A 56,651-nucleotide genomic window follows, 5' to 3' on the forward strand; every position below is an offset into this window, starting at 1 on the left:
GGGAATACACCGGCCCATCCGAAAGCGCGAATATGTCGCCTGCGCTCATGGGCCACTTCACGTCTAGCTTTGTGGCGCGTCGTATTGTCTTCCTAACGTCATCCAGGTCGACCGGGTCGTCGACACAGTCTTTCTTGAGTACCTTCGGGAAGTAACCTGCTTCCTGCAATTCCTCGACGAGTTCGAAGAAGTCCTCGGCGAAGGTTTCGAAAGGCTTCTCGGTCGTCAGAGAATCGCCGGCTCCATTTCGCTCAGCCCAATATACGGGCGCTTTGTAGGCTTTTAGCCTGGATTCGTCTTTCAGGAGCTCCGCCAGCCAGACGCGAGCTAGCGTATCGCTTTGTGGCAACCACGACCTCGTAAACGCGTTGTCAGGAGGTATTGCGGCCAAAAAGGCCGAGGCCACTTCCTCGTCGTGATACGCCTCAAGTAACAAGTGGCTGACCATAGAAACCCACTCGGGGTCCCCAGAAGGCAATTCCAGAATACGTCGGGCTTCCCACTCAAACAGAGGCCGGGGCCAGAGCAGGGCGTAGGCGGGATCATTCATAAGTAAAACGATAGGGGTAAGAGGTGATATTTCCCGACCTCGAGCCGCTTACGGCCTGAACCTCTTGCCGTCCATATAAACGGCATATGTGGCGTCTGTCAGCGTCATGCTGGGGATAGTGCAGTGATCACTCGTCGCGGTTTGAAAGTCCCTAATCAGCGAGTCGGAGGGCATGCCAGTACCTTTGTCTACCTTGTTTCGGCCATTGGTGAGTATGTCCGCCGAGACTGCGACTTGCTGGGCTGGTGTCATTGCATTCAGCCACTCCTTGCACGTCGTCTTCGAGTAGCTCTTGGTCCACGTCTGTGCGTACTTGTCGACCGTCGGGCTCGGCGCCGGAGTCGTAGCGGATGGAGATACGGACGTGCCGCCACCACAGGCTGTAAGGAAAAGGACGGACAGGGCCAACGCCGCAAAGCGTTTGTTCATGATTCCCCCAAAGAATGATCTTTACCATCAGCGACTTTACCTGCCGCCTTGCCCGAGTTCGTCGTGTCCATGCAGGCGCTACTCTTGCGGAATGGATATTGATTGGGGAGCGTGCCTGATTGGCTCGCCGCTATAGGAACAATAGGCGCCGTCGTGTTGGCACTAAACCTGGGCTTGCGCATGGGAAACGCCTGGAGATCGAAGGCCCATCTAGATCGTGAGGTTCAGTTCAACGACGGTGCCGGCGTGAGGTGGCAGCGTCGGTCGTTGGGAACTCCCCGGATGCTCGAAGCAGACGACGCGGAGGCCAGTCGCGTCTGCATCACCTCATGATAAGCGAGCAAAGTCCCCTCTCGCGGCCCGGGAAGGGGTTCCTGGGTCGGAGAGGGACCTTTGCTACAGGCACCTATGGTTGCCTCCTCAGCGCAGAGAGCCCCTCCGTCGAGGCAATGGGGGGGAAGGCTCGGGAAGTGGCTCTTGCTGCGGCGCCGTGGTCTCACTTATTCCGGCGTCGTCGCGGTTGTGGGTCCGCTCGACGCTATAAACCTTAGAAATTCAACTATCGGTTTTCCATCTCGCCACGGCGGCAAGAGCGGCCTCGGCAGGCTCGCGGGCGCCGGGGGGGTGGAGGCGCTACCGGCAATTCTTCAGTATGCCAGCGATAGCGTCGTACTCTGCCTGCGTAACCCAGAGACTGTATCTCACTTTGACTGCTGTTTGCCGCTCCACGTATTCGCACCGGAAGGCTTTGTTCGGCGGAAGCCATGTGGCGGCATCCTTGTCGCCTTTCGCGCTATTTGTGGGGCCGTCGGCTGCCAGGAGGTTCAGTGGGTCGTTCGCGAGCTCTTTGCGCTGATCTGCGCTCAGCTGCTGGGCACCTTTCTGCCATGCGTCGCTGAGTGGGACGATGTGGTCAATTTGGATATCGGAGCTGGTGACCTGCCCGCGGACGAAGTTGATCGTGGTGCCCGTGTACTTGTCGGCCAGGGTGCCTGTCGCAACGACGCAGTTGTTGGTGCCGGGCTTGAACGTCTCCCCGGTAAGGTCGCGAGCGAGGATGTCATTGCGGGTGTCGCAACCATTGTGGTCAGTATCGGACCAAGCGGGTCCGAACTCATCGCGGGTGTAACCAGTCTTTGGGGCTCGGCCCTTGACCGGGATGGTCTCAAGCTGGACGAGGGCTTGTCCTGCCTCTCGGGCAGCGCCACCGCCCGAAGACTGACCAGCAGAGGTACTTGGAGCGGTTCCGATGCCCTCTATGGCATGGGCGGTAGCGTCACAGCCGGCAAGCGGGCCGACCAGCAAGAGGGCGGCAGCGACTGTCAGGGCTGGGGCAATCGAGCGAATGATTTGAACGGCCCTTCCGTATTGAGGCGAGTTGCTTCACACTAACTTCGGCCACCTTGTGCAAGCGGTAAGAGGACATGTCGTGCCCGCCACACCGGAGCAAGTGTAAGAACTGAACCAGGAAGCCCCTGGCAGGCCGAATCAATTCACCGTGGCCAGGCGGGCCTTGGAACGGGTCCCTATCAGCCGCTGCTTGGTCAGGGGTTGCTCCGTTGATTGCTTGGACTCCGCGCCACCAGGAAGGATCTCGCTCAATCTCGCAATTTCCCGGATGTGCTCTGAGGTAAAGATGATCTTTCCCTTGCCCCAGCAAGCGTGAGGGAACTTTCCGCTGGTCGCGCCGTCACGCAGCCAAGACTCAGTGCAGCGCATCAGCGCTGCTGCTTCGGCAGGCTCAAAAAATTCGATATCCACAGCGTCTCCCAGGAATAGGTGCACGTTTCCCAGTTCATGCACCCGGCAGGACTCGCCAACATGACCGAGATCCGTAGTCACCGGCGCCGACTCCCTGAAGGCTCGCTACAGCCGCTGGAAGGCTGCCACGGATCGCTCAGTGGCATCGGCACCCACCTGCAATGCCTCAGGCATCAAATGCCCGTAAACCTGCTCGGTGGTCTTCGTGGAGGCGTGCCCGAGCCGGCGGGAGATAGTGAACAGGGGGACGCCGTCTTGGATCAGCCAGGACGCGTGCGTGTGCCGCAGGTCGTGGATCCGCGGGCTTTTGGTCAGGCCGATGGCCTGGGCCGTGCGAACGGCAGGCACCCAATAGTCAGCCCAGTAGAGCTTGTGAACTATCCGGCCGCCCGCGGGCGTCGTGAACACCAGTTCCTTTCCTGGCCTGCTTGCCACCAGCGGGATCAACAGCTCCACCAGCGCAGGGTTCAGCCCGATGGTCCTCTTGCCAGCTCCGGTCTTGGTCGGGCCAACATAGAACTGGTTCTGCCCATCCCGCTTCCAAGCCTTGTTGATACGCGCGGTGGGCGGCTTCGAAAGCAAATCGACATCCGCCACGGTCAATGCGGTGGCTTCTCCGAAGCGGGTGCCGGTCATGACCAGGAAGTCCGTGAAGGCCTTGTACCGCTCCCCCATCCCCTCCATGATCAGTCTGTACTCGGCATGAGTCAGGAACATGGCCTCATCTTCAGCCTTCTCAATGTTCGGCAGCTGCACCCCACGACAGGGATTGCGGCTAATGTAGCCGAGCATCTCGGCGGTGTTCATCGCAGCCGAAATCAGGCCGTGAATGTTGTGGATCGTCTTGGGTGCCTTGCTCTTCGCCATCATCGACTTCACCCAGTGCGCGATGACGCGGTAGTCGAGTTTGTCCACGGGAACGTGACCTATGACTGGCCGGATGTGGAGGTCCAGCATGGTCTGGTATGTCTTGACCGTTCCGCTCGATGGGCGGACCAGCAGGTCGATATGTTCCTGGATGACTTCCGCCACAGTGGGTGGACGTTTCTCATTGCTCAGGATGGCGTGCTGAGCAATTTCAAAGGACTGTCCATTGGCGTCCAACAGGCGCTTAAGGGTTTCCGCCTCGGTAAGGGTGGCTACTGTAAGGCCTTGGGCGGTCTTGGTCTTCTTGTCCCGCCAGCGAACCATGTAGGACTTTGAACCGTCCTTTTTGGTGCGAGTACTGATGCTGGCCACACACAAAACGGTACGCTCGTGTACACACTTTGGCGGATTTTGTACACGCACATTCTTTGAACAGGCCCTTGACCTGCGAAAACACTGTGCCCGAGGTGGGACTCGAACCCACACACCTTTCGATACCGCATTTTGAGTGCGGCGCGTCTGCCAATTCCGCCACTCGGGCGCGGATTACGCGGAGCCACAGTACGCTCACAGCTGACTGTGAGCAACGCGATCGCTTCACGTACGCGGAATTACTCTACATGCAGATAGGCTGAATTCCAGAATCGCGCCGCCGTCGCCGCAAACGAACCCTGCAAACCAAGTACAGCAGCGGTGGCACCTAAGATAGTGATGTCCCGCCGTACCTTTTCAAGGAGATCCCGTGACTGAACAGACGGAGTCCAAGCCCACGTCCCAGCCGGCGCGCCGCGTCATTGTGGCAGAGGATGAAACCCTCATCCGCCTCGACATCATCGAGATCCTGCGCGGCGAAGGTTACGACGTCGTGGGTGAGGCGGACAATGGCGAGAAGGCCGTCCAGCTCGCCGAGGAACTCAAGCCGGACCTGGTCCTCATGGACGTCAAAATGCCCGTCATGGACGGCATTTCTGCGGCCGAAAAGATCGTCAAGGCCCGCATCGCCCCCGTGGTGCTGCTGACCGCCTTCAGCCAGAAGGAACTGGTGGAACGTGCCCGCGACGCCGGCGCCATGGCCTACGTCGTCAAGCCCTTCACCCCCGCGGACCTCATCCCGGCGCTGGAGATCGCACTCTCCCGGCACGAGGAAATCAAGGCCCTCGAGAGCGAGGTGTCCGACCTGCAGGAGCAGTTCGCCACCCGCAAGCTCGTGGAACGCGCCAAGAGCCTGCTGACCACCAAGATGGGCCTGACCGAACCCGAAGCCTTCCGCTGGATCCAGAAGACCTCGATGGACCGCCGCCTCAGCATGCGCGAGGTTGCAGAGACCATCATCAACCAGGTCAACTAACGCGCCGGCCGGCCCCGAAGAGCTTCCGACGGCGGCCCGGCCCTACGCGTAAAGTACCCTAACGCGCACAGCACCAAAGCAAAGGACCCCTGCCAACCGGCAGGGGTCCTTCGCTGTGTCTGAAGACCAGGCTAGGCCTTCTTCTTCTTTTCCGGCCACGGGCCGAGCTTTTCCTTGTTGCTGGCGACTTCTCCGGCGCGCGTGGAGTCGGCGAGGTCGCCCACCTTGTGCACCTTCAGCGAGTTGGTGGAACCCGCCTTTCCGGGAGGCGAACCGGCGGCGATGACCACCAGGTCACCGTCTTCCACAAGTCCCATTTCCTCAAGGCTGCGGTCCACCTGGGCCGTCATGGCGTCGGTGTGGTCAACCATCTGGACAAGCACAGGCTGGATGCCCCAGGTCAGCGCCATCTGGTTCCAGACCTGCTCCACCGGGGTGAACGCGAAGACCGGCTTGATGGGCCGCAGGCGGGAGAGCCGGCGGGCCGAGTCACCGGACTGGGTGAACGCACAGATGTACTTGGCGTCCAGCTGGTCGGCGATTTCGACGGCGGCACGGGTGATGGCGCCACCACGGGTCCTGGGCTTGGTCCCCAGCGGGGGGACGCGCTCCAGGCCGTGGACCTCGGTGGATTCGATGATCCGGGCCATGGTCTTGACCGTCTCGATCGGGTACTTGCCCACGCTGGTCTCACCGGACAGCATGACAGCGTCAGCACCGTCCAGGACGGCGTTGGCGCAGTCGGAAGCCTCTGCACGGGTGGGGCGCGGGTTGTCGATCATGGACTCAAGGACCTGGGTGGCCACGATGACCGGCTTGGCCCAGCGGCGTGCCAGTTCAATGGCGCGCTTCTGCACGATCGGCACTTCCTCCAGCGGAAGCTCCACGCCCAGGTCGCCACGGGCCACCATGATGGCGTCGAAGGCGTCGATGATCTCGGGCAGCTGCTCAACGGCCTGCGGCTTTTCGATCTTGGCGATGACCGGTACGCGGCGGCCTTCCTCGTCCATGATCTCGTGGACGCGGGCGATGTCCGTAGCGTCACGCACGAACGACAGCGCCACCAGGTCAACGCCGCGGCGCAGCGCCCAGCGGAGATCGTCCTCGTCCTTTTCGCTCAGCGCGGGCACGTTCACGGCCACGCCGGGAAGGTTGATGCCCTTGTTGTTGGACACCATGCCGCCAACGGTCACCTCGGTGACCACCTTGACGTCGTCCACCGCCGTGGCACGCAGGGCCACCTTGCCGTCGTCGATCAGCAGGGCATCGCCCACCTTGACGTCCTCGGTGAGGCTCTTCAGCGTGGTGGAGCAGATCTCCCGGGTACCGGGAACGTCTTCGGTGGTGATGGTGAAGACGTCACCCACGGCCAGGGCGTGCGGACCGTCGACGAAACGGCCCAGGCGGATCTTGGGGCCCTGCAGGTCGGCCATGATGGCCACGGCCTTGCCAAGGTCGGATGCTGCCTTGCGGACGTTCTCGTAGGTGTTGTCATGCACGGAGTAGTCGCCGTGGCTCATGTTCATGCGGGCGACGTCAACGCCGGCTTCCAGCACCGCGAGGGTGTTTTCGTAGCTGGCAATTGCCGGGCCAAACGTAGCCACAATTTTTGCGCGTCTCATATACCTACCCTATTGGTCTCTTGCATTGGTTAAGTTGTCTGCGAGGTGAACCCTCGATGCATCCTGCGGGACTGCGGCCAGAGGACGGCGGCTAGAGGACGGCGATGGCCCGGTCCGTCGGTGCTACGGGAGCGGGAAGGATCGTGCTTCCCATCAGGTACTTGTCAACGGCGGCAGCGGCGGCACGTCCCTCGGCGATGGCCCACACGATCAGGGACTGCCCGCGGCCGGCGTCACCGGCAACAAACACGCCCTCGGTGTTGGTCATGTAGTAGCCGTCGCGGGCCACGTTGCCGCGGCCGTCGAATTCGGCGTGCACCTGTTCGGTGATGCCGGCAGGCTCGGCACCAGTGAAGCCGAGGGACAGGAACACCAGGTCCGCCGGGATGATCCGCTCGGTGCCGGCCTTCGGGAGGCGCTTGCCGTCAACGAACTCGGTCTCCGCCACCTTCACCCCGGTCAGCTTGCCGTTCTCGCCAACGAACTCGACCGTGGACGCGAGGTAGGTGCGTTCGCCGCCTTCCTCGTGCGCGCTGGCCACCTCGAACAGGGTGGGGAACGTCGGCCACGGCTGGTGGCTGGCACGCTCCGACGGCGGCTGCTTGCCAATCGCCAGGGTGGTCACCGAGGCGGCGCCGTGCCGGTGCGCGGTCCCCAGGCAGTCAGCACCGGTGTCGCCGCCACCCAGGATCACCACATGCTTGCCGTGGGCGTTGATCTGGTTCTCGATGGTATCCCCGGCGACTGCACGGTTGGCCGGCACCAGGTAGTCCATGGCGAAGTGGATGCCGTCCAGGTCGCGGCCCGGGATGGGCAGGTCACGCGGAACGGTGGCGCCGGTGCAGACCACGACGGCGTCGTAGCGCCTGCGCAGCTGCTCCCAGGTGACGTCGGTCCCCACGGAGACGCCGGTACGGAAGCGGGTGCCCTCGGCCTTCATCTGCTCGACGCGGCGGTCCACCTGCTCCTTTTCCATCTTGAAGTCGGGGATGCCGTAGCGGAGCAGGCCGCCGATCTTGTCGTCCCGCTCATAGACGGCAACGGTGTGGCCCACGCGGGTGAGCTGCTGGGCGACGGCGAGTCCTGCCGGGCCGGAGCCAACCACCGCAACGGTCTTGCCTGTCAGGCGTGCGGGCGGCAGCGGGTTGACCCAGCCGTTGTCCCAGGCCTCGTCGATGATCGAGACTTCCACCTGCTTGATGGTGACCGCGGGCTGGTTGATTCCCAGCACGCAGGACGCCTCGCACGGCGCCGGGCAGAGCCGTCCGGTGAACTCGGGGAAGTTGTTCGTGGCGTGCAGGCGCTCGATCGCTTCCTCACCCTTGTCCCGCCACATGAGGTCGTTCCACTCGGGAATGAGGTTGCCCAGCGGGCAGCCCTGGTGGCAGAACGGGACGCCGCAGTCCATGCAGCGTCCGGCCTGGGCCTTCAGCGTGCCTTTTTCCTGCGCCTCATAGACCTCTTTCCAGTCCATGATGCGGACGGGAACAGGACGGCGTGGCTGGGTTTCACGCTGGCGTACTTTCAGAAATCCGCGTGGATCAGCCACCGGTCACCTCCAGGATTCGAGACCATACTTCTTCGCCGTCGGGGTCAAGGCCCTCTTCGATGGCGTCGAGACGGGTTTGCAGAACAGCCGCGTAGTCGCGCGGCAGCACCTTGGTAATGCGGGCAGCGGTGTCATCGAAGTTCTCGAGGAGACGCGCCGCCAGCTGGGAGTCAGTTTCTTCCACATGCTTGACCAGCAGGCCGTGGACGATGTCGCGGTCTTCGGCGTCCAGCTCGCGGAGTTGGAGTTCGCCGGACTGCAGGGCGTCCTTGTTGACCTTGGCAGTGTCCAGGTCCAGGACGTAGGCGGTTCCGCCGGACATGCCGGCACCGAAGTTGCGGCCGGTGCGCCCGATGATCAGCGTCTGGCCGCCGGTCATGTACTCGCAGCCATGGTCGCCAATGCCTTCGACGACGGCGGTGGCACCGGAGTTGCGGACCAGGAAGCGTTCGCCCACCTGGCCGCGCAGGAACATTTCGCCGCTGGTGGCGCCGTAGCCGATGACGTTGCCGGCGATGACGTTGGTCTCCGCCTTGAACACGTTGGTACGGTCCGGGCGGACGACGATCCGGCCGCCGGAGAGGCCCTTGCCCACGTAGTCGTTCGAGTCGCCGTAGAGCCGCAGGGTGATGCCGGCAGGCAGGAAGGCACCCAACGACTGGCCGGCGGTGCCGTTCAGCGTGATGTCGATCGTGTCCGTGGCCAGCACATCCGTGCCGAAGGTCTTGGTGACCACGTGGCCCAGCATGGTGCCCACCGAACGGTCGGTGTTGATGACGTCAACGGTGATCTTCACCGGGCTGCGGTCCGTCAGCGCTTCCGTGGCCATGGTGATCAGCCGCTGGTCGAAGTGCTTGTCCAGCTCATGGTTCTGGCCGGTCATGTTGCGCAGCGGCGCGTCGTCGTCGAACTCCAGGCCGTGCAGAATCGGGTCCAGGTCCAGGCCGTCGGCCTTCCAGTGGTCGATCGCCTCGCGGGCGTCCAGGACCTCTGCGTGGCCAATGGCCTCCTCGAGGCTGCGGAAGCCAAGCTCCGCCAGGATCTCGCGGACTTCCTCGGCAAGGAACTCGAAGAAGTTGACCACGAACTCCGGCTTGCCGCTGAAGCGGGCGCGCAGCTCGGGATTCTGCGTGGCCACACCCACGGGGCAGGTGTCCAGGTGGCAGACGCGCATCATGATGCAGCCTTCCACCACCAGCGGAGCGGTGGCGAAGCCGAACTCCTCGCCGCCCAGCAGCGCCGCGATCACAACGTCGCGGCCGGTCTTGAGCTGGCCATCCACCTGCACCACCACGCGGTCGCGCAGTCCGTTGAGCATCAGCGTCTGCTGGGTTTCGGCCAGGCCGAGCTCCCACGGGACACCGGCGTGCTTGAGCGAGTTCAGCGGTGAGGCGCCAGTACCGCCGTCGTGCCCGGAAACGAGTACGACGTCGGCCTTGGCCTTGGTCACGCCGGACGCCACGGTGCCGATCCCGACTTCCGAGACCAGCTTCACGTGGACCCTCGCCGAGGGGTTGGCGCGCTTGGCATCGTAGATGAGCTGCGCAAGGTCCTCGATCGAGTAGATGTCGTGGTGCGGAGGCGGGGAGATCAGCCCCACGCCGGGGGTTGAGTGCCGCGTCCGGGCCACCCAGGGGTAGACCTTCTGCGCCATCAGCTGGCCGCCTTCGCCGGGCTTGGCACCCTGGGCCATCTTGATCTGGATGTCGTCCGCGTTGGTCAGGTAGAGGCTGGTCACGCCGAAACGGCCGGACGCGATCTGCTTGACCGCAGAGCGGCGCTTGGGATCGAGCAGGCGATCCACGTCCTCGCCGCCTTCACCGGTGTTGGACTTGCCGCCCAGTTGGTTCATGGCGATGGCCAGCGTCTCGTGGGCCTCCTGCGAGATGGAGCCATAGCTCATCGCTCCCGTGGAGAACCGCTTGACGATGCTGGAGACGGGCTCCACTTCCTCAAGGGGCACGGACGGGCGGTCGTTCTTGAACTTGAGCAGGCCGCGGAGGGTCATCAGGTTGGTGGACTGGTCGTCCACGCCCTTGGTGTAGGCCTTGAAGATGTCGTAGCGGCGCTCACGCGTGGCGTGCTGCAGCCGGAACACGGTCTCCGGGTTGAACAGGTGCGGTTCGCCGTCACGGCGCCACTGGTACTCGCCGCCGCCCAGCAGGGGGCGGTGCGGCTGCTCGATGCCGCCCTCGGGGTAGGCCATCTGGTGGCGTGCGGACACTTCGGCCGCGATCACGTCCAGGCCCACGCCGCCCAGCTGGGAGTGCGTGCCGGCAAAGAACTCGTCCACCAGGTCCTGGCCCAGGCCAAGGGCTTCGAAGGTCTGGGCGCCGGTGTAGGACGCCACGGTGGAGATGCCCATCTTGGACATGATCTTCAGGACGCCCTTGCCCAGGCCCTTGATCAGGTTGTAGACGCCGTCCTGCGGGGTCACACCGGTGACGTCGCCGGCAGCGATCAGCTGCTCCACGGATTCCATCGCCAGGTACGGGTTGACGGCGGACGCGCCGTAACCAATGAGCACGGCCACGTGGTGCGTCTCGCGGACATCGCCGGCCTCGACCACCAGGGCAGTCTTGGTGCGGTTGGCGCTGCGCAGCAGGTGATGGTGCACGGCGCTGACCAGCAGCAGCGACGGGATGGGTGCCCACTGGGCGTTGGAGTCACGGTCGGACAGCACGATGTACTGCACGCCGCGGTTGATGGCACCGGAGACCTGCTCGCAGATCTCGGTGAGCCGGGCGCGGAGCGCGTTCTCGCCGCCTTCGGGCCGGTACAGGCCGCGGACCTTCATGGCCACGCGATTGCCGTCCGCGTCCTCGATGTTGGCGATCTTGGCGAGCTGGTCGTTGTTGATCACCGGGAAGGGCAGCTGGACCTGGGGCTGGCGGACCTGCTTGGTGTCCAGCAGGTTGCCGTTGGGTCCGATGGCGCAGGTCAGGGACGTGACCAGTTCCTCGCGGATGGCGTCCAGCGGCGGGTTGGTGACCTGCGCGAAGGACTGCACGAAGTAGTCGAAGAGCAGGCGGGGGCGCTTGGACAGCACGGCCACGGGGGTGTCGGAACCCATGGCGCCCAGCGGCTCGGCGCCGGTACGGGCCATCGGGCCGAGCAGGATCTTCAGTTCCTCGGTGGTGTAGCCGAAGGTGCGCTGGCGGATGTTCACGGACGCGGCAGTGTGCACCACGTGCTCACGCTCGGGCAGGTCGTTGAGGTCGATCAGGTTGTCCTTGACCCACTCCGCCCACGGGTTGGCCGCGGCAACTTCGGCTTTGACCTCTTCGTCATCGATGATGCGGCCGGCCTCGGTGTCCACCAGGAACATCTTGCCCGGGGACACGCGGCCCTTCTTGACCACCTTGGAGGGTTCGACGTCGATCACGCCCACCTCGGAGGCGAAGACGATCAGGCCGTCTTCGGTGATCCAGAAGCGTCCGGGGCGCAGGCCGTTGCGGTCAAGGGTTGCGCCCACCAGGTTGCCGTCGGTAAAGGACACGGCTGCCGGGCCATCCCACGGTTCCATCAGCAGGGAGTGGTACTCGTAGAAGGCGCGACGGGCCGGATCCATGGTGGCGTGGTTTTCCCAGGCCTCGGGGATCATCATCATGATCGAGTGCGTGATGGGCCGGCCGGACAGCCACAGCAGCTCCGCTACCTCGTCGAACGAGGCGGAGTCGGAGGCGCCGGGGGTGCAGATGGGGTACAGCTCTTCTGGCGAGTCGCCCAGCAGCGGGTTGGCGAGCTGGGACTGGCGGGCGCGCATCCAGTTCCGGTTGCCCTTGACGGTGTTGATCTCACCGTTGTGGGCAATGGTCCGGAACGGCTGGGCGAGCGGCCAGGACGGGAAGGTGTTCGTGGAGAAGCGTGAGTGCACGATCGCCAGCTTGGTCTTGAACCGCTTGTCCGAAAGGTCCGGGTAGAACGGCTCCAGCTGGGCGGTGGTGAGCATGCCCTTATAGACGATGGTGCGCGAGGACAGCGAGGGGAAGTACACACCGAACTTGTTCTGGGCACGCTTGCGGATGCGCCAGGCGCGCGAGTCGAGCTCGTTGCGGTCCAGCTCCTCGCCGTTGGCGGATGCCAGGAAGGGCTGGGAGAAGTAGGGCATGCAGGCGCGGGCCATGGCGCCCACGAGGTCGGCGACCACCGGCACTTCACGCCAGCCGAGGACCTTCAGGCCCTCATCGGCGGCCAGGCCCTCGATACCTGCCTTGGCGGCGTCGGCCTCGCGCTGCTCGGCAGGCAGGAACGCGGTACCGGCGACGTACTGGCCCGGTGCGGGCAGCTCGAACTCGGTGACCGCACGGAAGAACTCGTCGGGGATCTGCATGAGCAGGCCCGCGCCGTCGCCCGTGCCCTCGTCAGCACCCACGGCACCGCGGTGCTCCAGGTTGCGCAGGGCGGTCAGGGCGGCGTCGACAATGTCATACCCGGGTTCGCCGCGCAGGGTCGCGATGATCGCTAGTCCGCAGGCGTCCTTCTCCTGTTCCGGGTTGTAGAGCCCGGCGGCCTCCGGCATGGCTGCGAAGCGCTTGAACGGCGACATTGCAGTCTCAGGCTGGTCCGGTTCGGACCAGCTGGGAGTGTGAAGAGTTTGGGTCATGGGAGACGTCCTTCCTCCTGATCGTGCGTATGGAAGGGACACCGTTGGCCCCACTCGTCGGCGCCGCTGCGGTGGGCACAACAAAGTGTTGATTACTGGAAATTGTAGGTCAGCGCAGCCTGCTGAACTAACGGTTACGCAGGCCCCTGCCCGAGGCATCATCAGCCAGCAAATCCATGCTGGGCGGACGGTGCCCCATGCCACGACATTGTGGTTTTCGGGCGCTTCGAGCGGTGGCTCTGCTGCCCTGCCTGGCCGGCGCCCTACTTGCCGGTGCCGGCCTCCGGTGCGGGTCCTGTGGCTGTGCTGCCGGAGTGTCCGGCAGCCGTTGCATCCGTTCCGGGCTTTGAGCCCGCCGGTGCCGCCGCGGCTTCTTCCGTGGGGTCGGAAGCATGCCTGGAACCGCTGTGGTTATCAGGGAGATTACCACGCGAATCACTATCTGAGACAACATCGTCCGGATCACGGACTTCATGACTGGCCACGGAATCGGTTCCCGGTTCCACGGTTTTCTCCGCTCCGTGCCCCGGAAGGTACACGGTGTCCGGGTCCGTCCGGCTTTTGAGGCCCAACAGGATGAAGGCGACCAGGGCCGCCAGGAACACGAAGATGCTGGTCCACACGTTGAGCCTGGTGGTGATGCCGAAGATGGTGATCTGTTCGGCGTCGTCGATGCGCATTGCCTCGATCCAGACCCGGCCCAGGGTGTAGTACATGGCGTACAGCCAGAAAAGCCGGCTCCGGCGGAAGTTGAAGCGCCGGTCCAGGGCCAGCAGGATAAGGACGCCGGCCAGGTTCCACAGGGACTCGTAGAGGAACGTGGGGTGGAAGAGGGTGTCCGCGGGCATGCCGGCGGGGAAGTTGGGGTTGTCGGCGTCCACCTGCAGGCCCCACGGCAGCGTGGTGGGACCGCCGAAAAGTTCCTGGTTGAAGTAGTTGCCCCACCGGCCTATGGCCTGGGCCAGGAGCAGGCCCGGGGCCGCTGCGTCGGCGAATGCGCTCAGCTTCACTCCGCTGCGGCGGCAGCCGATCCAGGCGCCAAGGGCCCCAAGGACCACGGCGCCCCAGATTCCCAGCCCGCCGCGCTGGATCTGCGGGATCAGCGAGAGGTCTCCGGTGCCGTCGAACCCCGGGCCGAAGTAAGCGTCAGGTGATGACACCACGTGGTAGAGCCGGCCTCCGATGATGCCGAAGGGGATGGCCCAGATGACGATGTCCCAGACGCTGCCTTCAGGGGCGCCGCGCCTGGCCCAGCGGACGGATGTGAGCCAGAGCCCCGCGACGATCCCCGCGAGGATGCACAGCGCGTAGGCGTGGATCCGGAGGCTGCCCCAAGGCAGGGGAATGTCGAAGCCGGACCAGTCCGGGCTGGGGATGCTGGCCGGCACCATCGTGGGTACCAGCGCGGCTGCCTGAAGGAGTGGCTGCATGTCCTAGGCCCCGGCTTCCTGCGCCAGGCCCGGTTCAGGCGCCAGGCCGGTGCTCAGGTCCTTGGTGAGGGCGGCGACGGCATCCACTCCCCCGTCGCGGAGGGCCGCCACCAGGGCGGTGCCCACGATGACGCCTTCGGCGTAGGCGGCGATTTCGCGGACCTGGTCCGCGGTGGAGACGCCCAGCCCGACGCAGACGCGCTCGGCGCCGGCGCCGTGCGCCGCCGCCACAACGTCCTTGGCTGCAGTGCTGACGGAGGTGCGGGCACCGGTGACGCCCATGATGGAGACGGCGTACACGAATCCACGGCTGGCATCCACGGTCCGCTGCATGCGCTCCGCGGTGGAGGACGGCGCCACGAGGAACACACGGTCCAGGCTGTACTTGTCCGAGGCTTCCATCCACTCGGCGGCCTCGTCCGGAATCAGGTCCGGGGTGATCAGCCCGGCTCCCCCGGCTTCGGCCAGCCGGCGCGAGAACTCATCCACGCCCATCCGGACCACCGGGTTCCAGTACGTCATGACCAGGACGGCGGCGTCGGTCCTGCTGGTGATGCCGGCCACGACGTCGAACACCTGGCTGACGTGGAAGCCCTTGGCCAGTGCCTCGGTGGTGGCGGCTTGGATGACCTGGCCGTCCATGACGGGGTCCGAGTAGGGAATGCCGATCTCGATCAGGTCCGCGCCGTTTTCCGCCAGGGCAATGCCTGCGGCGATGGTGTCCTCCACACTGGGGTAGCCGGCGGGGAGGTAGCCGATGAGGGCGGAGCGTCCCTGGGAGCGCGCCCTGTCGATGGCTGCTGCCGACTTGCTGGTCATCTCTGCCCGGTTGGCCATTTCTGCACTGCTCACAGCTGCTCCCCCTCTTTGCCGATCTCGGATTCGGCGGAATTCTTGTCCAACAGGTCAAACCATTCGGCGGCGGTGGCCACGTCCTTGTCTCCGCGTCCGGACAGGTTGACGATGACGATCTTTTCGGCCGCGGCCGCCGGGTCTTCGGCAGCAAGCCGCTGTCCCACCTTGATGGCTCCGGCCAGCGCATGCGAGGACTCGATGGCGGGGATGATGCCCTCGGTGCGGCACAGGAGGCGGAAGGCCTCCATGGCTTCGCTGTCCGTGATGGGCTCGTAGCTGACCCGTCCGATGTCGGCCAGGTAGGAGTGCTCGGGTCCCACGCCGGGGTAGTCCAGGCCGGCGGAGATGGAGTGCGACTCGATCGTCTGGCCGTCGTCGTCCTGCATCAGGTAGGAGCGTGCACCGTGCAGCACGCCGGGCTTGCCCAGGGTGATGGTGGCGGCGTGCCGGCCGGTTTCGACGCCGTCGCCGCCGGCCTCGAAGCCGTAGATCTTCACGGAGGGATCATCCAGGAACCCGTGGAAGATGCCGATGGCGTTCGAGCCGCCGCCGATGCAGGCGCAGACGGCGTCCGGGAGGCGGCCCTCCTGCTCCAGGATCTGGGCGCGGGCTTCCTCGCCGATGACCTCGTGGAAGTAACGGACCATGGCCGGGAACGGGTGGGCTCCGGCAGCGGTGCCCAACAGGTAGTGGGTGTTGCCAACGTTGGCCACCCAGTCCCGGAGGGCCTCGTTGATGGCGTCCTTGAGGGTCTGGGATCCGCTGGTGACGGGAATCACCTTGGCGCCCAGGAGTTCCATGCGGGCGACGTTAAGCGCCTGGCGGCGGCAGTCCTCGGCGCCCATGTACACCACGCACTCCAGGCCCATCAGGGCGGCAGCGGTAGCGCTTGCCACGCCGTGCTGGCCTGCGCCGGTCTCGGCGATGACGCGCGTCTTGCCCATGCGCTTGGCGAGCAGCGCCTGGCCAAGGACGTTGTTGATCTTGTGCGAACCCGTGTGGTTGAGGTCTTCGCGCTTGAGGAAGATGCGCACTCCCCCGGCGTGCTGGGAGAACCGCTTGGCTTCGGTCAGGAGGGACGGCCGGCCGGAGTAGTTCTTGTTCAGGTCAGCGATCTGCGCACGGAAGTCGGGATCGTCCTTGGCCTTGTTGAAGGTCTCTTCAAGTTCGTCCAGGGCGGCGATGAGGGACTCGGGCATCCATCGCCCGCCGTAGTTTCCGAAGTACGGCCCCGGGGCGTGGCGGAGGGATCCGCCCTGCAGGAATGCTTCCGCGGTGTTGTTGTCAGCGTTTCCTGAGGGTGCGTCAGCCATCAGTCCTGTCCTGTTCGGTGGTGGTTGGTCAAAAAGTTGCTGTTCCGGCGGTGGCGGCCGGACTGGTGTGCTGTCCTGCGGGCCGGCGTGCCACGGGCCCGCAGGACGACGGTTTGGTGCGTTTCGTCAGCCGCGGGCGGCGATGGCGGCGGCACCTGCGGCAGTGAACTCTGCGATGCGTTCCCGGGGCGTGGCGTGGCTTACCAGTGCCTCGCCCACGAGTATGGCGTTGGCGCCGCTGCCGGCGTAGTGCGTGACGTCGGCGGCGTCGCGGACGCCGGATTCGGCAACCACCACGGCCTCGGTCGGAATCAGCCCCGCCAGTGCGGCAAAGACGGAACGGTCGACGTCGAGCGTTTTGAGGTTGCGCACGTTGACGCCGATGATCCGCGCGTTGGCGGCCACGGCCCGCTCGATTTCCTCTTCCGTGTGGGTCTCCACGAGCACGTTCATGCCCAGGTCCCGGCTGAGGCCGCTGAATTCGGCCAGCTGGGCGTCCGAGAGGGCAGCCACGATGAGCAGGATGAGGTCGGCGCCGTGGGCACGGGCCTCCCAGATCTGGTACTCGTCGAGCGTGAAGTCCTTCCGCAGCAGCGGGATGTCGACGGCGGCGCGCACGGCGTCGAGGTCGGCCAGGGACCCGTTGAAGCGGCGCTGTTCGGTGAGGACGCTGATGACGGAGGCACCGCCGTCGGCGTACTGCCGGGCGAGCGACGCCGGATCCCCGATGCTGGCGAGATCGCCCTTGGAGGGGCTGCGGCGTTTGATTTCGGCAATGACTTTCAGCTGTTCCCGGGTTGGGGAGGTGCCGCCGAGGGCTGCCCACGCGTCACGGGCAGGTGCCGCGGCCTGGGCCAGGTCCTTCAGCTCAGCCAGGGAAACGAGCCGTTTCCTGGCCTCCATATCCTCCCTGACACCGGCGTTGATGTCGTCGAGAACAGTCGCCATCAGTGGCCGGAGTTCTTCAGCTTGCTGCCTTCGACGCCGTAGCCTGCCTTGCGCATGACGTATCCGAGGATCAGTCCGACGACCATGACAACGGCGCCGCCGATGAAGATGGGGGTGCTGGCGATGACGAAGGCGATGGCTGCGATGAGCGCGCCGACGAGCATGACGATGACGCAGGTCCACGCGGCCGGGCTGTTGCCGTGGCCCAGTTCCTGGCTGTGGTCGATGGCGCCGGGGGCAACGGTGCGGGTGCCTGACTTGGAAACGGACGCAGGTGCTTTGCTCATGGAAATCTCCTCAGGATGGATACTGCTTACATTCTGCCATTTTTTGGCTGCCGCCCGCGTACTGCAGGGCCTGCCGCCCCTGCCGGCGCCGGCGTCCGCCGGTCTTAGGTGGGGTCCTCGCCCCGGGAAAGCCGGTCCCAGCTGTCGATCTCGTCCACGGAGCCGGCCACCGCCGTGGCGCCGGCGGCCGTGGGTGCTGCCGCTCCGGCCGCGTCATATTTGGTGCGCGTCTTCCAGTAACGGGAGGCGGGCAGGATCAGCAGGGCTGACAGGGCGAGAAGGCAGCCCGCGACGACGGCGAGCAGCGGGAACGGGGTAACGTCCACGTGCGCCTGGCTGCCGGAGACGCCGGTGGCTGCCGCAATGGACCCTTGCGCCGCGGCGAGCGGATCGGCCAGGACGGTGGCCGCCGCCGTCACCACGCCTGCGGAGGCAAGGACGATGATGGCCGTGATCACCCACCGGGCGATCCTGCCGGCGATGGCCGCTGCGAGCCCGCCTGCCAGGGCCACCAGGGCCAGGGCCGTCACCGTGGTGGCGGCCTTGCTGCCCTGCACCTGGATGGTGCTTTGGGCGGCTCCGGCCTGTCCCACCTGGTTGGGGTCCAGAGTGGCGGTCATCCAGGTCTGGGTGGTGGTGCCGAAGGCGGCCAGCGCCAGGAGGGTAATCAGCATGACCAGGGTGGACTTGCGCGCCCAGACCGGCACGGCCCGGGTCTTGCGGGCTTTGCCGGCCTTGGCCGCCGTATCCGCCTGTCCTGCCTTGGCCGCCTCTTCGGGGCGGCCTGCCGCCATGCCGGAGTCCGGCATCAGGAAACCGACCCGTCGGGAAGGGATTCCGCGGAAATGTTGTGCAGCGATCCGGCCGTGTGCACGGCGCGTAACGGAGCGGCGGCCTTGTTGACCGTTTCCAGGGCCTCGGTGGGGTTCACGGAGTCTGCCACGATGCCACCCCCTGCCTGGACGTAGGCGCGTCCTTCCCGGATCAGGGCGGACCTGATGGCGATGGCCATATCCATGTCGCCGGCGAAGTCGAGGTAGCCCACCACGCCGCCATAGATGCCGCGGCGGTGCGGTTCCAGCTCGTCCAGCAGCCGCAGGGCACGGGGCTTGGGTGCGCCGGAGAGGGTGCCGGCCGGGAAGGTGGCCTTCAGCACGTCATAGGCTTTGGCCTGCGGAGCCAAACGGCCCACCACGGTGGACACCAGGTGCATGATGTGGCTGAAGCGCTCCACCTCCATGAACTGGGTGACGTCCACCGTTCCCGCCACGCAGACCTTGGACAGGTCGTTGCGGGACAGGTCCACCAGCATCAGGTGCTCGGCGCGTTCCTTCTGGTCCGCCAGGAGCTCCTCGGCCAGGGCCTTGTCCGCCTCGACCGTCTTGCCGCGCGGACGCGAGCCGGCGATGGGGTGGGTGATGACTTCCTCGCCGGTGACCGTGACCAAGGCTTCGGGCGAGGAGCCGACGATCGAGTACTCGCGGCCCTCGGCGTCGGCCAGGCTGAAGATGTACATGTACGGGCTGGGGTTGGTGTTGCGCAGGACCCTGTAGACGTCCAGCGCGGACGCCTTGCACTCCATCTCGAACCGGCGCGAAATCACCACCTGGAAGACCTCGCCGTCCACGATCGCTTCCTTGCCGCGGTCCAGCGCCGCAAGGTATTCAGCCTCGTCCCAGCGTTCCTGGACGCTGGAGGCAAAGTCCAGGGCCGCCGGCGTCAGGACGGAGACCGGCTGCACCACCGGGGTGCTGATTTTGGCCAGGAGTTCCTTGACCCGGCGCACGGCGTCGTGCCAGGCCTCGTCAACGCGTTCGGAGCTGTTGTCGAAGTTGATGGCGTTGGCGATGAGCAGGACCGTACCGTCCACGTTGTCATGCACGGCCATGTCGGTGACCAGGTTCAGGGCCATTTCCGGCAGCTGCAGGTCATCCTCGGGCGGGCTGACCAGCCGTTCCCAGTGCCGGACGGTTTCCCAGCCGAGGAAGCCCACCAGCCCGGAGGTAAAGGGCGGCAGCCCTTCGAAACGGTCGGTGCGCAGCGCCTCCACGGTGTCGCGGATGGCGTCCACCGGACTGCCGCTGACCGGCACGCCCGCGGGCGGCTGGCCCAGCCAGTGCGCCTGGCCGTCCTTGGTGGTCAGGGTGGCACGGGACTTGGCGCCGATGAAGGAGTACCGGGACCAGGCTCCGCCCACCGCTGCCGATTCCATCAGGAAGGTGCCGGGCTGACCCTGCGCCAGCTTCCGGTACAGCCCGATGGGGGTTTCGGCGTCGGCGAGGACCTTGAGCCGGACGGGAATGACGCGGCTGTGGCCGGCAAGTTCCCGGAATTCCTCGAGGCTCGGGCTGATGGTTCCAAGGTCCTGCATGGTTATGCTTGTCCGCCTGTTCTTCGAAAGGGCCGGCATTGCCGGGCGCCTTGGTGTGCTTGCTGGAGTGGCCGGGGCTGTGGAGGAAGCCCGGCCGGGCAGCGTGTCCGCCTAGCCTGCGTGGCCTGCCACCACGTCGAGGTCCCTGCCGTCGAAGCAGGTGCGGGTGCCCGTGTGGCAGGCCGCGCCCACCTGGTCCACGCGCACCAGCAGTGCGTCGCCGTCGCAGTCCATGGCCACGGATTTGACCCATTGCACATGCCCCGAGGTATCACCCTTGCGCCAGTACTCCTGCCGTGAGCGGGAGTAGAAGGTCACCCGGCCGGTGGTCATGGTGCGGTGCAGCGCCTCGTCGTCCATCCAGCCGAGCATGAGGACTTCGTTGGTGTCGTACTGCTGCACCACCGCGGCCACCAGGCCGGCGGCGTCGCGCTTGAGTGCCGCGGCTACCTCCATGGGCAGCGGGCTGGCCGGGACGGATTCCCCGGACGACGGCGGCACGGATGCCACAGGCTGGGACACGGCGGATCCTGCGGTGGGGACGGGGGTTGGCTGCTCAGACATCGGGTCAAGTCTAGTGCCTTCACGTGCCCGTCCTCCTGTTGTGAACAACGGCACGCCACCTGCCCCTGCGCTGCTGCCCAACTCCGCGCCTGTCGTGCTAGTTTTCCAAGTGATGCATTTCGTCGAACCGTCCCGAGAAGTCCTGGCCGAAACCCTGCTTGCGGCCGGCCCTGATGCGCCCACACTGTGCAAGGGCTGGCGTACCAGGGACCTTGCCGCGCACCTTTACCTGCGCGAGCGGAAGGCCGCCGTCGGGCTCGGTTTGATCATCAAGCGCCTGGCCAAGGCCTCGGACCAGGCAACCGCCAAGCTGGCAGCCAAGCTGACCACCAACGAGGACTACGCCCGGCTGGTCAACACCTTCCGCGCCGGTCCACCGGCGCTGTCGCCGATGAAGATCAAGGCACTGGACGAAAGTTCCAACCTGATCGAATACTTCGTGCACACCGAGGATGTCCGGCGGGCCGTGGACCGGTGGGCGCCCAGGGCACTTGATGAAGCGTACTCTGACGCACTGTGGGACGAACTGGTCAAGCGTGCCGCCATCCTCTACCGCGGCGTGGACCTGGGCATTGTCCTGGTCCGTCCGTCCGGTCCGCGGCATGTTGCCAAGCGCGCCCCCGTTTCGGTGGCGATCGTCGGCGAGCCGGGCGAACTGCTGATGCACGCCCACGGCCGGACACGCCACGCGCTGGTCACCTTCGAAGGCCAGCCCGACGCCGTCGCCCTCCTCCAGTCAGCCGAAGTAGGCCTCTGACCCAACTGGGTCGCAGTTGTTGTCGTTATGAGCGTTCATAACGACAACAACTGCGAGTCAGTCGGGTCAGCGGACTTCGAAGCCGGCTTCCCGGATCGCTTCCTTGACCTGGGACATCATGTTGTCCGGTCCCCAGTGGAAAATCGAAGCCGCCAGGACGGCGTCCGCGCCGGCTGCGACGGCCGGCGGGAAGTGTGCGGGCTCTCCGGCACCGCCGGACGCGATGATCGGGACCCTGACGGCAGCCCGGACCAGCTTGATGAGTTCGAGGTCGAACCCGTCCTTGGTGCCGTCGGCGTCGATGGAGTTCAGCAGGATCTCCCCCACCCCGCGGTCGGCCGCTTCCCTGGCCCACTCGATGGCGTCGATGCCGGTGCCGGTGCGGCCGCCGTGGGTGGTCACTTCAAATCCCGACGGCGTGGGCTGGGACCCCGGGCGGGTGCGGCGGGCGTCAACGGACAGGACGAGCACCTGGGAACCGAAGTGCCGGGTGATTTCGTCGATGACGTCGGGCCGGGCCACGGCCGCGGTGTTGATGGAGGCCTTGTCGGCGCCGTAGCGCAGGAGCTTGTCCACTTCCGCTACGCCGCGGACGCCGCCGCCCACCGTCAGCGGGATGAATACTTCTTCGGCCGTGCGGCGGACAACGTCGAACGTGGTCTCGCGGTTGCCCGAGGAAGCTGTGACGTCAAGGAAGGTCAGTTCGTCGGCGCCGGCGTTGTCGTAGCGGTGGGCGAGTTCCACGGGGTCGCCGGCATCGCGCAGGCCCTCGAAGTTGACGCCCTTGACGACGCGTCCGGCGTCGACGTCGAGGCAGGGAATGACGCGTACTGCTACTGCCATGGGGTACTCCTGGAGTCTGTGTTGGTTGCTGCGGGGCCGGCTCAGATGCGGCAGGCGTGGATGCTGCTGACCAGGATGGCGCGGGCGCCGAGGTCGTACAGTTCATCCATGATGCGGTTGGTTTCCTTCTTGGGAACCATGGACCGGACGGCCACCCAGTCGGAGTCGCGCAGCGGCGAGACCGTGGGCGATTCGAGGCCAGGCGTCAGGCCGGCCGCCTTCTCCACGAGTTCCTTGCGGATGTCGTAGTCCATCAGCACGTACTGGCGTGCCACCAGGACGCCCTGGAGCCGCCGGATGAGGACGTCGATTTCCTTGGCGGTGCCGTTGGCGGCGCCCCCGTTGCCGGTGCGGCGGATCAGGACGGCCTCGGATCTGAGGATGGGGTCGCCGAAGATTTCCATGCCGGCGGCCTTGAGGGTGTTGCCGGTTTCCACGACGTCGGCGATGGCGTCGGCAACGCCCAGGCGGACCGAGGATTCAACCGCGCCATCCAGCCGGACCACCTTGGCGTTGATGCCGCGTTCGGCCAGGTAGTTGCGCAGCAGTCCGTCGTAGCTGGTGGCCAGGCGCTTGCCCTCGAGTTCCTCCACCTTGCTGAAGTCGCCGACGGGTCCGGCAAAACGGAAGGTGGAGCCGGCGAAACCCAGCGGCAGCAGCTCTTCGGCTTCCACGCCGGCGTCCAGGAGCAGGTCGCGTCCGGTGATGCCGACGTCGAGTGTTCCCTGGCCGACATAGACCGCAATATCGCGGGGGCGGAGGAAGAAGAACTCGATCTCGTTGTCAGGGTCCACCATGACCAGTTCGCGTGTGTCGCGGCGCTGGCGGTAGCCGGCTTCGGAGAGCATGGCGGAGGCGGCTTCGGACAGGGAGCCCTTGTTGGGGACGGCTACTCGCAGCATGGGAAGTTCTTTCTGGGGTGGAAGGTCTGGGTTTTCAGGCAGTGCAGGCCACGGCGGGCCCGGCGGCAGTGCGCCGGACCGGTGGCTACAGATGCTTGTAGACGTCTTCCAGGGTCAGGCCTTTGGCGAGCATCAGAACCTGCAGGTGGTACAGCAGCTGGGAGATTTCCTCGGCCGCGGCTTCATCGGATTCATATTCGGCAGCCATCCACACTTCGGCTGCTTCCTCAACGACTTTTTTGCCGATGCCGTGAACACCGGACTCCAATTCAGCGACGGTGCGGGAGCCTTCCGGGCGGGTGGCTGCCTTCTCGCTGAGCTCAGCGAACAGCGTCTCGAAATTCTTCACGCCCTCCAGCCTACTTGGTGCAGCCGCAGCGGCGCTTCCCGGGCCGTTGCATGACGGGCGCGATGTGAGCGAATACACACACCGCGCCCGTGCAACAACCTGACGCCGGGTCCGGTGCTGCGCCTAGCTCCGGTACTGCTTGAGGACGACGGCGGTAGCCAGCGCAGCTGTCACGGCCTCATGGCCCTTGTCTTCCTTGGAGCCGGGCAGGCCTGCCCGATCCAGCCCCTGCTGTTCGTTGTCGCAGGTGAGCACGCCGAAACCCACCGGCACGCCCGTGGACACGCTGACGTCGGTGAGGCCCGACGTCGCGGCCTGGCAGACGTAGTCAAAGTGCGGGGTTCCGCCGCGGATTACGACGCCGAGGGCAACAACGGCGTCAAAGTGCGGTGCCAGCCGCGCTGCGGCAACCGGGAGCTCGAAGCTGCCGGGAACCCGCAGCACCGTGGGCTCCGCGATGCCGGCGTCCTTGGCGGCCCGGAGTGCGCCGTCCAGGAGCCCGTCCATGATCTGTGTGTGCCAGCTTGCTGCGATGATGGCCAGTTTCAGCTGCGACGTCTCGGCCGGGTTGAGGGTGCTGAGGTCGATGTCGGGGGCGCCGTGTCCACTCATGGGTTCTTGTTCCGTTCAGTCTTGTTCGTGGTCGAAAGGGGTTTCAGGGGCGGGCACGGGCACGGGAGCCACCCCGGTGTCCAGCAGCAGCCGGTGTTCCATGCGGTCCTTCTTGGTGCGCAGGTAGCGGATGTTCTGTTCGCGGGACGGCACCTCCGTAGGCACCATTTCCACGACCTTTACGCCCGCCTTGGCCAGCCTGTTCTGCTTGTCCGGGTTGTTGCTCAGCAGCCGCACCTCATGCAGGCCCATTTCGGCCAGGATCTGGGCTGCGGCCTTGTAGCACCGGGCGTCAACGGGGAGGCCCAGCTGCTCGTTCGCCTCAACGGTGTCGAAGCCGGCCTCCTGCAGGGCGTAGGCCTTGATCTTGTTGGCCAGGCCAATGCCGCGGCCTTCCTGGCCGCGCAGGTAGAGCAGCGTGCCGCCGTTGTCCCGGATCAGTTCCAGCGCGAAGGCAAGTTGTTCGCCGCAGTCGCAGCGGTAGGAACCGAAGACGTCGCCGGTGAGGCACTCGGAGTGCAGCCGCACCAGTGGTGCTTTACCGTCAGTGGGAGCGTTGGGGGAACTGACGGCGAGGTGTTCCACACCCGTCACCAGGTCCGTCCATGCCTGTGCCACGAACTCGCCGAAGGCCGTGGGCAACTGTACAACCGGCCCTCCGCTGACGGGATGGGGCGCTGCGCCGGACACCGTGTGGTGCTTCCGGTGGCCGTTCTGGTGGCTGTCGTCGCTGGCTGCCGCTGCCGTCATCGCTTCTCCTTCTCTTCGCCCGGCGTTACCCGGACATCCTCACGCTGGGTTCCCCCGGCCCCGGCTTCAAGATACGCCACCAGGTCCTCGATGGAGATCAGAGGGCATCCATGTTCAGCTGCGAACGAACGGAGCCCGTCCAGGCGCATCATTTCACCGTCGTCATACACCACTTCCGCGATCACCCCGACAGGCTCCAGGCCTGCAAGGCGGCACAGATCCACCGCGGCCTCGGTGTGGCCCTGGCGTTCCCGCACTCCACCGTCAACCGCGCGGAGCGGGAAAATATGCCCCGGGCGGGTCACGGATGCAGGACCGGCGTGCGGGTCGGCCAGAATCCGGGCGGTCAGGGCCCGGTCCGTGGCGGAGATTCCGGTGCTGACGCCGGTGGCGGCGTCGCAGGACACCGTGTAGGCCGTGCCTTTGGCGTCCTCGTTGATCGCCGTCATGGGAGGCAGTGCCAGCGCATCCGCGCGGTCTCCGGTCAGCGGCACGCAAATGACGCCGGAGCTGTACCGGATGGTCCAGCCCATCAGGGCGGGCGTGGCGTACTGGGCGGCGAAGATGATGTCGCCTTCGTTTTCGCGGTCCTCGTTGTCGACGACGAGCACGGGCCGGCCGGCGGCCATGGCCCGGACTGCGTCCTCAATGGAGTCCAGTCCCACGGCAGGCGCGGACGTCCGTCCATCGGTCACAGTGACAGCCTCCGCGGATGCGGCGGGTTCCAAGCGTACGGCGGCGTTCACCGTGCACCTCCTGCAACGGCGCCACCGGTACCGGTTGCTGCATCCGCGTCGCGGAAGGCCAGCAGCCGCTCGGTATACTTTGCCAGCACGTCGACCTCCAGGTTCACCCGGCTGCCGGTGGTTTTGGTCCCCAGGCCCGTTTCTGCCAGCGTGGTGGGGATCAGGCCTACCTCAAACCAGGGTTCCTGCTCCGAAGCCGGGCTGACGGCCGTCACGGTGAGGGAGACGCCGTCGATGGCGATGGAGCCTTTCTCGGCAATGTAGCGGGCCAGGTTGGCGGGGACGCCAAAACGCAGCCGCTCCCAGTTGCCCTGGGGTTCGCGTTCCAGGAGGACCCCCACGCCGTCCACGTGGCCCTGGACCACGTGTCCGTCCAGCCGGCCGCCCGCGGGAACACAGCGCTCCAGGTTGACCGAATCGCCGGCTGCGAGTTCGCCGATGGTGCTCCGGACCAGGGTCTCCCCCATGACGTCCACGCTGAACTCCTTGCCGTCGATGGCGGTTGCCGTGAGGCAGACCCCGTTCACGGCGATGGAGCCGCCAAGTGCCAGGCCTTCGGTGGAGCCGGGGGCCTGCAGCCGCACGGTGGCGCTGGTGTTACCGTCACGCTCGACGGACAGCACCTGCCCCTGCTCGGCAATAATTCCGGTGAACATCAGTAGCCTCCCTGGGCTTCTTCCGCGCTGCCGCGGGTTGGTGGGTGGTCGAGTGCAACTTTCCGTTGCGGTCTGAGGTGAAGCCTGAGGTCCCGGCCGAGCGTCCGGACGGCGCCGCCGTCGGCCTCGTCCCATTCCCATTGCTGGGCGTCCGGGAGGCTGGTGATGCCCAGCCCGTTCAGGGCGGGGGTGCCGGATCCCAGCAGGGTGGGGGCAAGGTAGACGATGAGTTCGTCTACCAGGCCGGCAGAGAGGAAGGAGCTGAGGATCCGTGAGCCGCCTTCCACCATCACATGCCGGATCCCGGCTTTGTACAGCAGGGTCAACGCTTCGCGGGGGTTCCGGGTGGGGAGGTGGACAGCCAGGCCGTCATCGCCGTGGATCGCGGCGTCGTCCGGAATTCCGCGCAGTCCCATGACAGCCCGTACCGGCTGTTTGGGTGCGGGGTCTCCGGAGGGTTCCCGGGCGGTCAGGCGGGGGTTGTCCACCAGCACGGTCTGGGTGCCCACCAGGATGGCGTCGATGCGGCCGCGGATTCCGTGGTTGTCTGCCAGCGACTCAGGGCTGGAGATCCATTGGCTGGTGCCGTCTTCGGCTGCTATCCGGGCGTCCAGGGTCTGGGCGATGTGGAGGGTGACGAACGGGCGCTTGGCGGCGACTGCCTCAAACCACTGGCGGTTCAGGTCCAGGGATTCGTCGGCGCCGAGGCCACTGCGGACCCGGACGCCGGCCGCCCGCAGTGTTGCTGCGCCCCCGGCCGCCGGGTCATGGGGGTCGTCGACGGCGTACACCACGTCCGTGATGCCGGCGTCGATGATCGCCTGCGTGCATGGCCCGGTGCGGCCTACGTGGTCGCACGGCTCCAGCGTGACCACCATGGTGCAGCCGGACAGATCAAGGCCGACGGCGGCGGCCTGGGCGATTGCGTCCGCTTCGGCATGCGCGGTGCCGGCGCCGCGGTGGTAGCCGGTGACAAGTTGGCGCCCGTCAGGACCGACGACGACGGCGCCCACCAGGGGATTCGCTCCGCGCGGACCCTGCAGGGCTGCCTGCAGGGCGTGCTCCATGGCGCGGGTTTCGTCGGCGCCGAAGGCGGTGACCACCCCGGCCGCGGGCTTCAGTTCCACCGGGCCCGTCATGCGGCGGCCGGGACGGATGGGGTGCCTGCCTTGGAGGCGGCAGTATTTTCGGCGGTTAAGAGCCATCGCTGGGGGTTCATGCGTGTCGTTCCTTCCCTGTCGAACCGCGATGGCTCCGGGGATACGACAGCAGAACGTTGCGGACCCAACGGGCCCACTGATACAGCTGTACGTGCTTCTCTCATCCAGACTTTAACTGTCGGTACCGGAATTCCACCGGTTCAACCGTCCGCCGGAATCCTCCTGGGAGGAAGCCGGCTCGCGGGTCGCGGACTGTCACCGCCGGTTCGGACTTACACCGACCCCGGAGCACGTATGTGTGTTGTTATTGTGCCACAACCGGCAGGGGCACCCGGTTATTCCGTCGCCCCGCGTAATGTCCGGCTGCCCTTGTGGCGCAGCAGGTCGATGGCTGCGGCGGGGTCATCGGCGCCGTAGACGGCAGAGCCCGCCACAAAGACGTTGGCGCCGGCCTCGGCGGCGCGGGTGATGGTTTCCTCGGTGATCCCGCCGTCCACCTGGATGGCAACTCCCAGCCCGGAGCCTTCCACAGCTTCGCGGGCCCGGCGGATTTTGGGGAGCGTGACGTCCAGGAACGCCTGGCCGCCAAAGCCCGGTTCCACAGTCATGATGAGCAGCATGTCCAGCTCCGGCAGCATGTCGAGGTACGGCTCCACGGGGGTGGCGGGGCGAAGCGCCATGCCCGCTTTGGCCCCCCTGCTGCGCAGTTCCCGCGCCAGCTTGATGGGCGCAATGGATGCCTCGGCGTGGAACGTGACCGATGCCAGGCCTGCGTCGGCGAACCCGGGCGCCCAGCGGTCCGCGTCGGCAATCATCAGGTGGGCGTCGAGTGGGACCGGGCTGACGGCCTGGATCCGCTGCACCACCGGCAGCCCGATGGTCAGGTTGGGGACGAAGTGGTTGTCCATGACGTCCACGTGCACGGCGTCGGCGTTGCTGATCCGCCGCAGTTCGGCCTCAAGGTTGACGAAGTCGGCGGAGAGGATGCTCGGGTTGATGCAGCATTGCGTCACAGGGTTGCCTTTCGGATGAACGTGCGTTGGTCGCAGCGAAGTTCCAGCCCGCTGCAGGGAGCGGGCGGGGCTGGTAGCCGCAGGTCGGGAAGCCGGGAATTCTTCCTGATCAGGTTTCTTTGCCTGTCAGGGTTTCTTCTCCTGTCAGGATTTTTTATGTATCAGGGCCAGGAACATGGCATCGGTGTGGTGGATGTGGGGCCAGAGCTGCGCGGTCAGTTCATGGCCCGCGCCAAGGCTTCCAGTGAGGCTGACTGCGTCAAGTGCGGCGCCGGCATCGAGGAGTTCCAGGTCGCCGCGCTTCCGGAGCACGTCGGCCACAACAGCTGTGGTCTCTGCCGGGTGCGGTGAACACGTCACGTAGGCCACCACTCCCCCGGGCCGAACCGCGGCCAGGGCAGAGTTCAGCAGCTCGCGCTGCAGTGGGCCCAGGTCTGCAATGTCCTTGGGCGAGCGACGCCACCGGGACTCGGGCCTGCGCCGAAGTGCCCCCAGGCCGGTGCAGGGAACGTCCACCAGGACACGGGAGTATTGCCCCGGCTGTTCGGCGCCTACATCCCGGCCGTCGCCGGTCCGGACCTGCCAGCTGTCCTGCGGTACGGCGGACAGTGCCTGGCTGACAAGCTTTGCGCGGTGCGGGGCGGGCTCGTTCGCAAGAAGCGTGGCCCCCCGCTGGTGCGCAAGGGCACCAAGGAGTGCCGCCTTTCCACCCGGGCCTGCGCAGAGGTCGAGCCACGCTTCACCGGCACCATCGGCCGCCTGGCCGAGGTTCACTGCGGCCAGGGCCCTGGCCACCAGCTGGGAACCGACATCCTGCACCCGGAGGGTACCGGCGCGTACGGATGCCAGCCGCCCCAGGTCACCGCCGCTGGAGAGCGCGGAGCCTTCCACCAGTTCCCCGGGGGTGGCACCGTTTTCCAGCGCTTCGTCGAGGCTGCCCAGCCCCGGCAGGGCCACAAGGTTGACCACAGGGGCGGCGTTGTCCGCTTCGAGCAGGTCGTTGATCTCGGCTGCGGGCCGGCCATGGGCCACGAGCGACTGGCGCATTGCCCGGACAATCCATTCGGGGTGGGCGTACCTGAGCGAGGCAATCTTCGTCTCGTCGGTTTCGCCCTCCACCAGCAGGTCCAGCCATTCCTCAAGGGGGTGGGCAGTGACCTTGCGGAGGACGGCATTGATCAGCGCGGAGGGTCCCGCCCCGATGACGGCACGGGCAAGTCCAACCGTCTGGTCCAGTGCGGCGTGCGCGGGGACCCGCATGGCCAGCAGCTGGTGGGCGCCGATACGGAGGGCATCGAGGACGGCGGGGTCAAGCTGGGCCAGGGGCCGGTCCACGCACCGCGCCAGGATGGCGTCGTAGGTGCCTTGGCCGCGCAGGGCTCCGTAGCTTAATTCCGTGGCGAATCCGGCGTCGCGTTTGTCCAGCCGGTGGTGCCGGATCCGCGCGGGCAGCACGAGGTTGGCGTAGGCGTCCTCCTCAGCCACGGCACGCAGCACTTCGAAGGCCACCAGGCGGGCTGGATCGGCGCGCCTGGTCCGCTGCGACGGCGCCTGCCCGGTGAAGTTCCGCTGCGGCCCGCGGTTGCGTTCCCGCCCTTTGGCATCCCTTCTGCTGGCATCCCGGGGTCCGCCCTTGCCGCGGCCGCCTCCTCCGGCGCTTCCCCCTCCGCCGGTGTTTGGTCCGCCCGTGTTCCGTCCATTTGTATTACCGCCGGACACGCTCATTCGAACACCACACCCTCCAGTGAAGCCATGCCGCGTGCCCAGTCGGCTGCAGCCATCATCTTTTTCCCAGCGGGCTGGACCCGGGTGAGTTCCACGGCGTGTGAACCTGTTCCCACCAACACGGCTTTCCCCTGCAATGCCACTGAGCCAGGGGCAAGTCCTGAAATATCCGGCCGGAGCCGGACAGGTTCGAGCTTGACCCGCTGCCCGTCAAGCAGGGACCAGGCGCCGGGCTCAGGGGTGACTCCGCGTGCCTGCCTGTTGATGGCAAGGGCCGGGTGGGACCAGTTAAGGTGTCCGTCCTCCAGGGTCAGCTTGGGTGCCAGGGAGACCTCTCCGGCCTGCGGCTGCGGCGACGCTTTTCCGGCCTCGATGGCGGACAGTGTCTGCGCCAGCAGGACGGCACCGCTGCGGGAAAGCCGCTCAAGCAGGTCTCCTGCCGTGTCCTGGGGCCTGACCGCCTCGGTGAGGGTGCCAAAAACAGGACCGGTGTCGAGTCCCTCTTCAAGCTGGAAGGTCACGGCACCTGTGACATCGTCTCCGGCAATGACGGACCGCTGGACCGGTGCCGCGCCTCTCCAGGCCGGCAGCAGGGAGAAATGCAGATTGACCCAGCCGTGCGCCGGTATGCCCAGGGCCGCAGGGGGAACCAGTCCGCCGTAGGCAACGATGGCCGCGACGTCCGGCTGCACTGCGGCGATGGCGGCGACGGCGTCGGCGTCGACCCGGGCGGCACGGATGACATCAATGCCCAGTTCCCCGGCCCGTTGTGCCACCGGCGACGGCGTCAGTACGCGTTTGCGTCCTACCGGGGCATCGGGACGGGTCAGGACCGCGACCACGTTGAAGCCGGCATTGACGAGGGCGTCCAGGGATGGCACGGCGACGGCGGGCGTCCCCGCGAAGAGGACCCTCACCCTGCTCCGCCAAAGCTGGAGCCGGGGGTGCTGGTTTGGCCAAAGCCGGCACCGCCGAAACTCGATCCCACGTTCTTGGCGCGCTTGGCTGTGGTCCGACCGGCGACGGCGTCGTAATTGGCGTTGCGGATGGACCGCAAGGCAGCCTTCCGGTCTTCGCCTTCGAGGCGGTCGGTGTAGAGGATGCCGTCCAGGTGGTCATTTTCGTGCTGGAAGCAGCGTGCCAGCATGCCCTCCCCGTCGATGGACACCGGATGTCCATGCATGTCCACACCGGTGACCCGGGTGGCGCGGAAGCGGCGGACAGGGAAACCGAGGCCCGGAATGGACAGGCAGCCTTCCACCTGGTCCGGCTGGTAGTCCCCGCTGTTCTCCAGGACCGGATTGATGATGTGCCCTTCCACACCGTCGATGCGGTAGGTGAAGACGCGCTTGCTGACGCCGACCTGCGGGGCGGCAAGCCCTGCACCGTCCACGTCCTCCATGGTTTCGGTCATGTCGGCCACCAGTTTGGCAAGCTCGGGTCCGAATTCCGTCACGGGATCGGCAACTGTGCGCAGCACAGGATCACCGATGATGCGGATATTCAGAATAGCCATGCGCTGTTTGTCCTCACGGTTGGCGGCAAAGGGAACCTATCCAGTTTAGGTGCAGTCTCTCCGGGTCCATCCGGCGCTTAGGCGGTACGGGCCTGTGCCAGCGGCGGGGGTGCGATGGGCAGCAGCGCGGTGCCTGCACTGATGGTGTCCGCCGACAGTTCCCAGACCCGGCGCAAGGCGCAGAATTTCCACCAGTGGTGCTTGAGGACCTCGGGGTTGGCACGGACGGGCCGGACCTCCGTCTCCCCGATGGCGACGGCCAGCAGGACCGGGTTTTCGCCGTACTTCCAGGGCTCCCAGGTTCCCGCCTCCGCATCCACCAGGCTTTCCTCCGCCTTCATGCCGGCCACCAGCTGCATCACTACTTTGTCGTCCAGCGGTTTGACCAGGCCGTCGCGCGTTGTGCCCTTGGTCTTGTAGTCGATCAGGCAAATGCGTCCGTTGATCCGCGCCACAAGGTCAAGGGTGCCGGCGTAGCCCACGGTGTTGTTCCAGACCGTGATCTCGGGGGCGATGGGCTCCACCTGGAAGAGCTCCCACCACTCGTCGAAGCGGACCGCGAACGCTTCCTCCCCGTTTGCGGCCAACGCCTCACGGGCCTCCTTCATGGCGTGGGGACGTCCCAGCGCGCGCAACGCCACCTGCTCGCAGTAATTGTGGACGCGGTCCCCGCGCCGGGCGGCATCATCACGATAGGTTTCCGCAGCCTTGGCCGCACGGTTGATGGCCTGCTTGATTTTGGCCGGGCTGCCCAGGCAGTCCGACAGCAGCGGATCATTGGCCAGGCTGCTGGCACCCATGTAACCGAACCAGCCATCAAGGCCATGCGGCTGCTGGCTGATAACCGTGGTGATGGAAGGTACGGAAAACTGCTCAGACGTTGACCGTGCGTACATCCGGCCGTATTCGGTGGCGTGGGCGAGGAGCGGATCAGTCATACAAAAGACTCTTTCACAGGGGGCCGACAAAAGCTCCGGGAGGCAGGCGCTGCACATGAAAAAGGCCCGTCTCCGCTGCTGATGAGCGGAAACGGGCCTCTGCGGTGGGCGATACTGGGTTCGAACCAGTGACCTCTTCGGTGTGAACGAAGCGCGCTACCACTGCGCCAATCGCCCCGATGCATTTGAATGCTAGCCCACCTCTGCCCTATTTCAAAAATCGAACAACACACCCCGCTGACCGGTACCGCGCCGCCGCCCCTGCCTGGCCGGGAATCCTCGAAAGCAGCCCGGCGGGACACAGCCTGCCGCCCCCGGGCGCCCCTGCCGCCGTCGGAAATTACACACCTGTAACTCGCAAAATCCGCGTGATTACAGCGATCTGGAGGCACACAATGGGCGCAGGGCCGAAGCGATTTGGAGAATCCCGGAACCTCCTATATTGTTTTTACTCGTTGGAACGCGAGGAAATGCCGGAAACGGCAGGGAATCAACCCTCCAAAATGCGGACGTAGCTCAGCTGGTAGAGCACCACCTTGCCAAGGTGGATGTCGCGAGTTCGAATCTCGTCGTCCGCTCGCAGGACACTGTCACAGCAAAAGTTCTTCGGAATTGACGCTAACACGGTGGGTTGGCCGAGAGGCGAGGCAGCGGCCTGCAAAGCCGTATACACGGGTTCGAATCCCGTACCCACCTCGGTGAAAACCATGGTTTCCGGATCCTTCGGATGCAATGGGCGATTGGCGCAGCGGTAGCGCGCTTCCCTGACACGGAAGAGGTCACTGGTTCGATCCCAGTATCGCCCACTGGCAAGGCAACTTGCCCGCAGTACCACCGGTTTACCGGTCCATCCTGCACACGCGGACGTAGCTCAGCTGGTAGAGCACCACCTTGCCAAGGTGGATGTCGCGAGTTCGAATCTCGTCGTCCGCTCTCTTACATCCCACAGCCGGTCTTCCGGTTCGGGGCGATTGGCGCAGCGGTAGCGCGCTTCCCTGACACGGAAGAGGTCACTGGTTCGATCCCAGTATCGCCCACCATGTAAAGCAGCTCTGCGGAGCTGCTTTTTTCGTATTCCCAATCCGCTGCAGGCGAATTCCCTTGGCACACCTTTCACGCCCGGATAGGATCGAAGGCGCGAGGAGCGACCTGGCTCCGCGACAGAAGGGAGGTGCTCGTGGGTTTGATTGACGATCTAAAGGGCAAGGCTCAGGGTCTCATCCGCGGCAACGAGCAGGCCATCAAGGACGGCATCAGCAAGGCCGGCGATTTCGTCGACACGAAGACCGGCGGCAAGTACGCAGGCCACGTCGACAAGATCCAGGATGGCGCTTCCAAGCTCATTGACAAGAACGGAACCCCGGGCCAGGCACCTGCCCCCGGACAGGTTCCCCCGGCAGCTCCTGAAAATCCGGTTCCGCCGGTGGACAGGGCTCCGTAAAGGATTTGGCCGGGGCCTTGCCCCAGCACGTCAACGGGGCGCGGGTCCCGCCGCGAGGCGGCGCCCGCGCCTTTGGCGTTTAAGAATGCCCTCGGCTGCCCGGCCAGTCTGCCTTTGGCAGCCCCGATTGCCGGTTCCCAAACCCGCGCCGGTAACCTGCCGGGTATGCCCAACTCCCCCGCACCCTCCAGGACAACCAAGGCCGGACTGCCGCGGTTCGACTCCCGGCCCGTTGTCGCCGGGATCGTTACCGCCCTGGTGGGCTTTACCTCGTCCTTTGCCGTAGTCCTCGCCGGCCTCAAGGCGGTGGGCGCCGATTCCACCCAGGCCGCGTCCGGCCTGCTGGCGCTGACCCTCGCCGTCGGGCTGGGCGTCCTGGTCCTCGCCTGGCGCTCCCGGGTTCCGGTGACACTGGCCTGGTCGACGCCGGGTGCGGCGCTGCTGGCTGCAGCGGGAATGCCCGACGGCGGGTGGCCGGCCGCCATTGGCGCCTTCCTGGCGACGGGCCTGCTGTTGGCGCTGACCGGCATGGTGCCGGCGCTTGGCAGGTTGATGGCGCGGATTCCGTCCCCGCTGGCGCAGGCGATGCTGGCGGGGGTCCTGCTCCAGCTTTGCCTGGCCCCCTTCAAAGCCCTGGGCACGGTGCCCGGTTTTGTGGCGCCGGTGATCCTGTGCTGGCTGGTGATGATGAAGTTCGCTCCGCGGTGGGCGGTGCCCGCGGCTTTGCTCATGGCCCTGGGCGTGATCGGAATTTCCCTGGCGTCCGCCGGGACGCCGGTGGACGCGGGAGGCCTTATGCCCGCACTCGCCTGGACCACGCCGGCGTTCAGCCTGCAGGCCCTGGTGGGCATCGCCGTCCCGTTGTTCGTGGTGACCATGGCGTCGCAGAACGTTCCCGGGGTGGCTGTCCTGCGGTCATTCGGATATGACACTCCGTGGCGGCCGGCGATGCTGGTCACGGGAGCGGGGACTGTTGCGGGGCTCCGTTCGGCGGCCACGCCATCAATCTTGCAGCGCTCAGCGCGGCGCTGGCCGCGGGCGGGGAAGCAGGCGGGGACCGGAGCAGGCGGTGGGTTGCCGGCTTCACCTCCGGGCTGGCCTACCTGGTGCTTGCCGCTTTTTCCGCTGCCTTGGTGGCGGTGGTGAACCTGGCGCCGGCCGGGATGCTCGAAGCAGTGGCCGGGTTGGCCCTGCTGGGAACCCTTGCGTCGGCGATTTCGGCTGCCCTGGCGGACACGGAAGACCGCATCGCCCCGGCCGTCACGTTCCTGATGGCGGCCTCAGGCCTGGCATTTGCGGGAATCGGTTCCGCGTTCTGGGCGCTCATTGCCGGGCTGGCGGTGCGGTGGGTGCTGCAGCCACGGCGCAGCGGGACCGCCTTTTAGGACGGTTCGTGGTTCTGCCCTTCACGCGCCAGGGCGGTCAGGCGGGACACGGCGCGGAAGTATTTCTTCATGTACCCGCCGGTCATCATTTCCTCGGTGAACAGCTGGTCGAAGGGGACGCCGCTGGCCAGGATGGGAACGTCCTTGTCGTAGAGCCGGTCCGCCAGGACCACGAACCGCAGCGCCACAGCCTGCTCCTTGATGGTTTCCACGTTGCGCCACACCACGCCGTCAATGCCGTCGATCAGTTGGCGGTAGCGGCTGGGGTGGACACCGGCCAAGTGGTGGATGAGGGTGGAGAATTCGTCCTGGGCAACCGTCTTGCCGTCGAACTCCGCCTTCATGTGGGCGTTAAGTTCGCTGTTTCTCAGCGGGGCCGGTGCGGCGGGGAGGCCGCGGTGCCGGAAGTCCTCGCCGTCGATGCGGATGACCTCGAACTGGTCCGCCAGGACCTGGATTTCGCGCTGGAAGTCTACGGCGGCAAAGCGGCCGTCACCCAGGGAACCCGGCAAGGTGTTGGACGTGGCGGCGAGCTTGACGCCGGCGTCGGCAAGTTCCCGCATGAGCCGGGACATCAGGACGGTGTCGCCGGGATCGTCCAGTTCGAATTCGTCGATGCAGACCAGCTTGTAGCTGCTCAGGGCGTCAACGGTTTTGCGGAAGGACAGGGCGCCCACGAGGTTGGTGTACTCCACGAACGTGCCGAAAGCCTTGGGGCCCGGCGAGGCATGCCACAGCGAAGCGAGCAGGTGGGTCTTGCCCACGCCAAACCCGCCGTCAAGGTAGATGCCGGCACGGGAATCGTCCTTTTTGCCGAACAGCTTCTTGAATAGCCCGCCTCCGTTGCCCGACCCCACGCCGTCGGCAAACCCTTCCAGTTCGCGCACGGCGGCGGCCTGGCTGGGCTGCTTGGGGTCCGGGCGGTAGCTCGCAAAGGAGACCTCCCCGAACCGCGGCGATGGGTAGAAGCCCTTGAGGAGTTCGTCCACCGAAACTGCCGGAGTGCGGGCGGCAAGCTGTTCGATCTGTACCAAGGTGGTCCGTTCTGCTGGTGGTTGGTCCCCAGAAAGGATACCGGCAATGCGGACCGGACCCGGGCTGGTTGCCTCCCTCCCGACCGAGGGCGTGACGAAGGCAACATTTCGTCCTATTAACGGAATACGGACAACGTCATGGGCGCTGGCTAGGGTGGGAACAGGTTCCAATGCATGTTCCACGGTTTCCCGTGCTCTTACTGAAAGGCCAAGCCATGCCCTACCCGGTTGAACAGAATGAGAAGTTCGCAGCCTACGCCCACCCGGAGCGGCTCGTTTCCACGGAGTGGCTCGCGGCTGCCATCAAGGACGGCGCAGTGGCCAATGGCGGGCTGGTGGTGGTGGAGTCCGACGAGGACGTGCTGCTGTACGAGACCGGCCATATCCCCGGTGCCGTCAAGATCGACTGGCACACCGACCTGAACGACGAAGTGTCCCGCGACTACATTGACGGCGCGGCCTTCGCTGAGCTGGCGGCGTCCAAGGGCATCTCCCGGGACAGCACCGTGGTCATCTATGGCGACAAATCCAACTGGTGGGCCGCATACGCGCTCTGGGTCTTCACGCTCTTTGGCCACCAGGATGTCCGGCTGCTCGACGGCGGCCGGGACAAATGGATTGCCGAAGGCCGCGAGCTGACCAAGGACCGGCCTGCCCCCGCCCGGGGCAGCTACCCGGTAGTTGAGCGCGACGACGCCCCGATCCGCGCCTTCAAGGACGACGTCCTGGCTCACCTGGGCAAGCCCCTGATCGACGTCCGCTCCCCCGAGGAATACACCGGCCAGCGCACCCACATGCCTGCCTACCCGGAGGAGGGCGCCCTCCGCGGCGGCCACATCCCCACTGCGGCATCCATTCCCTGGGCCCGTGCCGCCGCAGCTGACGGCACCTTCCGCAGCAGGGAGGAACTGGAGGCCATCTACCTGGGCGAAGCCGGGCTGTCCGAGGGTGACGACGTCGTGGCGTACTGCCGCATCGGCGAGCGGTCCAGCCACACCTGGTTCGCCCTGAAGTACCTCCTGGGCTTTGATTCCGTCCGCAACTACGACGGATCGTGGACCGAGTGGGGCAACGCCGTGCGGGTGCCGATCGTCAAGGGCGCCGAGCGTGGTTCCGTTCCCGTCGCCGTCGGAGCCTGACGCAGGACCACCCGCGTAGACTTGGAACGATGACTACTCAAGCTTTGCCTTCCGCCCTGGCGGCAATCGTGGACGACTTCCAGGCCTTGTCCGAACCCGAGAGGCTGCAGCTGCTGCTGGAGTTCTCGGAAGGACTGCCGGAGCTCCCCAACCGGCTCAAGGACCACCCCGAACTCCTGGAGCAGGTGGTGGAGTGCCAGTCGCCGCTGTTCCTCACCATCGAGACAGAGAAGAACGACGCCGGTCCCGCCGGCGCCGTGCGGCTGTACTTCAAGGCCCCGGCTGAGGCTCCCACCACCCGGGGTTTTGCCGGCGTCCTGCACGAGGGACTGGACGGCCTGTCCGCGGAGGAGATCCTGTCCGTGCCGGACGACATGCCGGAGCGGCTGGGGCTCACCCGGGCCATCACCCCGCTGCGCATGAGGGGCATGACGGCCATGCTGGGAAGGATCAAGCGCAAGGTGGCCGCCGCCGCCAAGGTCGCCTGACCCCCCCTCCATGGCACGCAGGAACGGCTCCCAGGGAACCCCGGCCACAGCGGCTTTGACCGCGGCCGGGGTTCCCTTTGTGCTCCACCCCTACACCCACGATCCGGCGGCCGCGAGCTATGGCACCGAGGCCGCCGAGGCCCTCGGCATTGATCCGTCGCGCGTCTTCAAGACGTTGATGGTGGACGTGGAGGGCCGGCTGGCCGTGGGCATCGTACCTGTCAGCGGAACCCTCGACCTGAAGGCAATGGCTGCCGCACTCGGAGCCAAGAAGGCTGCCATGGCTGATCCCGCAGCGGCCCAGCGGCGCACAGGCTATGTGCTGGGCGGCATCTCCCCGATCGGCCAGCACCAGCCCTCCCCCACGGTCCTGGACTCCTCCGCGTTGCGGCTGGAGACGATGCTGGTGTCCGGGGGGCGCCGCGGCCTGGACATCGAGCTAGCTCCGGCCGACCTCATCCGGCTGACGGAAGCTGTTGCGGCGCCCATTGGTTCGCCGGCTGCGGGCAACTCCCGTCCATAGCAGTGCAGGGGCTGGGAGCCCCTGGCTACTCGATTACGTACCGCTGCATCATGTCGTTGTCCTCGTGCTCCAGGATGTGGCAGTGCCAGACGTATTCACCCGTGAAGGATGAGCCGATGGCCAGTGGGTCACCTCCTGCAGCGGCCGCGCCGAAGGGGACGCGGATCCGCGTCACTTCGCCAGGCATCGCCACCACGGTGTCCTTCCATCCCTGTTCATTGGCCGGCGCGGCCTTGGGACGGCCGATCAGGAAGGGCTTGACCGGTACAGCGCACCCCCTTCCGGGCGTGACGAGTCCGGTTTTGGGGTCTACGTAGTCCGTGGCCTCAAGGTAGGAGTCGGCATCGAACTTTTGCCGGTTGAGCACCTGGAACTGCGTGAAATGCAGGTGGATCGGGTGGGCGTCCACCGTGGTGTTGATGAGCTCCCACTGCTCCAGTGTGTCTTGCTTCACCACCGTGATGTCGGGGCTGTCGAACATCCTGTTGTTCAGCAGCGCCATGATGGGAACGTCATCGGCGTTCGCCACTTCCACCAATGCCATGGACCTGGTGGCCACGGTGGGCAGTTCCACGAGCCGGGTGAGAGGCTCGGACCGCAGCTGGGCCGGCAGCGGCACCGTATAGCCGGGCTCGGAGAGGACAGTGAACTGCATGATTTGTGGGAGCGGGATGGCGCCGCGCTGGACAGATTCCGGCCCGTTCGGGAAGGGCACCCGGGCACTGTTGGCCAGGACCACCTTCGAACCTGCCTTCAGCCCGGCGAAGTCCACCACAATGTCTGCCCGCTCACCGGGTCCCATGACCAGCCTGTTGAGCCTGACCGGGGCGTCCAGCAGGCCGCCGTCGGACCCTATCTGGTGGAAAGTGACTGCGGTGCCGTCCGCGATGAACTTGAAGTCGTAGAACCGCGCGTTGGAGCCGTTGAACATCCGGAAGCGGTACTTGCCGCGGGCCACGTCCAGGTTGGGCCGGCATTTTCCGTTGACCGTGGCAACATCGCCGAAGAACTCAGGGGCCCAGGGCCGGGCTGCGCCGTCTGCGTCCACTAGTTCAGGGTTGGGCGGGTAGGCAAACGAGCCGTCCTGGTTGAACATGCGGTCCTGGATGACCAGCGGCAATTCATATGGCGGCGGTGGAAGATGTGTCCCGTCGCCGGTGTCGATGCCCGTACTGCGGGTGTCCCGGAGCAGGTAGCCACCGGCCAGCCCGGCGTAGACATTCAGGCGGGTGAGGCCCAGCGCGTGGTCGTGGTACCAGAGGCCGGCCGCATCCTGGTTGTTGCCATAGTGGTAGGTGTACGAGGCGCCGGGCCGGAAAGTCTGTCCAGGGCCGCCGTCGGACGTTGGTGCAGTGTTGCCGCCGTGGAGGTGGACAGCCGTCCTGGGAGATCGGGCGTCGTTGCTGCCAGGCGGGACCAGTTCCGGGTCGATGGCGAAGGCAAGGGGATGCCGCCCAATATCGTTGTGGACTGTGAGGCTCAGGGGTGTATCCTTCCGGGCGATGATGACCGGCCCCAGGTAACTCCTGGATGATGCAGCGTCCTGGTACGTCAGCGTGTCGGTCAGGCCCATTTCGGCCTGGAAGCGGTGGCGGGAGTTGCGGGCCCACAACTCAAGGTTGCCGCCGGACCGCATGTCGATAACCCCCAGGTCGGCGAGCGTGGGAAGCTGCTCCGTAAAGATGCCGGGCGGGGGAACGGGGGCCGCCAGTCCCGGGCTGGCCCCGGATCCATAAGCCTGGGTCAGAACACCTGCACCGGCCACAGCGCCGGCCTGCAGCAGTTGTCGTCTTGTAATGCGCATTTTGGGGCCCCATTTCTTCGCAGCGGTATCCCCCCTTGGGCAGCAGGATAGACCTGTGCTTTAGTCCGTCATAGGGTCACGGGTCCCCTCCGTAAGGGGGTGGGCCACCCCGGTATGCCCTCCAGTCCGCCCCGCGGCCCGGCCGGTGAAATGGTCCATGGTTTGGTTGACCCCCAGCACGTCCATGACCCGGTCGAAGACGCCAACCGGAAGGACCCGCAGGGCCGGCAGCAGGTTCACGATGGGCGGCAGGACCAGCTTTCGGCGCCCGGCTTCGATGGCATCCAGGACCTTGGTTGCCACCTGCTCTTCCTGGAGGATGGGAAGAAGCAGGGGCCAGCGCGTCCGGACGCCGTCGAACATCCCCGTGTCGATGTAATAAGGGCACACCGCCAGCGTATTGACACCAATTTTTCCAGCGCGGAGCTCGGCACGGAGTGATTCGTTGAAACCGAAGGCGGCAAACTTGCTGGCGGAATAGTCTGTCTGGCGGGCGACGCCCACCAGGGCTGCAGCACTGGCAATGGTGACCACGGTTCCCCGCCGGCGGTCTACCATTCCGCCCAGGAAGCCGCGGGTGACCCAGTACAGGGCCATGACGTTGACCTTCATGGTCCTTTCGATGGCTTCTTCCGTGGCGTCGAGGAGTGCCAGGCCGCTGACCACTCCGGCGTTGTTGACCAGGATATCCACGGGTCCGGCAACAGCCGCCGCGGCCTTTACGCCCCCACGGTCCGTGACGTCCACGGCATGGGCTTCGGCCAAACCGCCGGCAGCCCGGATCTCGTCGCGCACCGCCGTGCCGCGTTGGACGTCCACATCCCAGATCACCACCCGGCTTCCGCGCCGGGCTGCTCCAAGCGCCAGGCGGCGGCCCAGCCCGCTGCCGCCTCCCGTGATCAGCACAGTTGCGCCGGAAAGCCTGGTTCCCTGGGGCATATCAGTCCTCCTGCGATGTTGGCGGCGCGTGTCCCGGCGCCACGGGCAGTGTCCTTTGACGGCTTCGGGGTACGCGGCCCATCACCCTGATGGCCCCTTTCATGATCCGTGCGTAGGTCCGGTTGGACATGCCGGGAAGGGGTGCAACACGGAGCAGCCGCTGCACGGCGATGGTCTGCGGCTCGGTGTACTTGAGGATGCCTTCCCGGCCGTGGCGGCGGCCTGCGCCGGACTCCTTCATGCCCCCGATCGGTGCATCATGGGATGCCCAGGTGGCTGCGTAGCCTTCATTGACATTGACCGTTCCCGTCAGAAGCCTGCGGGCCACTGCCTCGCCCCGCCGGGCCGACCAGACGCTGGCATTCAGTCCGAAGTCGGAATCGTTGGCCAGGGCAACGGCTTCGTCGTCGTCCGTTGTGCGGTAGACGGCCACCACCGGCCCAAAGGTCTCTTCCCTGGCAAGGAGCATCTCCTGCGTGACTCCCGTCAGGACCGTTGGCTCGTAGAACAGCGGCCCCAGATCCGGCCGGTGCCGTCCGCCGGTGACCAGTTGGGCTCCTTTGGCGAGCGCATCCTGGACGTGGCGGTCAACCCGTTCCAGCTGCGCCGGGCTGATGAGGGATCCCATGCCAATGTCCCAGTCCGGTCCGGGAGCCATGCGGATGCCTTGCACCGCGGCCGCGAAGGCGGCCAGGAAGCTGTCATGGACGTCAGCGTGCACGTAGATCCGTTCGATGCTGACGCACAGCTGTCCGGAGTTGGAAAAACAGGCGTGTACCGCGCCGGCGGCGGCTTTGCCCACATCCGCATCGGCCAGGACCAGCATGGGGTTCTTGCCGCCGAGTTCGGCCGAGAAGCCGATCAGCCGCTCACTGCACTGCCGCGCCACGGTCTTGCCGGTCTGCGAGGATCCGGTGAACATCAGAAAGTCGACCCGCGCGATCAAGGCAGGGCCAATTGCAGTGCCGGGCCCTGTGACCACTTGGAACAGGCCTGCGGGAAGCCCCGCCTGCCGGAGCAGTTTGAGCATCAGCAGGGCGGTGAAGGGCGTCTGCGAATCCGGCTTCAGGACGATGCCGTTCCCGGCCAGCAGGGCCGGGACGGCGTCCGAGACCGCAAGGGTCAGCGGGTAGTTCCAGGGGCTGATGACCCCCACCACTCCCTTCGGAAGACGGTGTTCGGTGGTGCGGGTCAGGACCGGGGCGGCGCCCTTCCGGCGGCGCGGCCCAAGGTGCCGTTCTGCGGTGCGCGCGTAGTAGTCCGCCGTCAGGACCACGTCCGCAAGTTCCTCAAAGGCGCTCAGCCGGGACTTGCCGCTCTCTGCCTGCACCAGGTCCAGGATGTCCTGCTCCCGGTCCAGCACCAGCCGGCGGAAGCGCCGGATCACCCGGCAACGGTCTTCGACGGAAACGCCTGCCCAGTACCGCTGCGCCACGCGGGCAGTTCCGACGGCGGCATCAACGTCGGGTGCGCTGCACACGGGCACTTCGCCCACAAGCGTGCCGTCAAAGGGTGCGTGCGAAGCCTGCGTCGGGGCGCCCGGTGCTGCCGCAACCAGCCTTGACAGTCCCGCGGCGAGATCCCGGCCCCGCGCGCTCAAGGCCGCCGTCCCGGGCTGTTGTTCGTGGAGTTGGTCCGCCATGTCACGCCCCCGCAGCGGTGTGCCCGGCCAGCGTTCCAGGGGTGAGCCCCGTGCCGGGGTTGAGGCGCGGAGCGAGCTGCTGCCGGAGCCAGGCCTTAACCAGCCGTTCCCAGCGCTCGGGGTCCACATTCCATTCCTTGGTGTGCCGTGCGTGGTTGAACGTCTCGAACGTGACCATCTCCGGGTTCCGTTCGGCCAGGAGCGCGGACGGTCCGTAGGGCACGTACTCGTCGTCAACGCTGTGGATGATCAGCGTGGGTGTCCGCAGCTCCACGGCCCGGGACACCCAATCCATGACCTTCAGGTCCACCGGTGCCGACAGGCCGGTCAGGCGGCGCCCCAGCGGGTGGCCCAGCATCAGCTGCCCGTAGCGGCCCACCAGCGACGGAATCCGGTTCAGCTGTGCATGGTGCGCCAACACGGTCACCCAGTCGATCACGGGTGCGTCAAGCACCATGGCCCGGATCAGGTGCCGGTACCGGGAAAGGTCCGCGGTCTGCAGGCAGATGGCCCCTCCCATGGACCAGCCGAACAGGACAATTTCCTCGGCCCCCTCGGCCAGCGCATACTCAATGGCGGCTTCGATGTCCTGCCACTCCGTGGAGCCCAGGCCGTACCGTCCGTCATCGGCCGACGGCGCCAGCCCGTCGTTGCGGTAGGACACCAGCAGGCTGGTCAGGCCCAGCTCCAGTGCCGGTCCCACCGCCCGCAGCGCTTCCTGCCGGGTGGCTCCGCGGCCGTGCACCATGATGGCCCAGGTGCGGGCTGTCCCCTTGGCCCGGACCAGCCAGGCCGGCGCTTCCCCGCGCTCCACGGGTATCAGCACGTCCTCGGCAGGAATTCCGACGGCGGCCGGGTCAGGGTAGGTGGCGCCGCTCCACCATCCCCAGCGGGCCGTGGACAGGTCGCCGCTGTAGACGGCTTCGACCTCGCGCAGGACCGTGCGTTCGGCCGGCGAGTAGGAGATGATGCGGCCGATCCGCGCGTGGCCCTTGCCGCCGTCGAAAAAGAATCCGTAAACCCCATCCACGGTGGTGTCGTCATTGGCGGCCAGGATCACCTGCTGCTTCTGCCCGTCCCGGATTACGGCCAGCAGTTCCTTGTCCGCTGCCCGTTGCCGGGCCGGGGTAATGACGCGGCGGGCAAAGTACACGGCGAGCGCGGACGAACCGGCGCCCAGCAGGCTGGCCACGGAGCCGCCGGCGACAGCTCCGCCGATGGCCCACTTCGCCCCCGGCGACATTCCGCCGGAATCCCTGGTGGTTGCAGTCATTGCAGGGCGCGCTCGCCGGAAAGGTGCCATGGGACTATTCTTACCGGCGTTGCCGCCGATACCCGCATTCCCGGGCAGGAACGGCACGGCGGCGCACGGCTCTCCGGTCGTGTTCCGGCACTTTCTCCAAGTGCGGTGCAGGCGCCCCCGAGCGGCGCTAGGCTAAGGCCATGAGTGATCCGATCATCATCCTGACCGAAGAACCCCTGGGCGCGGACGACCGCGTGAACATTGAACGGCTGGTGGATGGATCGGACAGCCGGCTGCTGGTCCTGGTCCCTGCGAACACCGAGCGCCACCTGCTCGTGGACTTCCTCGAAAACCTCTCCATGCTGGACGTTGCCAAGGCATTCCGGGAACTCGCCGGCCGCAACCCGGACGCCGCCGCCGAGCGGGCGCACGCGGATGAAACACTCGCCACCTCGCTTGCCGCGCTGGAGGGCCTGGGCTCGGGTGTGACCGGCCAGGTGGTGGAGGGGAAGGCGGTGGACGGCCTTGTGGCGAAGGTCCGGGAAACCGGCGCCGCGCAGGCCGTGGTGATCACCAGGCCGCATGCCGTGGCCGATACCTTCCACACCGACTGGGCCAACAAGGCGCAGGACCAGCTCGGTGTCCCTGTGCTCCACCTGTACGCGGGCTCGGGATTTATCGGCGACTCCTGAGCGTTGGGAATGCTATGAGCATCTTTGGAAACAGCATCTTCGGTAACAAGTCGGCAGGCGTTGTTGGCGGGGCACCGGCCAATGCCACGCAGGACCCGGCCCGGCATGACACTGCCAGGCAGGACACCCCTCAGCAGGACACCGGCATCCCGGAAACTGCCGTCAGGAAGAGCGATGAACAGTGGCGGGAGGAACTGACGCCGGAGGAGTACCACGTGCTGCGGCAGGCCGGAACCGAGCGCCCTTACACCGGTGAGTACTGGGATACCCACACAGAGGGTGTGTATCAGTGCCGGGCGTGTGGCGCCGAACTGTTCACCAGCAACGAAAAGTTTGACTCGCACTGCGGCTGGCCTTCCTTCTGGGCTCCGCTGGCTGAGGGGAATGTGCGCTACATCCACGACAGGACCCTGGGCATGGAAAGGATTGAGGTGCGGTGCGCGTCGTGCGACTCGCACCTGGGCCACGTCTTTGAGGGCGAGGGGTATGGAACGCCCACCGACCAGCGCTACTGCATCAATTCGGTGTCACTCCGGCTGGTGGCCAGGGATGATGCCGGGGACAGTACGCCGGAAAGCTGAGCCGGAGAGGGCAGCGTTCCGGGACTGATCCCACAGCGGAGGGACAGTCTCGATCCTTCCCGGAAACCATCGAGGCTAAGCGTTTCTTACGAATGAGTTGTTTTGGCATAAGTCCTGCTGGTTGCTTGTTACGCTCACCGGAGAAGCAAGCAACCAGAAAGGCAGCCGACGATGACAGAGACCCTGACCACCGCCGTCACCGGGATTTCCGCACAGGACCAGGACTGGCTCCGGCTCAAGGCCGCCGCCACCGCACTGCAGGCGCTCCAGGTCCAGGACGGGTCCGTCCCCAACCCCGCGGACCACGGGGAGGCAGCGCAGTACGTGGATGCCATTGTGGCCGCCATCCGGGCCCTGGCCCCCGCCTTTCCGCACGACGCCGACTACCTGGACGCCGCCTGCAAAGACTTCGAGGCATGGGCCGCCGGCGGCTTTCCTGTCCCCGACTTCCTCTCCTCGCTCCTGGCCTTCCAGCCGCAGGAGCACCGCCGCGACGGGCTGCAGCACCTTGTGGCGTTCCCGATGTACACCCAGAACGGCAGCAGCAACAGGCTGGTGGAGGCTGTGCTGGTGGAGGTCATCTGGCCCGAATTCATCGCCGGACTGGAGGCCGGGGACTACTCGAACAAGCTGTTCGTCCCCATCCGGTTCGTCGACTTCACTCCCGGCTACGACACGAACTCGGCCGTTCTCTTCCCCGAGACTGTGGCCGTCAGCCAGACCCCCACGTTCACATGGGGCGCCATCTTTGCCGACCGTGAAGCCGCCCGGTTCCGCCGCGTGCTGAAGGCCGCCGCGGAGATCACGGCCCTGGAGCTGCCGGAGGCCGCCGCGGAACTGCTCGCGGACCAGGACCTCACCGAGGCCACCTTCGTGATGTGGGACCTGATCCACGACCGGACGCATATGCGCGGGGACCTGCCGTTCGATCCGTTCATGATCAAGCAGCGGATGCCCTACTTCCTGTATTCGCTGGAAGAACTGCGCTGCGACCTCACGGCCTTCCGCGAATCGGTGCGGATCGAAAGGGACGACGACGCCGACCCCGACGCACGGCGGCACGCGAAGCTCGTACAGTACGCAATCATCTTCGACCGCATTTTCCGCTTCGCCATCACCGGCAGCCGGGTCCGCAACTACGATGGCCTGGGCGGCCAGCTCCTCTTTGCCTGGCTGCACCAGCACCACGTGCTGCACTGGACGGATACCCGGCTTACCATCGACTGGGATGAGGTGGCGGACGCCGTGATCGCCCTGGGTGCCAGCATCGACGAACTCTACTGGCGGTCCATTGACCGTCCCAAGACCGCCCACTGGCTGGCGGCCTACCAGCTGGTTTCGGCCACCGTCACGCCCAACCCCGCCTCCGTCTGGGCCAAGGGCCCGGACGCGCTGCCGTTGGCGGGGACGCCCCGCGGACTCACGGACCAGGTGCTGGACGACGAGTTCCCGCTGTCCATGTTCTACGAGGCACTGGAGAAGAAGATGCGCCCCGTCATTGAGTCCACCGCCGGGATCACCGGCCGCTCCGCGCTGTGAGCAGCGCCGGTCCGGCCGGGGGCGCGCCCTCCGCCCGGCCGCTCACTGTCCTGGTGGCCGGCGGCAGCGGCGCGTCGGGAATCGCCGTGGCGCGGGCACTGGCTGCCGCGGGGCACCGGGTGGCCACGGCGGGCTCCGACCAGGCCCGGATCACGGAGGCAGCGCGGAAAGCGGGCGACGGCGTCAGTCCATTTGCGTGCGACCTGGCGGTTTTGGCGGACGTCCGGCGGCTTCGCGACGACGTCACCGGCGCCTTGGGGGCGGTGGACGGCGTGATCCACCTGGTGGGCGGCTGGCGCGGGGCCAAGGGCATCGCGGACCAGTCCGACGACGACTGGGACTTCCTGGAACGCGGCGCCATCACCACGCTGCGCAACGTGTCACGCGTCTTTTTCGACGACATCGCCGCCTCCACGTCGGGAAGGTTTGCGATGGTTTCATCCACTGCCCTGGATCAGCCCGCCGCAGCGGTCGCCAGCTACGTGGCGGCGAAGGCCGCCGCGGAAACCTGGACCATGGCCATGGCCGATGGCTTCCGCCAGGCCTCAGGGAGCAGCGGGAGCCCGGCGGCCGCCACCATCCTGGTGGTCAAGGCGCTGGTGGACGATGACCTGCGCCGCGCCCATCCCCAGCGGAAATTCCCGGGGGCAACGGACGTAACTGACCTGGCTGCCGCCGTCGTCCGGCTTTTCACCACTCCGTCCGCCGAACTCAACGGCGCCCGGCTCCGGCTGGCGGACTGACCGCCTGTCTGGCTTTGCCTGGCGTGGCAGTACCTAAACTGAAAGCGTGAGCAACCCTATGACCACCACAGCAGAAACCCGTGCGGCGCTGCGGCTGCATGATCCCAACGTGCGCGGATTTGCCTCCGACAACTACTCCGGGGTCCACCCGGAAGTCCTGGCAGCCCTTGCCGCAGCCAATGGCGGACACCAGGTCTCCTACGGCGAAGACGACTACACCGCGCGGCTGCAGGAACTGATGGTTGACCACTTCGGCCCAGGCATCGAATGCTTCCCCGTCTTCAACGGCACCGGCGCCAACGTCCTGTCGCTGCAGTCCCTGCTCCCCCGCTGGGGTGCCGTGGTATGCGCCTCCACCGCCCACATCAACATGGACGAGAACGGGGCACCGGAACGCATCGGCGGCCTAAAACTCCTGCACGTACCCACGCCGGACGGGAAACTGACTCCTGAACTGATCGACCGGGAGGCCTGGGGCTGGGGTGACGAGCACCGAGCCCAGCCGCTCGCCGTCTCCATCACCCAGACCACGGAACTGGGCACCTGCTACACGCCGGAAGAAGTCCGTGCCATCGCCGACCACGCGCACGCCAGGGGCATGAAGCTGCACATGGACGGGGCGCGGCTGGCCAACGCGGCAGCCCACCTGGGCGTGCCCCTGCGCGCCTTCACCCGGGACGCCGGCGTCGATATCCTGTCCTTCGGCGGCACCAAGAACGGGCTGCTCTTCGGCGAAGTAGTGGTGGCACTGAACCCGGAAGCCGCCCATGGCCTGGTCTACCTGCGCAAGATGGACATGCAGCTGGCCTCCAAGATGCGTTTCATGTCCGCCCAGTTCATCGCCCTGCTGGAAGGCGACCTGTGGCTGCGCTCGGCCGCACACGCCAACGCCATGGCCACCCGGCTGCGTGCCGCCGTCGACACCATTGAGGGCGTCCGGCCCACCCAGGAAACCGAATCCAACGGAGTCTTCGCCATCCTTCCCCCCGGCACGGCGGACCGTCTGCGCAAGTCCTTCCGGTTCTACGACTGGGATGAGGCGAAAGGGGAAGTCCGGTGGATGTGTTCCTTTGACACCACGGAGGAGGACGTCGATACCTTTGCTGCCGCGATCCGCCATGAGCTCCGGGAATACCGCGCCGGCCAGGCCGGGTGAGCGGCCCCGACGGCGAGCCTTCCTGCCCCGGCCCGTCCCGCCCCGTAATCTGCCAGGGTGAACGCACTGGACCAGGTTCCCCCGGATTTTCTCCACGCCTTGGGAACCCTCAGGAAAGCCCGCTGCCGGAAGGAACTTCGCCTCGCGGAGATCCCAGCCCCTGCGCGGCTGGCACCCTTCGCCGTCGCGCTGGGCGCAGAGGTGATGGCACCGGGCGCCGCAACCCCGGCCACGCCGGTCCACGGACCTGCGGCCATGGCGTTTGCCGCCGCATCCGGAACGGCCGCCCCGGGACCGGCGGACGAGGACGAAACGGAGCTGGCTACCGGACGCTTCATCCTGCTGCACGATCCGGATGGCTCGGCGGTCTGGGACGGCGAGTTCCGGATTGTCACCTACATCCGTGCAGAGCTGGAACCGGAAATGGGCAACGACCAGATGCTGGGAACCGTGGCGTGGACCTGGCTGGTGGAGGCGTTGGAAAACCACAAGGCGGCATACCGGGCCGCCGGCGGCACCGCCACCCGCGTCCTCTCCGAAAGCTTCGGGACACTGGCCGGGCGGCCCGGGTCCATCGACATCGAACTCCGGGCCTCCTGGACGCCCGCTTCCTCCGACGTACAGGCCCACCTTGAGGCCTGGTCCGACATGGTGTGCACGTTCGCCGGTCTGCCGCCGCTCCCCGACGGCGTCACCGCACTCCCACCCCGTCGGCGAAGCCAGCAGAACGGTTACGGGGCAGCCCGGTAAACTGGGGGCATCATGACCCCAAACATTCCGGAAAACACCACGGCCGGCGTCCCGGCTGCTGCTGCCGCATCCCACATCACGGTGGAGGGCTTTGACAGCCCCATCCCCGAAATCATCGACCTTGACTCCCCCCGGGACGGCGTTCCGCTGGTCATCGAAACTGCGTCCGGCCTGGAGCGGTGTGCCGCGGCCATTGCCGCCGGCACCGGACCCGCCGGCGTGGACGCCGAGCGCGCATCAGGTTTCCGCTACGGACAGCGCGCCTTCCTGGTCCAGATCCGCCGCGAGGGCGCCGGAACCTGGCTGATCGATCCCGAACCGTTCGAGAACCTGGACATCATCAACGACGCCCTACGGGGCGTCGAATGGATCCTGCACGCCGCCACCCAGGACCTGCCCTGCCTTTCCGAGCTCGGGATGTGGCCGGACAAGCTCTTTGACACCGAACTCGCCGCGCGCCTGGCCGGGCTGCCCCGGGTAGGCCTGGCCGCCGTCATCGAGCAGCTGCTGGGATTCGGGCTTGCCAAGGAACACTCCGCGGCCGACTGGTCCACCCGGCCCCTGCCGGAGCCCTGGCTGCGCTATGCCGCCCTGGACGTGGAAGTCCTGACCGAACTGCGCGAGGAACTTATCGAGCTGCTGGAGGCGGACGGGAAACTGGAGTACGCCCAGCAGGAATTTGCGGCAATCCTCGCAGCGGGCATCGCTCCCCCGCGCGTTGACCCGTGGCGGAAGACCTCGGGCCTGCACCAGATCCGGGACCGCCGCCAGCTGGCCGCAGTCCGCGAACTGTGGCTGGAACGCGACTCGCTGGCGCAAAAACGCGATGTGGCACCGGGCCGGCTGCTCCCCGACTCGGCCCTCGTCGCCGCGGCGAAGGCCATGCCCGCCACCGTCCCACAGCTGCTCACCACCAAGGGGTTCCACGGGCGCGCTGCCCAGCGCGAAGCGCCGCGGTGGCTGCGCTGCATCGCGGCCGCCCGGGACCTGGAGGACCTGCCACCCCTGCACCTGGCCACCAACGCCCCGCCGCCGCCGCGGGTCTGGGCCGACCGCGATCCGGAAGCCGCTGCCCGCCTGGCCACGGCCCGGCCCCTGCTCCAGGCGAAAGCCGAGGAATTGAACCTCCCGCTGGAGAACCTCCTGACGCCCGACTACCTCCGGCGCGTGGCCTGGCGGCCGCCCGCGGACGTCACTGAAGACTCGATTTCCGCGGAATTGCGGACCCTGGGTGCCCGCCCGTGGCAGGTGGAACTCACGGCTCCGCTGATCTCCGCCGCCTTCCTGGACCCGCAGCCGCTTCCACCCAAGGAACCCAAACAGGCCGCTGCGGCGGCCGGCCAATAACCTTTTCGCGTCAGCCCTTGCAGGCTAAGTTACTCACGAGTAACATCGGTGTACCGACGCCAGGTGAGTGCCGCACTCCGGCATGCGCCCGGCGCTACGTCTCGATGAGGAGTTACACGTGAGCCAGCACGGAAGCGGCGCATCCCCGCGCACTGTCCGCGACGTCGTCTTTGTGGACGGCATCCGCACACCCTTCGGCAGGGCCGGCGAGAAAGGAATTTACGCCGGAACCCGGGCCGACGACCTGATCGTGAAGTGCATCCGCGGCCTCCTTCGCCGCAACCCGTCCCTGCCTTCGGAGCGGATCGATGAGGTGGCCATTGCCGCCACCACCCAGACCGGCGACCAGGGCCTCACCCTGGGCCGGACCGCCGCGCTGCTGGCCGGTCTCCCCCGGATGGTCCCCGGCTTCGCCATCGACCGGATGTGCGCCGGTGCCATGACGGCCGTCACCACCACGGCCGGCGGCATCGGATTCGGCGCCTACGACGTGGTGGTTGCCGGCGGAGTGGAACACATGGGCCACCACCCCATGGGCTCCGGCGCCGACCCCAACCCCCGGTTCATGTCCGAGCGGCTGGTGGACCCGGCAGCCCTGAACATGGGAAACACGGCCGAGAACCTGCACGACCGCTTCCCCGCCATCACCAAGCAGCGCACCGATGCCTACGCGGTGGCCTCGCAGGACAAGCTGGCAGCCGCCTACCGGGACGGCAGGATCCAGCCGGACCTGGTTCCCGTTGCCGCCCGGAAGCCGGGCGAGGGCTGGACCGTCCACAGCAAGGACGAACCGCCGCGCCCGGGCACCACCATGGACGACCTGGCCGCCCTGCGCACGCCGTTCCGGGCCCACGGCCGGGTTACTGCCGGAAACGCCGCCGGCCTGAACGACGGCGCAACCGCCGCTGTCCTTGCCTCCTCCGAGGCCGCCGCAGAGCTGGGGCTGCCCGTGAAGATGCGGCTGGTGAGCTACGCCTATGCGGGGGTGGAGCCCGAGGTGATGGGCATCGGCCCCGTCCCGGCCACCGAGAAAGCACTGAAGAACGCCGGGCTGACCATCGGGGACATCGGCCTGTTCGAGATCAACGAGGCGTTCGCCGTCCAGGTCCTGAGCTTCCTTGACCACTACGGCATCGCCGACGACGACCCCCGGGTCAACCGGTACGGCGGCGCCATCGCCGTGGGGCACCCCCTTGCCTCCTCCGGTGTCCGGCTGATGATCCAGCTGGCCCGCCAGTTCGAAGAGGACCCCTCCGTGCGGTACGGGATCACCACCATGTGCGTGGGCCTTGGCATGGGCGGCACGGTGATCTGGGAGAACCCGCACCACCCCGACTACAGCGGAACCCCCTCCGGGAAGACCGCCGCCGTTTCCGAAGGAGCCATGGCATGAGCGCCGCAGATTACCGCAAGTTGGCGGACCTTTTCCCCAACGAAACCGTGACCCACTCCTATGTGCAGGACATCGCCCTGCCAGGCACGGCGGGCAGGCCCAGCCCGGGCACCTTTGCCCTCGTCACCCTGGACAACGACCTGGACCACACCAAACCCACCACCCTGGGCCCCAACACCCTGGTGGAGCTCGGCACCGTCCTGGAGGGCCTGCGCGACCGTGCGGCCCGTGGCGAGATTGTTGGCGTCGGGGTGACCGGCAAGCCGCATTACCTGGTGGCGGGCGCGGACCTCTCCGCCGTGAAGTCGCTGGAAAAGCGTGAGCACGGGCTGTGGATGGCACAGCTGGGCCACGACGTCTATGCAACCCTGGCAAACCTTGGCGTCCCCAGCTTCGCCTTCATCAACGGCGCCGCGCTGGGCGGCGGCCTGGAAATCGCCCTGCAGTCCACCTACCGCTCGGTGTCCACAGGGGCGGGTGCCCTGGCGCTTCCGGAAGCCTTCCTTGGCCTGGTGCCCGGCTGGGGCGGCGTCTACATCCTTCCCCGCCTGGTGGGCCCGGAAAATGCCGTAAAGGTCATGATCGAAAACCCGCTCAGCAACAACCGCCCCCTCACCGGTGCGCAGGCATTCGGCATGGGCATCGCCGACGCCCTCTTCGAGCCTGCAGACTTCCTGGAACAGTCGCTGGCCTGGGCGGCCGGTGTCATCTCCGGTGAGGTGGTCCCGGAGCGGGCCAACGCCGTCGACCCTTCCTCCCCTGACGCGGCAACCCGCTGGGCCGCCGCGGTGGACGCGGGGCGGGCCTTCGTCGAGGCCAAGACCTCCAACGCCTCCCCAGCCCCAGCCAAGGTCCTGGACATCCTCGAGGCAAACCGCACCATGACAGCGGCGGAGTCCGCCGCGCTGGAATGCGAAACACTGGCCGGGCTGATGCAGACGGATGAGTTCCGCTCCACCGTCTACGCCTTCCTCGACCTGGTGCAGAAGCGTGCCAAACGCCCGGCCGGCGCCCCTGACCGCAAGCTGGCCCGGCCCGTCACCAAGGTGGGCGTGGTGGGCGCCGGACTGATGGCCGGCCAACTGGCCCTGCTTTTTGCCCGCCAGCTGAAGGTGCCCGTGGTCCTGACCGACATCGACCAGGCGCGCGTGGACAAAGGCGTTGCGTACGTCCACGCCGAGGTGGACAAGCTGCTGGCCAAGCAGCGCCTAAGCCAGGACGCGGCCAACCGGACCAAGGCGCTGGTGACGGGCTCGGTGTCAAAGGACGCCTTCGCTGACGCCGACTTCGTGATCGAGGCCGTCTTCGAGGAACTGCACATCAAGAAGCAGGTCTTCGCCGAGCTGGAAGGCATCGTGGCGCCGGAGTGCATCCTGGCCACGAACACGTCCTCGCTCTCCGTGACGGAAATGGCCGCGGACCTGCAGCATCCCGAACGGCTGGTGGGCTTCCACTTCTTCAATCCCGTGGCTGTGATGCCGCTGCTGGAAATCGTCCGCGCCCCGCGCACGGACGATGCCGTGCTGGCCACCGCCTTCGAACTGGCCAAGGCGCTGAAGAAGAACGGCGTGCTGGTCAAGGATGCGGCCGCGTTCGTGGTCAACCGCATCCTGCTGAGGCTCATGGGGGAAGTCACGGCGGCCTTCGACGAGGGCACCCCGGCGGAGGTGGCGGACGCCGCGTTGCGGCCCATGGGGCTGCCCATGACGCCGTTCACGCTGCTGGCCATGGTGGGCCTGCCCGTTGCGCAGCATGTCCAGGAGTCCCTGAACGCCGCCTTCGGCGACCGCTTCCCGGTCTCCGATAACCTCAAGAAGCTCATCGACAACAACGTCAAAGCACTGTGGGAGACCGCCCCGGACGGTTCGCGGACCATCCCCCAGTCCACGCTTGAGCTGCTGTCCTTTGGCTCCAGCCCGTCCACGGCGGAGCAGGTGCTGCACCGCGTCCAGGATGCCCTGGCTGAGGAAATCGGCCTCATGCTGGACGAGGGCGTCGTCGCCGGACCCGAGGACATCGACCTGTGCATGATCCTGGGCGCGGGCTGGCCCATGTTCCTGGGTGGCATCACGCCGTACCTGGACCGGGTGGGGGCCGCGGAGCGGGTCAACGGCAGGCGTTTCCTGGCACCGGGCGTCGCGTCCCCCGCCGCAGGGTAACCGGCACCAGGCCGGCAGCCAGGACGGTGGGTGCTGCCTGTCAGGCCGGGGTCAGCCGGCCGCCGTCGAGCGTCAGGAGCCGGTGCGCCGCCGTCCGTGCGTAGCCCAGGTCATGGGTGACCAGCACGACGGCGGCGCCCGCCGCTGCTGCCGATCCGACGGCGGCGTCCAGCAGGGCCAGCCCGTCCCCGTCCAGTGCCACGGTAGGTTCGTCCAGCGCCAGGACGGCGGGCCTGCGCGCCAGGACGGTGGCCAGCGCCAGGAGGCGCTGGGCGGATGCCGGCAGCTCGGCGGGGTGCTCGTCGGCGGCCTCCGCCAGCCCGACGGCCTGAAGCGCCGCGGCGGCGCGGCCGGCAACCATGTCCCGGCCCACCAATCGCTCCAGCCCGAAGCTGACCTCCCGCAGTACGGTCCGTTCAAACAGCTGGTCGCGCGGCTGCTGGAACAACAGGCCCACGGATGCAGCGGTCCGTCCGACGGGGTCGCTTGAGATGTCGCTGCCGCTGACCAGGACAGTTCCCGCGGTGGGTCGCAGCAGCCCGTTGAAGTGCCGCAGGAGCGTCGATTTTCCAGCGCCGTTGGGCCCGGTGACCGCCACGATCTCCCCCGGGTGGACCTGCAGGCTGATGTCCTGCAGCACTGGGGTGCCTGTGTTCAGGCCGCCCGCCGGTGCCGCCCTGCCCCATCTTCTGCGGCTTTCTTTTCCGCGAACCTGCGGGTCCGGGTACGCGAAGGAGACGCCGCGGAGCTGCAGGGCAGCCGGCCCCGTCTGCCGGGCTGCAGGCCGCCTTGGCGGTACCGCGGACTCCGGCACGGCAGGACGCCTGATTGCCCGGGGCAGCACTGGCGGGACACCGCCATCTCCGGAATGCCCCGCTCCCATACCGGCGGGATGCCCCGCTGCCGTGACCATGCCCCCAGCGAGTACCACCCATGTGTCTGCGTCCAGGAGCAGGGGGTCGACCACCTGGCTGAGGATTACGACGGCGGTACCCCGCTTCAGCAGGTCCAGGACCAGGGTGGCAAGATCCTCCGCCCCTGCCGCGTCCAGGGAGGCGAAGGGCTCGTCCATGACCAGCACAGGAGGTCCGGCGATGATGGCGCAGCCGATGGCCAGCCGGCGGAGCTGGCCACCGGAAAGCGTCCCGGGGTCCTGGTCCAGCAGGCCCTGAAGTCCCAGCAGCCCCGCCGTGCGCTGCACCGCCGCCTGCATGTCACCACGCCCCGTACCGGCATTCTCCAGTCCAAACGCGAGTTCCTCCGCCACCGTGGCGCGGACGGTGGACAGCACGGCGCCGGGGTCCTGGGGGACAAAGCCCACGTGGCGGCCCCACTGGGCGGGATCGATCCGCGGGTCCCCCGCGCCGCCGGCAAACTCCAGGCGCGTGCCGGACAACTCAAGGAACCCTGCCAGCGATCCGTGGCCGCCCGGAGGCAGCCAACCGGCCAGCAGGCGGCCCAGGGTGGACTTCCCGCTTCCGGAGGCGCCCAGGATGGCCGTGAAGGAGCCCGGTGCAAGAGATATGGCGACATCCTGCAGGGCCGGGACCTGCCCGTCGTGGAAGGTGAAGTGCCGGATCCCGGCGGCCAGCACCGGCTTGCCTGACGTAGCCGCATCACCGGCATGGCTGTCATTGCCCGCATTACTGTCATTGCCTGCATTACTGTCATTGCTGGCATTGCCCGCATTACCGGCGTTGCGTTGGCCGCGGGACACTATGGGCTCAGCCACCTGCGCCCGCCTGCACTACCCGGAGAACCACTGCCGCCAGGGCAGCGAGCACCAGCACGATGCGTACTGTCCGCTGCCGGCCGGAATCAGCAACCTCGCGGTAGCTGGTCCGCGGCCCGGTGTTGCTGAGTCCCCGGGCTTCCAGGGCGGCAGCACGGGTGCCGGCATCATCGATCAGGGAGAGGACCAGCGGAACGGCCTGCAGCCGGAACGCGCCCAACCTGGACACCAGGCTGCGGGAGACCACCAGGCCGCGTGATTCCTGGGCCTGCCGGATACGCTGCGCCCGGGCGGCGATGGCCGGCAGCAGGGTCAGGGTGGACGCCAGTACGAAGGCGAACCGGCCCTGTACGCCGCGGGCGGACAAGGCCGCCACGAGGTCGGGCACGCGGACGCTGAAGGAGAACAGCAGGAGGGCCAGGACCACGGCCGCCAGCTGCAGGAACCGCTGCCC

49 protein-coding genes, 7 tRNA genes, 2 pseudogenes and 1 riboswitch (1 of these 59 running past the window's edge) are annotated in these 56,651 nt (G+C 66.7%); of the genes and pseudogenes, 21 read left to right on the forward strand and 37 right to left on the reverse strand.

The features are described 5' to 3' along the window. From AC6JAM_RS00005 to AC6JAM_RS00025, 5 genes and pseudogenes are all read right to left on the reverse strand, one after another. A pseudogene (locus tag AC6JAM_RS00005) lies at positions 1-550 on the reverse strand (hypothetical protein); the annotation flags it as partial. 1,062 nt (positions 551-1,612) lie between these two features. Next, positions 1,613-2,284: an HNH endonuclease family protein gene (locus tag AC6JAM_RS00010; RefSeq protein WP_497933728.1), complete on the reverse strand. Its 672-nt coding sequence runs from the start codon at positions 2,282-2,284 to the stop codon at positions 1,613-1,615. A gap of 183 nt (positions 2,285-2,467) precedes the next feature. Beyond that, entirely contained in the window at positions 2,468-2,821 is a 354-nt protein-coding gene (locus AC6JAM_RS00015) for a hypothetical protein (protein ID WP_497933729.1), read from the reverse strand. Positions 2,822-2,845: 24 nt separating this feature from the next. Continuing rightward, on the reverse strand, positions 2,846-3,979 hold the full coding sequence (locus AC6JAM_RS00020) for a tyrosine-type recombinase/integrase (RefSeq protein WP_497933730.1): 1,134 nt from the start codon (positions 3,977-3,979) through the stop codon (positions 2,846-2,848). Between the two features lie 87 nt (positions 3,980-4,066). Next, positions 4,067-4,148, reverse strand: a tRNA-Leu gene (locus AC6JAM_RS00025). 201 nt (positions 4,149-4,349) lie between these two features. Between AC6JAM_RS00025 and AC6JAM_RS00030 the strand changes: the two genes are divergently transcribed. Beyond that, complete coding sequence (locus AC6JAM_RS00030; protein WP_009358190.1) at positions 4,350-4,955, forward strand: ANTAR domain-containing response regulator; 606 nt, start codon at positions 4,350-4,352, stop codon at positions 4,953-4,955. Between the two features lie 131 nt (positions 4,956-5,086). On the opposite strand, the gene pyk is transcribed toward AC6JAM_RS00030, so the two are convergent. From pyk to hisI, 11 genes are all read right to left on the reverse strand, one after another. Continuing rightward, positions 5,087-6,577, reverse strand: coding sequence for a pyruvate kinase (gene pyk, locus AC6JAM_RS00035; RefSeq protein WP_497933731.1), 1,491 nt, complete (start codon positions 6,575-6,577; stop codon positions 5,087-5,089). A 91-nt stretch (positions 6,578-6,668) separates the two neighbouring features. Next, positions 6,669-8,126 carry a glutamate synthase subunit beta gene (locus tag AC6JAM_RS00040; RefSeq protein ID WP_497933732.1) on the reverse strand — a complete coding sequence of 486 codons (1,458 nt, stop codon included), beginning with the start codon at positions 8,124-8,126 and terminating at the stop codon, positions 6,669-6,671. Further along, positions 8,119-12,732 (reverse strand): glutamate synthase large subunit, encoded by a 4,614-nt coding sequence (gltB, locus tag AC6JAM_RS00045; protein WP_056393676.1) that lies wholly within the window; start codon positions 12,730-12,732, stop codon positions 8,119-8,121. Before gltB ends, AC6JAM_RS00040 begins: the two co-directional genes overlap by 8 nt. 263 nt (positions 12,733-12,995) lie before the next feature. Beyond that, entirely contained in the window at positions 12,996-14,162 is a 1,167-nt protein-coding gene (gene lgt, locus AC6JAM_RS00050; RefSeq protein WP_056393675.1) for a prolipoprotein diacylglyceryl transferase, read from the reverse strand. 3 nt (positions 14,163-14,165) lie between these two features. Further along, the gene (gene trpA / locus AC6JAM_RS00055; protein ID WP_018770787.1) at positions 14,166-14,999 is read right to left on the reverse strand and encodes a tryptophan synthase subunit alpha; all 834 of its coding nucleotides are present in this window, start codon (positions 14,997-14,999) and stop codon (positions 14,166-14,168) included. 11 nt (positions 15,000-15,010) lie between these two features. Then, entirely contained in the window at positions 15,011-16,330 is a 1,320-nt protein-coding gene (trpB, locus tag AC6JAM_RS00060) for a tryptophan synthase subunit beta (RefSeq protein WP_134164343.1), read from the reverse strand. A 126-nt stretch (positions 16,331-16,456) separates the two neighbouring features. After that, a complete protein-coding gene (trpC, locus tag AC6JAM_RS00065; protein WP_497933733.1) occupies positions 16,457-17,278 on the reverse strand; it encodes an indole-3-glycerol phosphate synthase TrpC in 822 nt (273 codons plus the stop codon). After that, on the reverse strand, positions 17,278-17,565 hold the full coding sequence (locus AC6JAM_RS00070) for an HGxxPAAW family protein (protein WP_018770784.1): 288 nt from the start codon (positions 17,563-17,565) through the stop codon (positions 17,278-17,280). Before AC6JAM_RS00070 ends, trpC begins: the two co-directional genes overlap by 1 nt. Positions 17,566-17,669: 104 nt before the next feature. Then, positions 17,670-18,374, reverse strand: a complete 705-nt coding sequence (locus tag AC6JAM_RS00075) for a Trp biosynthesis-associated membrane protein (RefSeq protein ID WP_488314744.1) — start codon at positions 18,372-18,374, stop codon at positions 17,670-17,672. Continuing rightward, a complete protein-coding gene (locus AC6JAM_RS00080; RefSeq protein ID WP_018770782.1) occupies positions 18,374-19,936 on the reverse strand; it encodes an anthranilate synthase component I in 1,563 nt (520 codons plus the stop codon). Before AC6JAM_RS00080 ends, AC6JAM_RS00075 begins: the two co-directional genes overlap by 1 nt. Before the next feature lie 111 nt (positions 19,937-20,047). Next, the gene (gene hisI, locus AC6JAM_RS00085; RefSeq protein WP_018770780.1) at positions 20,048-20,500 is read right to left on the reverse strand and encodes a phosphoribosyl-AMP cyclohydrolase; all 453 of its coding nucleotides are present in this window, start codon (positions 20,498-20,500) and stop codon (positions 20,048-20,050) included. A 112-nt stretch (positions 20,501-20,612) separates the two neighbouring features. Between hisI and AC6JAM_RS00090 the strand changes: the two genes are divergently transcribed. Then, positions 20,613-21,257 carry a TIGR03085 family metal-binding protein gene (locus AC6JAM_RS00090; protein WP_018770779.1) on the forward strand — a complete coding sequence of 215 codons (645 nt, stop codon included), beginning with the start codon at positions 20,613-20,615 and terminating at the stop codon, positions 21,255-21,257. 66 nt (positions 21,258-21,323) lie between these two features. Here AC6JAM_RS00090 and hisF read toward each other — a convergent pair whose 3' ends face one another. From hisF to AC6JAM_RS00160, 14 genes are all read right to left on the reverse strand, one after another. Beyond that, positions 21,324-22,100 (reverse strand): imidazole glycerol phosphate synthase subunit HisF, encoded by a 777-nt coding sequence (gene hisF, locus AC6JAM_RS00095; RefSeq protein WP_018770778.1) that lies wholly within the window; start codon positions 22,098-22,100, stop codon positions 21,324-21,326. Positions 22,101-22,141: 41 nt separating this feature from the next. Then, entirely contained in the window at positions 22,142-23,002 is an 861-nt protein-coding gene (hisG, locus tag AC6JAM_RS00100) for an ATP phosphoribosyltransferase (RefSeq protein WP_497933734.1), read from the reverse strand. Between the two features lie 85 nt (positions 23,003-23,087). Next, complete coding sequence (locus tag AC6JAM_RS00105; RefSeq protein WP_009358176.1) at positions 23,088-23,351, reverse strand: phosphoribosyl-ATP diphosphatase; 264 nt, start codon at positions 23,349-23,351, stop codon at positions 23,088-23,090. A 123-nt stretch (positions 23,352-23,474) separates the two neighbouring features. Beyond that, a complete protein-coding gene (gene ribH, locus AC6JAM_RS00110) occupies positions 23,475-23,963 on the reverse strand; it encodes a 6,7-dimethyl-8-ribityllumazine synthase (protein ID WP_018770776.1) in 489 nt (162 codons plus the stop codon). Between the two features lie 15 nt (positions 23,964-23,978). After that, a complete protein-coding gene (ribA, locus tag AC6JAM_RS00115; RefSeq protein ID WP_018770775.1) occupies positions 23,979-24,713 on the reverse strand; it encodes a GTP cyclohydrolase II in 735 nt (244 codons plus the stop codon). Next, positions 24,710-25,459: a 3,4-dihydroxy-2-butanone-4-phosphate synthase gene (gene ribB / locus AC6JAM_RS00120; RefSeq protein WP_497933735.1), complete on the reverse strand. Its 750-nt coding sequence runs from the start codon at positions 25,457-25,459 to the stop codon at positions 24,710-24,712. The genes ribA and ribB overlap by 4 nt, the downstream gene beginning before the upstream one ends. Then, the gene (locus tag AC6JAM_RS00125; RefSeq protein ID WP_497933736.1) at positions 25,456-26,115 is read right to left on the reverse strand and encodes a riboflavin synthase; all 660 of its coding nucleotides are present in this window, start codon (positions 26,113-26,115) and stop codon (positions 25,456-25,458) included. The genes ribB and AC6JAM_RS00125 overlap by 4 nt, the downstream gene beginning before the upstream one ends. Then, positions 26,115-27,254, reverse strand: a complete 1,140-nt coding sequence (ribD, locus tag AC6JAM_RS00130; RefSeq protein ID WP_497935854.1) for a bifunctional diaminohydroxyphosphoribosylaminopyrimidine deaminase/5-amino-6-(5-phosphoribosylamino)uracil reductase RibD — start codon at positions 27,252-27,254, stop codon at positions 26,115-26,117. The genes AC6JAM_RS00125 and ribD overlap by 1 nt, the downstream gene beginning before the upstream one ends. 168 nt (positions 27,255-27,422) lie before the next feature. Beyond that, a riboswitch (FMN riboswitch) is annotated at positions 27,423-27,571 on the reverse strand. 39 nt (positions 27,572-27,610) lie between these two features. Beyond that, positions 27,611-28,288 carry a ribulose-phosphate 3-epimerase gene (gene rpe / locus AC6JAM_RS00135; RefSeq protein WP_018770771.1) on the reverse strand — a complete coding sequence of 226 codons (678 nt, stop codon included), beginning with the start codon at positions 28,286-28,288 and terminating at the stop codon, positions 27,611-27,613. A 144-nt stretch (positions 28,289-28,432) separates the two neighbouring features. Next, positions 28,433-30,013, reverse strand: coding sequence for an RsmB/NOP family class I SAM-dependent RNA methyltransferase (locus tag AC6JAM_RS00140; RefSeq protein WP_497933737.1), 1,581 nt, complete (start codon positions 30,011-30,013; stop codon positions 28,433-28,435). Then, a complete protein-coding gene (gene fmt / locus AC6JAM_RS00145) occupies positions 30,010-30,930 on the reverse strand; it encodes a methionyl-tRNA formyltransferase (protein ID WP_497933738.1) in 921 nt (306 codons plus the stop codon). Before fmt ends, AC6JAM_RS00140 begins: the two co-directional genes overlap by 4 nt. Next, entirely contained in the window at positions 30,927-31,529 is a 603-nt protein-coding gene (gene def, locus AC6JAM_RS00150; RefSeq protein WP_018770768.1) for a peptide deformylase, read from the reverse strand. Before def ends, fmt begins: the two co-directional genes overlap by 4 nt. A 77-nt stretch (positions 31,530-31,606) precedes the next feature. Further along, positions 31,607-32,467, reverse strand: a complete 861-nt coding sequence (locus AC6JAM_RS00155) for a PD-(D/E)XK nuclease family protein (RefSeq protein ID WP_018770767.1) — start codon at positions 32,465-32,467, stop codon at positions 31,607-31,609. A gap of 105 nt (positions 32,468-32,572) precedes the next feature. Next, positions 32,573-32,644 (reverse strand) — tRNA-Val (locus AC6JAM_RS00160). Between the two features lie 328 nt (positions 32,645-32,972). Here AC6JAM_RS00160 and AC6JAM_RS00165 point away from each other — a divergent pair. From AC6JAM_RS00165 to AC6JAM_RS00195, 7 genes and pseudogenes are all read left to right on the forward strand, one after another. Next, positions 32,973-33,045 (forward strand) — tRNA-Gly (locus AC6JAM_RS00165). Positions 33,046-33,092: 47 nt separating this feature from the next. Beyond that, positions 33,093-33,163, forward strand: a tRNA-Cys gene (locus tag AC6JAM_RS00170). A gap of 38 nt (positions 33,164-33,201) precedes the next feature. Next, positions 33,202-33,273 (forward strand) — tRNA-Val (locus tag AC6JAM_RS00175). Positions 33,274-33,327: 54 nt separating this feature from the next. Further along, positions 33,328-33,400, forward strand: a tRNA-Gly gene (locus AC6JAM_RS00180). 32 nt (positions 33,401-33,432) lie between these two features. Then, positions 33,433-33,507 (forward strand) — tRNA-Val (locus tag AC6JAM_RS00185). 137 nt (positions 33,508-33,644) lie between these two features. Continuing rightward, positions 33,645-33,908, forward strand: a complete 264-nt coding sequence (locus tag AC6JAM_RS00190) for an antitoxin (protein WP_026265999.1) — start codon at positions 33,645-33,647, stop codon at positions 33,906-33,908. A gap of 165 nt (positions 33,909-34,073) precedes the next feature. After that, positions 34,074-35,293, forward strand: a pseudogene (locus AC6JAM_RS00195) (benzoate/H(+) symporter BenE family transporter). Here the strand turns inward: AC6JAM_RS00195 and zapE are convergent. Continuing rightward, positions 35,290-36,327 carry a cell division protein ZapE gene (gene zapE / locus AC6JAM_RS00200; protein ID WP_018770764.1) on the reverse strand — a complete coding sequence of 346 codons (1,038 nt, stop codon included), beginning with the start codon at positions 36,325-36,327 and terminating at the stop codon, positions 35,290-35,292. The pseudogene AC6JAM_RS00195 and the gene zapE sit on opposite strands and share 4 nt — an antisense overlap. A gap of 215 nt (positions 36,328-36,542) precedes the next feature. Here zapE and AC6JAM_RS00205 point away from each other — a divergent pair, with 215 nt between their 5' ends. Genes AC6JAM_RS00205 through ybaK form a run of 3 tightly spaced genes read left to right on the forward strand, consistent with a single transcriptional unit; the run spans position 36,543 to position 38,477 of the window. Continuing rightward, positions 36,543-37,466: a sulfurtransferase gene (locus tag AC6JAM_RS00205; RefSeq protein ID WP_018770763.1), complete on the forward strand. Its 924-nt coding sequence runs from the start codon at positions 36,543-36,545 to the stop codon at positions 37,464-37,466. A 29-nt stretch (positions 37,467-37,495) separates the two neighbouring features. After that, entirely contained in the window at positions 37,496-37,954 is a 459-nt protein-coding gene (locus AC6JAM_RS00210) for a SufE family protein (RefSeq protein WP_497933739.1), read from the forward strand. A 10-nt stretch (positions 37,955-37,964) separates the two neighbouring features. Beyond that, a complete protein-coding gene (ybaK, locus tag AC6JAM_RS00215; RefSeq protein WP_497933740.1) occupies positions 37,965-38,477 on the forward strand; it encodes a Cys-tRNA(Pro) deacylase in 513 nt (170 codons plus the stop codon). Positions 38,478-38,502: 25 nt separating this feature from the next. On the opposite strand, the gene AC6JAM_RS00220 is transcribed toward ybaK, so the two are convergent. Genes AC6JAM_RS00220 through AC6JAM_RS00235 form a run of 4 tightly spaced genes read right to left on the reverse strand, consistent with a single transcriptional unit; the run spans position 38,503 to position 44,135 of the window. Next, positions 38,503-40,281: a multicopper oxidase family protein gene (locus tag AC6JAM_RS00220; RefSeq protein ID WP_497933741.1), complete on the reverse strand. Its 1,779-nt coding sequence runs from the start codon at positions 40,279-40,281 to the stop codon at positions 38,503-38,505. A 60-nt stretch (positions 40,282-40,341) separates the two neighbouring features. Further along, entirely contained in the window at positions 40,342-41,220 is an 879-nt protein-coding gene (locus AC6JAM_RS00225; protein WP_018770759.1) for an SDR family oxidoreductase, read from the reverse strand. A 1-nt stretch (position 41,221) separates the two neighbouring features. Beyond that, the gene (locus tag AC6JAM_RS00230) at positions 41,222-42,862 is read right to left on the reverse strand and encodes a succinic semialdehyde dehydrogenase (RefSeq protein WP_497933743.1); all 1,641 of its coding nucleotides are present in this window, start codon (positions 42,860-42,862) and stop codon (positions 41,222-41,224) included. A gap of 1 nt (position 42,863) precedes the next feature. Beyond that, positions 42,864-44,135 (reverse strand): alpha/beta hydrolase family protein, encoded by a 1,272-nt coding sequence (locus tag AC6JAM_RS00235; protein ID WP_056393651.1) that lies wholly within the window; start codon positions 44,133-44,135, stop codon positions 42,864-42,866. A 170-nt stretch (positions 44,136-44,305) separates the two neighbouring features. Here AC6JAM_RS00235 and AC6JAM_RS00240 point away from each other — a divergent pair, with 170 nt between their 5' ends. The 9 genes from AC6JAM_RS00240 (at position 44,306) to AC6JAM_RS00280 (ending at position 54,465) form a co-directional block, all read left to right on the forward strand. After that, positions 44,306-44,797, forward strand: coding sequence for a hypothetical protein (locus tag AC6JAM_RS00240; protein ID WP_478221994.1), 492 nt, complete (start codon positions 44,306-44,308; stop codon positions 44,795-44,797). Positions 44,798-44,811: 14 nt separating this feature from the next. Beyond that, positions 44,812-45,378: a peptide-methionine (R)-S-oxide reductase MsrB gene (gene msrB, locus AC6JAM_RS00245; protein ID WP_478221995.1), complete on the forward strand. Its 567-nt coding sequence runs from the start codon at positions 44,812-44,814 to the stop codon at positions 45,376-45,378. Positions 45,379-45,549: 171 nt separating this feature from the next. After that, positions 45,550-46,917, forward strand: coding sequence for a DUF6421 family protein (locus AC6JAM_RS00250; protein WP_497933744.1), 1,368 nt, complete (start codon positions 45,550-45,552; stop codon positions 46,915-46,917). Then, complete coding sequence (locus AC6JAM_RS00255; RefSeq protein WP_018770753.1) at positions 46,914-47,660, forward strand: SDR family NAD(P)-dependent oxidoreductase; 747 nt, start codon at positions 46,914-46,916, stop codon at positions 47,658-47,660. Before AC6JAM_RS00250 ends, AC6JAM_RS00255 begins: the two co-directional genes overlap by 4 nt. Positions 47,661-47,718: 58 nt before the next feature. Continuing rightward, positions 47,719-48,816: a threonine aldolase family protein gene (locus tag AC6JAM_RS00260; RefSeq protein WP_018770752.1), complete on the forward strand. Its 1,098-nt coding sequence runs from the start codon at positions 47,719-47,721 to the stop codon at positions 48,814-48,816. Between the two features lie 57 nt (positions 48,817-48,873). Beyond that, the gene (locus AC6JAM_RS00265; RefSeq protein WP_056393644.1) at positions 48,874-49,566 is read left to right on the forward strand and encodes a DUF3000 domain-containing protein; all 693 of its coding nucleotides are present in this window, start codon (positions 48,874-48,876) and stop codon (positions 49,564-49,566) included. Positions 49,567-49,578: 12 nt separating this feature from the next. After that, entirely contained in the window at positions 49,579-50,913 is a 1,335-nt protein-coding gene (locus AC6JAM_RS00270; protein WP_144599647.1) for an HRDC domain-containing protein, read from the forward strand. A gap of 118 nt (positions 50,914-51,031) precedes the next feature. Next, a complete protein-coding gene (locus AC6JAM_RS00275; RefSeq protein ID WP_497933746.1) occupies positions 51,032-52,306 on the forward strand; it encodes a thiolase family protein in 1,275 nt (424 codons plus the stop codon). Further along, entirely contained in the window at positions 52,303-54,465 is a 2,163-nt protein-coding gene (locus AC6JAM_RS00280; protein ID WP_497933747.1) for a 3-hydroxyacyl-CoA dehydrogenase NAD-binding domain-containing protein, read from the forward strand. Before AC6JAM_RS00275 ends, AC6JAM_RS00280 begins: the two co-directional genes overlap by 4 nt. A gap of 40 nt (positions 54,466-54,505) precedes the next feature. On the opposite strand, the gene AC6JAM_RS00285 is transcribed toward AC6JAM_RS00280, so the two are convergent. Together AC6JAM_RS00285 and AC6JAM_RS00290 are read right to left on the reverse strand one after the other, a co-directional pair. Beyond that, positions 54,506-56,197, reverse strand: coding sequence for an ABC transporter ATP-binding protein (locus AC6JAM_RS00285; protein WP_497933748.1), 1,692 nt, complete (start codon positions 56,195-56,197; stop codon positions 54,506-54,508). After that, positions 56,190-56,651 carry the 3' portion of an energy-coupling factor transporter transmembrane component T gene (locus AC6JAM_RS00290; protein ID WP_223994820.1) on the reverse strand. Its footprint extends 327 nt past the window's final position, so 462 of the gene's 789 nt are visible here — the last part of the coding sequence; the start codon falls outside the window, past its right edge; its stop codon occupies positions 56,190-56,192. The genes AC6JAM_RS00285 and AC6JAM_RS00290 overlap by 8 nt, the downstream gene beginning before the upstream one ends.

The organism is Arthrobacter sp. GmRoot5-12 (assembly GCF_059739365.1).

What these genes read in the sequence shown, in the direction of transcription:
- pyk (WP_497933731.1), bottom strand. Translation starts at nt 6,577, where the DNA reads ATGAGACGCGCAAAAATTGTGGCTACGTTTGGCCCGGCAATTGCCAGC.
- gltB (WP_056393676.1), bottom strand. Translation starts at nt 12,732, where the DNA reads ATGACCCAAACTCTTCACACTCCCAGCTGGTCCGAACCGGACCAGCCT.
- lgt (WP_056393675.1), bottom strand. Translation starts at nt 14,162, where the DNA reads ATGCAGCCACTCCTTCAGGCAGCCGCGCTGGTACCCACGATGGTGCCG.
- trpA (WP_018770787.1), bottom strand. Translation starts at nt 14,999, where the DNA reads ATGGCCAACCGGGCAGAGATGACCAGCAAGTCGGCAGCAGCCATCGAC.
- trpB (WP_134164343.1), bottom strand. Translation starts at nt 16,330, where the DNA reads ATGGCTGACGCACCCTCAGGAAACGCTGACAACAACACCGCGGAAGCA.
- trpC (WP_497933733.1), bottom strand. Translation starts at nt 17,278, where the DNA reads ATGGCGACTGTTCTCGACGACATCAACGCCGGTGTCAGGGAGGATATG.
- AC6JAM_RS00070 (WP_018770784.1), bottom strand. Translation starts at nt 17,565, where the DNA reads ATGAGCAAAGCACCTGCGTCCGTTTCCAAGTCAGGCACCCGCACCGTT.
- AC6JAM_RS00075 (WP_488314744.1), bottom strand. Translation starts at nt 18,374, where the DNA reads ATGCCGGACTCCGGCATGGCGGCAGGCCGCCCCGAAGAGGCGGCCAAG.
- AC6JAM_RS00080 (WP_018770782.1), bottom strand. Translation starts at nt 19,936, where the DNA reads ATGCAGGACCTTGGAACCATCAGCCCGAGCCTCGAGGAATTCCGGGAA.
- hisI (WP_018770780.1), bottom strand. Translation starts at nt 20,500, where the DNA reads ATGTCTGAGCAGCCAACCCCCGTCCCCACCGCAGGATCCGCCGTGTCC.
- AC6JAM_RS00090 (WP_018770779.1), top strand. Translation starts at nt 20,613, where the DNA reads ATGCATTTCGTCGAACCGTCCCGAGAAGTCCTGGCCGAAACCCTGCTT.
- hisF (WP_018770778.1), bottom strand. Translation starts at nt 22,100, where the DNA reads ATGGCAGTAGCAGTACGCGTCATTCCCTGCCTCGACGTCGACGCCGGA.
- hisG (WP_497933734.1), bottom strand. Translation starts at nt 23,002, where the DNA reads ATGCTGCGAGTAGCCGTCCCCAACAAGGGCTCCCTGTCCGAAGCCGCC.
- ribH (WP_018770776.1), bottom strand. Translation starts at nt 23,963, where the DNA reads ATGAGTGGACACGGCGCCCCCGACATCGACCTCAGCACCCTCAACCCG.
- ribA (WP_018770775.1), bottom strand. Translation starts at nt 24,713, where the DNA reads ATGACGGCAGCGGCAGCCAGCGACGACAGCCACCAGAACGGCCACCGG.
- AC6JAM_RS00125 (WP_497933736.1), bottom strand. Translation starts at nt 26,115, where the DNA reads ATGTTCACCGGAATTATTGCCGAGCAGGGGCAGGTGCTGTCCGTCGAG.
- ribD (WP_497935854.1), bottom strand. Translation starts at nt 27,254, where the DNA reads ATGACGGGCCCGGTGGAACTGAAGCCCGCGGCCGGGGTGGTCACCGCC.
- AC6JAM_RS00140 (WP_497933737.1), bottom strand. Translation starts at nt 30,013, where the DNA reads ATGAGCGTGTCCGGCGGTAATACAAATGGACGGAACACGGGCGGACCA.
- def (WP_018770768.1), bottom strand. Translation starts at nt 31,529, where the DNA reads ATGGCTATTCTGAATATCCGCATCATCGGTGATCCTGTGCTGCGCACA.
- AC6JAM_RS00155 (WP_018770767.1), bottom strand. Translation starts at nt 32,467, where the DNA reads ATGACTGATCCGCTCCTCGCCCACGCCACCGAATACGGCCGGATGTAC.
- AC6JAM_RS00205 (WP_018770763.1), top strand. Translation starts at nt 36,543, where the DNA reads ATGCCCTACCCGGTTGAACAGAATGAGAAGTTCGCAGCCTACGCCCAC.
- AC6JAM_RS00210 (WP_497933739.1), top strand. Translation starts at nt 37,496, where the DNA reads ATGACTACTCAAGCTTTGCCTTCCGCCCTGGCGGCAATCGTGGACGAC.
- ybaK (WP_497933740.1), top strand. Translation starts at nt 37,965, where the DNA reads ATGGCACGCAGGAACGGCTCCCAGGGAACCCCGGCCACAGCGGCTTTG.
- AC6JAM_RS00220 (WP_497933741.1), bottom strand. Translation starts at nt 40,281, where the DNA reads ATGCGCATTACAAGACGACAACTGCTGCAGGCCGGCGCTGTGGCCGGT.
- AC6JAM_RS00225 (WP_018770759.1), bottom strand. Translation starts at nt 41,220, where the DNA reads ATGCCCCAGGGAACCAGGCTTTCCGGCGCAACTGTGCTGATCACGGGA.
- AC6JAM_RS00230 (WP_497933743.1), bottom strand. Translation starts at nt 42,862, where the DNA reads ATGGCGGACCAACTCCACGAACAACAGCCCGGGACGGCGGCCTTGAGC.
- AC6JAM_RS00235 (WP_056393651.1), bottom strand. Translation starts at nt 44,135, where the DNA reads ATGACTGCAACCACCAGGGATTCCGGCGGAATGTCGCCGGGGGCGAAG.
- AC6JAM_RS00240 (WP_478221994.1), top strand. Translation starts at nt 44,306, where the DNA reads ATGAGTGATCCGATCATCATCCTGACCGAAGAACCCCTGGGCGCGGAC.
- msrB (WP_478221995.1), top strand. Translation starts at nt 44,812, where the DNA reads ATGAGCATCTTTGGAAACAGCATCTTCGGTAACAAGTCGGCAGGCGTT.
- AC6JAM_RS00250 (WP_497933744.1), top strand. Translation starts at nt 45,550, where the DNA reads ATGACAGAGACCCTGACCACCGCCGTCACCGGGATTTCCGCACAGGAC.
- AC6JAM_RS00260 (WP_018770752.1), top strand. Translation starts at nt 47,719, where the DNA reads ATGACCACCACAGCAGAAACCCGTGCGGCGCTGCGGCTGCATGATCCC.
- AC6JAM_RS00270 (WP_144599647.1), top strand. Translation starts at nt 49,579, where the DNA reads ATGACCCCAAACATTCCGGAAAACACCACGGCCGGCGTCCCGGCTGCT.
- AC6JAM_RS00280 (WP_497933747.1), top strand. Translation starts at nt 52,303, where the DNA reads ATGAGCGCCGCAGATTACCGCAAGTTGGCGGACCTTTTCCCCAACGAA.